The organism is Mesorhizobium sp. AR10 (genome assembly GCF_024746795.1).
GTDB lineage: Bacteria > Pseudomonadota > Alphaproteobacteria > Rhizobiales > Rhizobiaceae > Mesorhizobium.
In genome coordinates, this window is the sequence record NZ_CP080523.1 from 344,328 (window position 1) to 401,998 (window position 57,671).

Consider the following 57,671-nt stretch of genomic DNA (forward strand, 5'->3'; position numbering starts at 1 on the left):
TGGCTCGGAAACCCGTTCCGGAAAGGAAACCGGGTCATCGTCATGACGATGACCCGTGGTTCGCGATGGTCTCGATATTTGCCCATGATCGTCTCGACTGGCATGGAGGGAGCACTGCGCTTCCGTCAGGATAATCTCCATCGGGCGACGCGGTTGTGTCAAATGACCGCAAAATCTCGCCCTCCTGAAGTCCGTTTTTTTCAGTTGGGGGGACACATGCGCTCCATCCGCACGGACCTGGTTTCAAACTCGTGATCGACCATCGGCGTCCCTCTGCGGCATGGATGATCCCATCATAGCCGCCCTCGCGGTTATCATTTGCGTGCAGCGTCGTGAGGCATGATCTTCGTCGTTTCCTTATAAGTCTCGACGGCGAACAGCGTCGTGTAGCGGACCACGTCCGGGTCACGGTCGAAGAGACGGTCGCAGAGCGCCTGATATTCTTCCATGTCGCCGAAATGCCCGATTAGCACCGCGTCCAGATCGCCAGTGACACCGAACGCCTGGGTGATCGCCGGTTCCTCTGAAACGCGCGACGCGAAGGATGATCGCACCTCCCTGGTGTGGTTTTGCGTCGTGACAGTGATGACAGCCCGAATGCCGCGCCCGAGTTTGGCCGGGTCCGCGAGATAGACGCAGGCTTTCAGGACGCCCGTTCGCCGCAACTCCGCGACCCGGCGCAGGCAGGTCGAAGGCGTCGAGCCAACCGCCTCAGCCAACTCCGCCTTTGTGAGCGTCCCGTCGGCCTGAAGCACGGCAACAATCCGCAGGTCCAGCTCATCCATACGCAGCGCCTCCTGTGGTCTGAAACGCCATTATTTTGGATATTTTGACCACCTTATCCGCCACTTTCGCCGTATCAAAAAAAAAAATAGAAATTGGTGTGGTGAGACGATGAACCGTGCAACGCTCGGGCTAATCTGGGCCTTTTCCTTTGTGATCCTCGAAGCGGCGCAGGCCGTGTTTTTCGGTGGCGTGTTTCAGGACTACGACTCGTTCCTGGTCGGCGGGGCAGTCTTTGGATTCACGGCGGCCGGAACGCTGATCTGGGCGAAGGTGCGGACCCCGGAGCAACTGAAAATTGCCTGGGCCAACGGAGCGAGCCTGTTCGGGTTGAACCTCTCCACGGCCGTTGTCTGGATCGCATATTTCTTCGCGCTTCAAATGATCGAACCGGCCGTGGTCTTTACCGTGTTTTCAGGGCTGATACCCATTGCCGTCGTGATTGCCTCGGCGTGCGGGATTCCGGAAGCGTCGCCGCTGCGCAACCGGATCGAAGGCGTCGGCGTGATCACTGTGTTGATCGGCGTCGGTTATCTGGCGGCGATCACGCTGCTTGGACAATCAGGCTTCGTCCGAGGCGGCTGGACTGCCGCGATGGTCGGACTGCTGCTGACCTGTGTGTCTGCCGTCAGTCTCGCGGCGATGATGATCTACAGCCAGAGGCTCAACCGCCTCGGTGTCGCGCCGGCTGCGCAATATGGGTTGCGGTTTCCGCTTTACGTCATGGTGGCGCTTCCGGCTGCATGGTTCGGCCTTGATGGGAAAGGTCCGGTCGACCCCGGCGGGCTGCTCGCTGTTGTCGTGATCGGTTTCGTGATTATGGCGTTTCCGGTCTTTGCGATGCAGAAGGCGATATCGCTGATGTCCACCCTGACACTGGCCGCGATCACGGCGCTCGGTCCACTGTTCGTTTTCCTGTTTCAGTTCGTTGAAGGTCGTGTGGCCTACGCACCGGCCACGATGACGGGTCTGGCGGTCTATTACGCAGGGGCTGTCCTGGCGGCCTATGGCGGGGCTCGGCACTCGGGTGCAAAGTCGATCGACCATGAGCGAAAGGACATGACAACCAGGCTCGAACGCGAGATCGCGAAGCTGCACACGACTCATCTCCGCTGAGGACCCTTGCGCCGGCAGGGCTGCCGGCGCAGAACTCCCAATTAAAATTAGGCTTTTGCTGACTGGCGGCTGTCCGGCGGGCAAAGTTCGTCAATAATCCAAAAATCTTTCCACAATACAGCGCTTCCCGGTCCGCCCGCGTAGTTCTCTCAAGGGCCCAAGGCGATCATTTGCATCAAGGGCACAATTAATCACCCCAACTCATGGATCGTGACGTCGGGAACAACGGCCTTGGCGATGTCGCACAGGTGCTGGTGGTGGGTGAGATAGATCACCTGGCCGGCACATGCCATCTCACCGAACAGCTTGAAGACCTCCTCGGACCGGACATGGTCGAAGGTCTCCATTATATCATCGGCGATAAAGGGCACGGAGGGCCTAAGCCGCGCAAACTCGTAGTAGCCTGCGAGTCTCAGGGCTAGGTACAGCTGAAACTGAGCGCCCTTCGACAGGGCGTCGGCGACCTTGGACTGCCCGTCGCGTTGCAGGGCAATTAGGACTTCGCCGCCTTTCACCGGCTGGGTCGCCAAGCCCGCGTACTGACCGCGTGTGATAAGCGCGAAGGCATCAGATGCCCGGACCATCATCCCGGAGCGATGCTGCTCGCGATACACTCTCAGAGCGTTTGCCGCGGACATTACTCCCAGTTTCAGCTCGATATACCGAACCGCCTTCTCCTCGATTTCCAGAAGCACGGTGCGACGCTCGGCATCTATTCGGGCAACCGCGCTGTCGCCGCCAATGGCGTCCAGCTTGTCGGCCGCACGGGTCCGCCGGATGAGCTGCTGCTGTATCAGTTCGTCGAGATCGCCAAGCCGCCGCTCGCTTTCGGCCTTCTCGATTGCAAGCCCGTTCAAATCAAGGCCATCCAAGATCGAATGGGCTTGTTTGGCACCGTCCGCCGTGAGCTCAGCAGACAGCTGTTCTTCAAGGTCGATCAAGGCGGCACGCAGGCGGTCCCTTTCCTTGAGCAGTTCATCGCGCTCAACGACTTGCGCCAAGTTGGCCACGCCAAAGGCAGCCAACACATCCTGCTTGCGTCGCTCGTGCACGGCGACTTCCAAATCGAGCGCGTCACGAACATCCTCCAGTCGCTGCTGGTCAACGAGCAGGGTCGCCTTTGTCTCGCGGGCACGATCGGCGCGCTCCAGGCGCTCGGCAAGCCTGATGGCCAACTGTTCCGGGTCAGCCTTGTCCGCCGGCTCACCGATTTGTCTTGCGACAGCAGTAACCTCCTCGATGAGCGTGCCTCTGTCCGCCTCCATTTTCGCAATACGCAGCCGCATCGCGTCGCGATCCTGGATGGCCTTTGACAGCTCCGCCAACTGATCGAGGACGCCGCCGACGCCAGGCGCGGAAATTCCGCGTTCCAGCCAGGTGCCCTGGAGGGCTGCGGTAACGTCGGCCACCCAATCCTCCTCACGGCTTTCCGCCACCTCCAGGGCGCGGCGCCTGATTGCAAGATCTTCCTCCCTAGCGCTCGCCGTTTTGATCGCCTCGGCGCGTTCGGCATCGACTTTGGCTTGCCTGTCGAGGAACCGTTCCGCAACGGCCGTCATGGCTTCGAGACTCTCATTCGCTTCCGGCTGTATCCCGACGCCTTCCAGGGCGGCGCTCACCTCGAGGCGTATCAGGGCCCCATCGTCAGTTGCCCGTTCAAGCTTCTTGCGCGCGACTAAGATCTCGTCCCAGGCCGCGAGCGCATCCGCGCGGGCGGGGCTACGCTCCTCGATCAGCCCAATCAAAAGCTCAGGCGAGGTTTCCCGGTATGTCCCAAGCAAGTCTCTCGCTGCGGCGGTGATTTCCGAGAGTGCCGCTTTCGCACTTGAGGCGAGCTGCCCCAGTTGATCAACCGTGCGCGCGATGCCGGTGACGCCTTCGGCGATGCTTCGCATCGTTGTTCGGATTTCAGCGAGCTCGCGCGCATGGACCAGACGGGTTGCTGCAGCATCATCGTCACGAGCCAACGCCACCTCGAAAATGTCTGCCGTCTCGGCGATCAGCCTGTCGCGATGACCTTTCCAAGCCTCATCCCGCTTCTGCCGCATAGCCATTGCGGTTTCATCATCCGCCACATCGACCGAGGACCGGATGGCTTCCAAATGTGCCAACTGCGAGGCATGCGTTTGCTCTTGCTCCGTCAGACGTTCGGAAAGGACTGCTCTGTTCCTCTCATGCTCTGCCGAAAGTGTCTTCCAGGCCGCGATCTGTCTGGCGCTTGGAACTGACATCGCTGAGAGACCTTCCGCGTCCCCCGTCCACGGCTGGAGACGCCGGATTGCTGTCCGCCAACGAATTTGACTCGAGTCTTCCGCCTCACGCGCCGCCTTTATCTCGCTCAGATGCCCACTTGCTCTCGTCTTGGACAATGCTGCCGTCAGCCTTGCCCTGGCAGGTTCAGGCACAGCGCGTTCCTCACCGACCCGCTGCCGCGCCGTGTGAAGCGCATCCAGGGCTGCCGCGGCCTCATCGCGGGCAACACGCACGCTGGTGGCTATTCCGGATCGCTGTTCGACCATATTGCGAACGGTCCCGACAATCGCGGCGGGCAGGAGAAGCGAAGCTGGCTCCCGTTCTGTGGATTTTCCCAAGGCGGCAAGGCAATTCGCGACGGCGTTGTCGAGGATTTGAAGCTCGGTCCTGCGGGTGGGCAGATCCAGGCCCGCAGAAACATATCGCGCCTTGCGATCGGCCAGTCCGCGAACCTGTTCGGAGATTGCGAGGATCGCCTCGTCCACGGTGATCGCCGCGATCTTCGCCCTTAGCCTCTCCATTTCGTCGTCGTTTGCCAGTTGGCGCGTTCGCAGGCTGGCGTCTTGATCGATCATTTCGGCGACACTCCCCGTCCAAGTCCGGGGCGGCGAAGCCAGGTCAGGCAATTCAGCAAGCCGAGCAGCCTTCCGCTGGATATCAGCCGCAAGGGGAGCCGCGCGCAGATACTTCGCGATCGTCGCCAGCCGAGCCGACAGCACCGATCGTTCGGCTATACTGCGATCGTATTTTTCCGCGGCCTCGACACGTTCCGCCTCCAATGTCTCGAAGGTGGAGGCCAGCGTGTCGATTTCATCCTTGCGCGACTTCATTTCGGCAAATCGCTTTTTGAGTAGCGCAAGTTCGGTTCCGTGTGCCTGTTTGCGATAGAGAGAGTCTGCCTCCGACTCGAGCGCGCTCAGGATGTCACTGGCGTGCCCCAGACCGGCACTGGCCGCGAAAAGCAGCTTGCCGAGGTCTCCGCGCGATTCCAGGATCGATTTTCCGCCTGCTTCCAGAGTCTCGTCGTCCAGGGAGAACATGGTGGTGTAGGCTTCGCGCGACAGGCCTGCCAGATGTGCCGATATCGCGACTTCACTTGCCGGCTGGCCCGTTGCATCGTGCAGCGAGTTGCTGCGTTGCTTTGTGCGCGAGAAGGTTTGTTCTTCGCCGCTAAGTTCGAGCACGCCGCCGACGCGCATGGCGCTATACTCATGCAGGAAGTTGTAGCGGCTGCGTTCCTCAATGCCGAACAGCAGGTCCAAATAACCGGAAAGTGCTGTCGATTTTCCAGCCTCGTTCAAGCCGAACACAATGTGCAAATCGGGTCCGGACTCCGGCTTTGGCCCGAAGTCGAGCGCCTTGTCGGTAAACTTCCCGTAGCGAATGAGGTCGAGGCGCCGCAGTCTCATTGCTGCCCGCCTGCCTTGAGGCGGGCCGTGACCAGATCGGCGCCGCGGGCGAGAGCACCGTCGAGGAACACGTCCAGTGCGGCTTCGTCCTTTCCGGCAAAGTCGCGCGCGTCTGGCGGTAGATCCGCGATGGCTTTCAAAACGAGGGCTTTGGCTTCCGCTCGAAAAGCTTCCGACTTGGCAAAGGTGTGCATTGATTGCGCGAGCTCCAAAACCGGATCGGCAACGCCGTCCGATGTCTCACTGTTGGGCGGTGACAGGTCCAGCTCGAGCTTTTCGATCCACGCATCACCCACCTGTTCGGCTGCTTGTTCAGCCTCGCCGAGCAGCAGATCCCTGTCGCGGATTATTTTCCAGGACAGAGGCGACGTACCGGTCAGACCGAGGCGGACCACGGCATGGCGGGAGCGAACGGAGGCCCGGGCTTGCTCGAGTGCGGACCGGATCCGTCCGACGGCCTCTGGCCATTCCAGCGTCCCGGTTAGATCAACATTCATCCGCTCGAATTGCGCGACGCTGGTCAGCTTCTCCTCTATCGCGACGGTCCGGTCATCGCTTATCGTCACCAGGGTGACGGATTTCTCTCCGGCCTCATTGATGTCCCTGCCTTGTGGCATTCCCGGCATGACCACCGTGCGCGCGCCGGGATGGACTTTGCGAACATGAATGTGCCCCAGCGCCCAATAGTCAAAACCATGGCCGTGCAAGTCGGCTACGCTGCAAGGGGCGTAGACGTCATGACCGGGCGATCCCGCCAGACTGGTGTGCATGATGCCGACATTGACCGCCCCTTCGCGGGGCGCGGTGTATTTGGGCAGCAGGCTCTCCGGCGCCTTTGGGTTTGCGAAGCTCAAGCCATGGACCATGATGTCCAGACCGCCGGCTGATTGCAGCACCGGTTGAGCTCGGCCACCGAAGATCGTCACGGTATCGGGAAACACGAGCTGTTTCGTAATCCGCGACATGGCGTCGTGGTTTCCGCGGATCATGAAGACCCTCACACCGGCCTGATGGAGACGAGTGATTTGCGACGCCAGAAAGCGTGCCGTCTTCATGGACGTCTGATCGCCGTCGTAAAGATCGCCGGCAATGACGAGGGCATCGACACGCTCCGCAAGGCAAAGGTCGACGATGGAGACAAATGCCTGACGACTGGCGTCTCCAACCAGTTCGGCCAGATCGGGGTTTCGCATCGCCAGCGAGCGCAGCGGCGAGTCGAGATGAATGTCGGCCGTATGGATGAAGCGAAATGCCATTGGGCAATCTCCGGCGCCGAACGACGGGACGTGGTTCGACGCGAATTTCTCAGCACTGGTCCCAGCGGTTCGAGCTCAGGGACTTTCCGTTCAGGAGCTTGCTAGGCCGGCTTCGCCGCCCTTCGCACCCGGTTAGCAAAGCCCAACCGCTTTCGGCAATTCTCTTTCATGGGTTTGGACGGTGCGACAGGGGCCTCGATGGGTTTCGCCGGGAAATGCTGCGATCCGCTCTCCCAGAAAAATCATCTCTACATCCAAACTATCAAGCTGACAAAAGGGCTTCTTGTTCTGATCTGACATCCAAAAGCACGACAAGAGGGAAAAAAGCCGCTAGTCTCTCAAGGGGGGTACTGCATCAATGGAATCAGCCGATAGTTCTCAGTACGCAACAATTGACAGTGCCGCATCCGATATTTCTGCTGCGCCATCCATCGTTGCCGATGTCGCTTCCAGCTTCACATATGCATCCTATCAGAACGCGATACCGGTCATTCGTTCGATACGAATTGAAAACAACTCGGCCGCTCATTTTGAAAACTGCCGTCTTGAGTTGACATCTTCACCGTCGTTCCTGCGACCGAAGACGTGGACAGTCGATCGGCTCATCCCCGGCGACAGGCTTGCGCTGAGCGACCGCAAAGTCGAACTCGATGCAGGTTATCTCGCTGGCCTGAATGAGGCCGAACGCGGTGAGATCACGCTTCGTCTCACTTCGTCAGGAAAGATTCTCGACGAAAGACGCCTGACGGTGAGATTGCTCGCACGCGACGAATGGGGTGGCGTTGCGGACATGGCTCAACTGCTACCAGCATTCGCTATGCCGAATGATCCGGGCGTGGCGCAGATCCTGCGGGCGGCGGCGGAACGACTTGTCGCGCATGGTCACCCGAGCGGCCTGGACGGATATCAATCCCAGAGTCCCCAACGGGCATACATGCTGACCGCGGCTATCTATTCGGCGATCGCCGGGATGGGATTGCACTATGCGGAGCCGCCGGCCAGCTTCGAGAGCCGAGGCCAGAAGATCAGGCGCCCAACGATTATCGCGCAGGAGCGTCTTGCGACCTGCCTCGACACCACGCTTCTGTTTGCCGCGGCCCTGGAGGCTGCCGGCTTGCACCCTAGCATCTTGATGTTCGACGGGCATGCTGCGGCCGGCGTTTGGCTGACCAAGAGAACCTTTGCCAATGCCATTGAGACGGATCAGATGGAGGTCCGCAAGGCACTGGCGTCCCGCGAATTCATTGCCTTCGAGACAACTGGCGTCACCCATCGACCTGCGCTCACACTTGACGTCGCGCAAAGTGCGTTGAGCAACCGTCTAGCGGAAGACCAGGCACACGCCTTCGTCGCGGCAATAGACGTACGCCGCTCTCGCAGCGGCGGCATAACGCCGCTCGCCTCACACGAGCCGATCCGCCGCAACGCCGTCGAGGATGATGTGGATGTCGCCGCCGTTCTGCCACTTCCTCCAGCGCCAGTGATTGGCGAATTGCCGGCCGGGGCTATCGAGGTAAAGCCGACCAATGCCGCTGGCCGTATCGACCGTTGGCAGAAGAAGCTCCTCGACCTGACGCTACGCAACCGGCTCCTCAATCTCCCGGATTCGAAGAAGACAATTCCGTTTCTGTGCACCGACGTGGCCTTCCTGGAGGATCGGCTCGCAAACGGTGCCGCTATCCGTCTCATATCGCTCCCCGAGCAGAATCCCTTGGGTGAGCGAGACGAGGTGCTTTACCGCGACGTTCACGGGCGCGACCTTCAGCGCGGATTCGCGGCGGAGGCTCTGCTCAGGGATGAGCTGCCGTCGATGCTGGACGCTCGTCAGCTGGACGCCAGGCTGATCGATTTGCATCGACAGGTCCGCAACGATTTCGCTGAGGGGGGAGCAAATACCCTGTTCCTTGCGGTGGGCTTCCTGCGCTGGAAAAAGAAGCCGGAGGACGAGCGCAGCTATCGGGCACCACTTCTTCTTGTGCCGGTACGGCTTGAGCGCCGCAGTGCGACTTCGCGCTTCACGATCCGCTTCCATGAGGACGAACCGCGTTTCAATGCAACGCTTCTTCAGTTCCTGGAACGGGACTTCGATCTGCGCCTTCCGCAGTTTGGAGGCGATCTGCCTCTGGACGACAATGGAGTTGATGTGCCGCGGGTCCTCACCATGATGCGGCAGGCGGTGCGTGACGTTCCTGGGATGGAGGTGATCGACGAAACCGCGCTATCAACCTTTTCCTTCGCAAAATTCCTCATGTGGAAGGACCTGGTCGAGCGGACCGACGCGCTGCGCCAAAACAGGGTCGTGCGACACCTCATCGACACACCGGAGCAGGCCTTTCAGGCCGCAGATGGACAGTCGCCATTTCGCGAGGAGCGTGACCTCGACCGCGCCTATGCGCCCTCGAGCATCATAAGCCTTCTGCCATTGGATTCATCGCAGACCGCCGCCAGTCTCGCAGCTGCCGAGGGTCATGACTTCGTCATTGTAGGTCCCCCGGGAACGGGCAAGAGCCAGACCATCGCCAACATGATCGCCAATTGCCTGGGTGTGGGGAAGACCGTCCTTTTCGTGGCCGAGAAGACGGCGGCTCTCGACGTTGTCTATCGCCGGCTGCGGGAACATGGCCTGGGACATCACTGTATCGAGCTGCATTCGAACAAGGCCGACCGCAAGCATTTCCTCGGGCAGTTGAAATCTTCCTGGGAACATGGCGGCCGGACCGACGCGTCCGAATGGGTCGCCATCAACGAGCGGCTTCGCGTGAGGCGCGATGAGTTGAATGCCTACGTCGAGGCGCTTCACAAACGCTACTCAAATGGCTGGACGCCCTATCTGGCATTGGGGATCGCACTTAGATCGGCAGATGAGCCTGCGCCTGTGCTCACATGGCAGGCGCGCGATACGCACGACGCGCAAACACTCTTCGATCTGGAAGAGCTTGCCGCAGAAGTGGGCCTTGTTTTTGCATCCGTTGACTGTGAGCCGGCCCTCGACCTGATCGATGTTGGAGAGTGGAGCATCGGTTGGCAAGAAAACCTGCTTTCCGCAGCGAAATCGCTTCAGACAGCAATCGAACTATTGACGAGCTCGATCGGGGACTACCTCGCCAGTCTGGGCCTCGGTGCCAAAGAGCCGGTGCCGCGCGCGGTACTTGAGAGCCTTGCAAGCCTGGCGGAGGTCCTGAGCCAAAGCCGAGGTCGCGACATCTCGATTGCGTTCGACCGGGACTTCGCACAGTGCAGGACCGCGCTCGTTGATTTGGGACGTTCGATCGAAACCTATCGCGAAGCTGAGCGAGGCCTTGCCGCTACCTATGGCCTTGCCCAGGTCCGCGAGCTGGATCCGGATGGTCTGGAGCGTCAATGGCGCGAAGCGAAGGCATCGTTCTGGCCGAACTCCACGCTTGGCAAGCGCAAAGTCCAGAAGCTTCTGCAGGGCCATGCTGAACTCGGCACCGCGAACCCCGGCCGGGACCTGCCGCTGCTGCAGCGAATGAAGCAAGCACTCTCCGCCATCGACCAAAGCCTGTTGGCTGGGAAGCCGCTGCGGATCGATGGCCTTGCCACGGATGTCAAGGGGGTGACGGACATCCTCGATCTCGCTCAACGCCTTCGCGGTGCTCTGCGTATCCCCGGATGCTCTCAAGAGGAAATACGATCCGTCCTGCGTTCTGTCGCGCCGAGCCTTCGGGGCACGCTGGAAAATGACAGGATACGCCAGGCGGGAGATCGGCTTCTCGCGGCTACAAAAAGCCTTGAGGTCGCGCGCCGGGTGTTCGGTGAGATTGCCGGGCGGGACGTTCCCGACAGCGCCGATGGCACAGGTCTCGCCGCGCTCAACATGAAGCTCGGTGCTCTGATAGGCGCGCGAAATCTGCTGCGCGACTGGTCGGCCTGGTGTCGGGCCAGGAGCAGGGCAATCAGCAGCAACTTGGCCCCTCTGGTCGAGCAGATCGAGACGGGAGCCATCCGCCCCGAAAACGCGCGCTCGACGTTTCGCGTCGGCTATGCCCGGTGGTGGCTCCCGAAGGTCCTTGATGAGGATCTTGTCTTGCGAAACTTCCGTAGGTTTCAGCACGAGAACGCCATCAAGGAGTTCCGCGAGATCGACGATCTGGCGCGGTCGCATGCCGCGCAGCGCGTCATCAGTTCAATCGCGCATGGCCTGCCAGCGGTTCAAGGTGTTTCGCGCAACTCGGAACTGGGACTGTTGCGACATCAGATGGAACTTCAGCGGCCGAACCAGTCGATCCGCGACATGATCGGCAAGATGCCGGAATGCTTTTCCAAGCTTGCGCCTTGCATGTTGATGTCGCCGCTCTCCATTGCCCAGTACCTTCCCCCGAACCAGGCTCTGTTCGACGTGGTGATCTTCGACGAGGCTTCGCAGATCACGACCTGGGACGCGGTGGGCGCCATTGCCAGGGCGCGTCAGACCATCATCGTGGGCGATCCCAAGCAGTTGCCGCCGACCAACTTCTTCGGACGCAACCAGGAGGAAGAGGAGATCGCCGACCACGAGAAAGACCTGGAAAGCATCCTGGACGAAGCAAGGGCGTCCGGCATTCCGGTGCGCGATCTGAGATGGCATTACCGCAGCCGAAGCGAGTCTCTGATCGCTTTCTCGAACCATCACTACTATCAGAACCGATTGGTGACATTTCCTTCGCCTGCGGTCGAGGACCGCGCGGTGCGCCTGCATAAGGTGCCGAATGGCATCTATGACCGTGGCAAGAGCCGCACCAATCGGATCGAGGCGGATGCTGTCGCAGCTGAGGCGGTAGCGCGGATGAATAGCTGGCTAAAACTCCCCGAGATTGGCCGGCCGACGCTTGGCGTGATCACCTTCAATGCGCAGCAACAGTCCCTGATCCTGGATCTGCTCGATGCCGCGCGCCGCGATCATCCTGAACTCGAATGGTTCTTCGCGGAAGACCGCGTCGAGCCAACGATCGTCAAGAATCTCGAGAACGTTCAGGGCGACGAAAGGGATGTCATCCTGTTCTCGATCACATTCTGGAAGGATGCCTCTGGAAAGTCACCACCGATGGATTTCGGGGCACTGAACCGTGACGGAGGCGAGCGGCGTCTCAACGTCGCCGTGACGCGCGCGCGCCAGGAACTCATCGTGTTCTCCGGGTTCACGGCAGACCAGATCGACCCGGCGAGAAGCAAGGCGTTCGGCGTTCACCATCTGAAGACATACCTCGACTATGCCGAGAGAGGCGCGATCGCGCTGCCGGCCCAGGACATCGGATCTGTCGGAGGTTTCGATTCTCCCTTCGAGGAAGCGGTGGCCACGCAGCTGGAGCGGAGGGGATGGGTTGTCGTTCCGCAAGTCGGGATATCCGGCTTCCGCATCGATCTCGCGATCCGTGACCCGGATTTGGCTGGCGCCTACCTGGCGGGGGTGGAATGCGATGGTGCGACCTATCACCGGTCGTCGACGGCAAGGGATCGCGACAAGGTTCGCGAACAAGTGCTGAAGGGGCTGGGCTGGAACATCCTGCGCGTCTGGTCAACGGACTGGTGGTTCGACGCCAACGGATGTGCCGAACGGTTGCACACCAGCTTGGAAACCCTACTGGAAGAGGTCCGGGCAAAGCGTGCGGCCGAAGAACCGGAGACCGAGGCTCACTGGGATATGGGGCGCCAGGTCAACCCGATCGACGAGATCGCCGAGGACCACCAGACGCCGATCGGGGAGCCTCCATCGCCGCTGACGGTGGCCGAGACCGAACTCGTATCGGTGAACATCCCCGCAGCTTCGAGCCCCTCTGAGACAATCCCACCACCAACGATGACGGGCCCGCTGACCGCCGGCAGCACTGTCGAAGGGCGGTATCGGGTGGCCGATCTCAGCGGCTTGCGGGCAGACCCCGATCAGTTCTTCGAATTTGGCTATCGCGCGACCCTGCTTGGCATGATCGAAACCGTCATCGCCACTGAAAGTCCATTGCGAACAGACGTTCTCGCCCAACGGATTGCGCGGGCTCATGGTTGGCTCCGCACGGGCGGGCGCATCCGCGAGAGGATCGACCTTCATTTGCGGGAGTGCGACAGGACACAGGAGTCGAGCGGCGAGTTCATCTGGAAAAAGGGCACGGTCTCGGACCTCCTGCCATATCGTCAACCGGTCAATGAGGAAGCGCGACGTTCGATTGCCGATATACCGCTGGCTGAACTTGCCTCGGTGGTGATCGCCAACCCTGATCTTCTGGACATGCACGATCCCGCTCGCGATCTAGCTCGTCTCCTTGGGGTAGAGCGCCTTGCAGCGATCTCACGTGAACGCTTGGACGAGGCAATCGCCAGGGCGAAGCCACTATAGCAACGAGTCCATCGTGACGGTCCGCCTCTCCATGCGAACGCTTGAAATCTCAGCAAGCGCCTCTCAACTCCACCAGCGATTCCAAATCTCAGACCGCTGAGTTGACGAGTAGTAGATGCGACGTAGCTGCTTCATGCCCACACCCAATCTTTGACAAAGCAGACGCAGATCATTCTTGTGTGAGAAAGCTAGGCATGAGTTTAGTTTGAAGCTCAGCGTGTTGTACGAGCAGTTCATGAGGCCCACTCGCCTCAACTGGCGAAACACGAACGAGGGACGGCGGTGTCATCATGCCGTTCCCTGCCTGTTGACGACCTGTCGGCCAAGCAAGCCGACCAACGCAAGTTCCGATATTTCGCGTTCTGGCGCTGTTTCATTGTTATTTCGTTCAGAGGGCGATGCAGCAGGCCGGCAAGCATGTATAGATGCCAGCAGGCTATCGGGGAGATTTTGCTTGTGGCGATAACTATCGCGGACCTGACTCTCGATGAGGTCGTCCAGCATCTGGCGGCCGGCGATGTCTTGGATGTTTCGGGCGGAGGCGAATTCTCACTCTCGCAACAAGATAGCCGCACATTGCTGGCGTTCTACGATCAGAACCGACAAGCTTATTGGAATCCAGACAAGGACACCAACATCGTTGACGGCGAAATCGATCGCCTGTTGGACGCGCTAGACAAACCTGCCAAAGTGACAACCCCGACAACGCGGCCAGCAAGCCAACAACAACAGTGGCAGTTGGTGGGTATCACGGCGCACCGATTTCGTGGACTTCACCGCCACTGCGACGATAGCGGAGCCGCTCCGAAGCTTTTTTCACTCGATCTTTCTCGGCAAGCCACGCTCTTCCGTGGCTTCAACGGCGCAGGCAAGACATCCCTGATCAGCGCCATTTGTTGGTGCTTGACTGGTTACGGGTATCGTTCGCAGGGTTTGCCCTCCTATCTTCACGTACCCATCACCGTCCAAATCGCCCATGACGGGGAGAGCGCGGAGCCGAACGCCACCTTCGAGTTGCCGCCGATCGTGCCAATCCCCACGGAAAAGGAGCTACTGGCTGTCGACGGACAGCCCAAGGTTGACACCTGGGTGCGCCTGAAGTTCCGATCCTTGATTGACGGCAGCGAAGTCGAAGTCGAGCGCCGCCTCGAGCGAGATGGCAAGAAGACCTTTAAAACGACCGCCAACGGCCTCGACAAGCTCGGGCTATCGGACCTCGCGCTCCAGATTGGTACGCTGATGCCAGGCATCGCCGCAGCCACCCGCTTCGATGACAAGACGACCCTGTCACAGGCCGTGTCGACCTTGACCGGCTTGCGGCCGCTGGCTCACTTCGGAAGCCGAAGTGAGCGCTTGTATGAGAGGCTGACAGACAAATATCCCAAGCTCGCCACAGAGGAAGAGGAAAGGTGCGAGGCCGCTGCGGTCAAGCAGGTGGCGACACTGGGGGATCTTCTCAAGAACAGTGACGACCTGCCGGATTTGAGCTGCGTCGTCGCCCCCGACGAAACCGCTCCCGACGCTTGGAAGGAAGGACTCGGTCGAGCTGAGGAGCTTCTGAAGTCCGCCGAGGAGCAGGCCGCGGCCGATGCGCGATTGATTCTCGGGAGCCTTCCGCTACTCGCGACCGAAAGGGAGATCAAAGGCTTCGACGCAGCAATCAAGTCCGCGAAGAATTGCTTCAGCAGCGCCGCACTCAAGGGGCTGCCTTCGATGCAGCTTGCGCAGGGGCTTGGTGAACTCAGCGACGACGACCTGACCAACGCGGAGACCGTGCTACGCGACATCGAGTGCGAGGCAGCCGCGCTCGTGGAGCAGCTTTCGCATGCAGAGCGTGCTGATCGTATCCGCCTATATGGTTTGGTGGCGAAGTGGCACGATGCCACTCATCCAGGCCATGCTTTCACGTCGTGCCCTGTTTGCGAGCGCGACCTGCTTCAACCTGGGGCGATCCCTAGGGACGCCCTGCTCGATAAGTCGGTGGTGGAGGCGCTTGAAGACGCGCGAAAGGCGGACGCGGCGCTGCTAAAGACAGGGGCCGAATGGGAGCGCGACACGAAAAAGAGCCTGCGCGATCGCCTCCCCGAAAAGGTACGCAGGTTCGTCGATGAGGCCGTGCCTGACAATCTGGCGTCGGTGTACGGCGCCGCGCTATCAAAAGAGGTATTCGAGCTCTCCGAGTTCCCGGCGTCCTTGCAGACGATGGCGAAGGGCGTCGCCGGCCTTTGCTCGGCGGCATGGCGCGATGCTCCGGAACGTGAGCCGCTTCACGGCGTCAATCTCCCGGTGGCGATCCCCGACAACGAGCAGCTTCGAGCCGCAATGAAACGCGTGCGACGGGCGATGGCACTTTCTCGTTATCGCGCCGCGAACGCCGATTTTGCGCGAAGCGCCGTCCTGCGGGTGATGCGCCCCGATACGGATGAGGCTGAGCTTCCAGCCAACGAGCGAACCATCCAGGGACAACTGAACGTACTGAGGGCTTTTTTGGAGGCGGCCACCGTGTTCGCCGGCTTACGGCGCCAACTGTCCCAGATAAAGGATACCTGCGAAAGGTGGGCGAAGGCCCGTACCCGAATCGAGAAGTTGGCACGCGCAGCGAAGGCCGTCGAACCGTTCAAGAGCTTCTCAAGCCTCGTTCATAACCAGGTAGCCGGCCTCATCACCGATCTGCAGCAGCAAGCAACGGCTTGGTCGCAACGAATGTACAAGGCCCATTTCGTACAAGCCCCGGAGTATGCGGGGCTCGACCCGGCCAAGAGTGACGGTTTCACGTTCCTAGCCGCCCAAGGCAAGCACCTGGTCGAGGCGCATCATGTGATGAACGCCTCGGCCCTGCGCGCCTATCTCTCCGCCTTCGTTCTGGCGTTGTGGCAGCAGGTATGGTCCCGGTCGGGAGGCATTTCCACCATTCTCATGGACGATCCTCAGGACCTGCTCGATCCGGGAAACGTTGCCAATCTCGCCGCGACAGTCCCTTGGTTGATGGCGGAGGGCATGACTCCCCTCATCGTGAGCAACGATTTCGGATTCATTCCCGCGATCGAGGCGTTTGTCGCAGCGCACAAGGGGTCGGCCGGGGCGGTTCGAACGGAGATCTGGGAGTTCTCCGCGATCTCAACGTCAAAATGCACGGTGAGCCTTGCCCCGGTAGCCGACGAGGTCCGCGTTCGTTGCGAAGATTGGCAGAAAACCAATCCCAACGACGTCGGCTTGGCTCGGGCGTTCGTCCATCCGGTTCGAGTGCGTGTCGAAATCAAACTGTGGGACCTGCTCGCCTCCGACCCATCGGTCATGCAAGACCCGACCTTGGGCGACCTCCTCGGCAAGATCGCAAATGCCCGCAATCGAGGCGAAAAGCCGTTCAACGAAGAACCGTTTCGAAGGCTTCTGGAGCTTCCGGCGCTCAAGGCAGGCGCCCCTTTTCGAGATGTGATCAATAAAGCGCACCATGGACGGGCCGATCAAATCACGCCCGTCGACGCCGATATCGTGAAGCAGGAATACGAGGACGTGTTCTCTGCGATCGATGCCTGCTGGCTCGCCCACGCAAGGTTCATGGGAAGATTGCCGCCGGAAGAGGCCGTCGCGGAGGCACGGAGGGCAACGCCCGATTTGAAGCTGGTCACCCTTCGCGATACGCCAATATCTGTTGTTGGTAGATTGGCGGCCCGTGCAGCAGGAGCCCCGCTAACCACAATCGAGCATGCGACCGATCAGTTGGACCTGTCGTCCTTTGGCGACGTGTCGCTGTTCACCTTAAGAGCGCCGACCCTGGGCCTGGTCGCCTTCCCCGGACAGACCCTCATCGTCTCCGCAACGGCCGAGGTAAAAAACGGTGACCTCGCGGTCGTTCGAACGTCGGGGAGGACATATGCACGGAGGATCGGTATCGACAAGTCGGACCTGTCTCGAATTGCGTTGGAGACGATGCCCTCGACAAACCCGCGCGCGCCGCAAACCCACTTCGTTCAGCGTAGCAGCGCTCACCTTGCCAAGGTGATCGGGGTTCTCTTCGATGAAACGCCGACTGGAAAGTCGCAAAACGAAGCTGTTGAAACAGATCGTTCGCCGATCCTGGAGCAGGTCGTCGCCGCGGCAGGAGTCGTTGGCGATAGCGCCTTTCCTGTGGCGCTCGACGCGGGGCATGTCCTCTTAGGAATCGCGCTGAACCTCTCGCTTCTCGACGGACGTATTCTGGCGGTCGTCACAAGGGCCGACGAGTTTTCGACCGAGCATTTCGCCTATCTGAAGCGACTCGGCAAGGCTATGCCGGGTTCGCAGTCGATCTATTATCTGGAGAATGTCGGCCAAATTGGCGAAGGAGAATTCGTGCAATTTCCGGTCGGCGGTGTCACCCCAATCGCCGGAATTCCGGTTGTCGAGCAAATCTGGAAGGTGCTCGGGACCTTCTTTTAGGTATCGGAGGATCTCAAAAAGACGGCATACCTTTACAACAACAGAAAAGGTTTCGTCGGAGTCTGTCCTGAACCACCACCTGACCTAGGAATCATCATCAATCCGTGCCCAAGGCGGACGGACGTATGCTCATCGCGTAGCCGACAATCAGCAACTCACGGTGATCGAAGGAGCGAGGCTTCGCTGGGACGTTACCGCCGATGCCCAGGGCAAGCCAACTTTGAGCCCTTCGGTCTGGAGGCAGAAGGGATGCCGCTCCCATTTCTGGCTGCGAGACGGCAGGATTCACTGGTGTAAGTGATGCGGGTCACGCGTGGTGCAGCAGAACCTGCGTCGTCCGGCCCGTCGCATCGAAACTTCCGGTCCGCGGCTAGTCGGTTCGCCCTATCCTGATGGACCGTATCGCGGCCTGCCTTACTTCGGTTTCTTGTGAATGGCGCGCAGGTTTATGTAGGCTTTGGCCCCCGATTCCTTGAAGGCCCTGGACATGGCATTGCGCACGGCGCCCGCGTCCGGAGCAGGTGATGCCTTCGCAGGTGACTTCAGGCCCAGGCCCGTTCGTTTCCGATAGTTCGTGGGGTCGTTCCGGAGCGCCATCATGTGATGCCGAGCAGGACGGTGACCGCAGCATCTGTCAGCTTGGATTTGCATCCAGCCGTCACACGCTTTGCCTTTCCGCCATTTATCGCCTTCGTCAATTCCGACTTCCCGCTTTCATCCACTGTAAGCACGTGCAGAGCTCCGTCCACGTCACGTGTCCATACCCTGCAATTTCCTGACTCTGAGAACCGCCAGTCCAGGCTTCCTTCCACCGCCGCCAGTTCGTTCGCTACGTCCAGAGCGGACTTGTAGCGGTCGCCCGGCTCCACCTCGAGACATCTGCAGACGATCTTCCGAAGACGCTTGGGGATATGGGCGAGGAAAGTTTTCCGTTCCGGGTATGTTCCTTTTTCTATAGAATCCGAAAACGCATCGCCGTCAAGAGTCTCGGCGTTCTCGAACTTGGCCATCTGCTCGTCGAGGCATTCTACCCCGTTGCACATCACGTAAAGCGTCATGCCGAACTGGTAGATATCGAACGACCTGTCGTAGGTGTGCCCGGAGATCGCCTCGGGCGGTGTTATCGGGGTGTAGATGCCGTCGGGGGAAGCTTCCCCCGCCTCGTCCTGCGCCATGGCCAGGCCGAAATCGGAAATGAGCGCCTCGTGTCGGTCGGAGATCAGCACGTTGTCGGCCTTGAGGTCGAAGTGGATTAGGCCCTTCGAGTGGATGTTGTGCAGTCCGGCCGCGATCTGGCAGCCGAAGTTCACGATCTCCCGCACGGTAAGGTGGCCGTTTTTCTGAATGTAGGACTTAAGCGAACCGTTGGAATAAAGGGGCATCGCGACGAAGACGTGATCGTCTGTCTCGCAGGCGTAGTGCAACTGCACCACGTGAGGATGGGTGCTAGCGTAGAGTCGGCGGGATTCCTCGAAGTAGGTCTCCCTGTGCTCGATGTCCTCCTTGTCGATCCGCTTGACGACGATGTCGGCACCCAACTGGTTGTCGTGGGCAATGAAGGTACTGGAATTCTTCCCTTCGGCTCCGATCTCGTCCTTCAGTTCAAACGACAGCTGTGCGTACTGGAGGGGCTTAAACACGGCCGGCCACCATCGCGGCCAGCAGGGCCTCTCTCTGTTTCAAAGTGAAGTCATCCCATCCACCGACCTTGAAGTGGTTCTTTCCATCGATGATCGGCTTGAGATCGGCGCCGGAGAGACCGAGGCGTGCCGCCAGGGCGGGGATCGCTCCTGCGAAATAACCTTTCAGGTCACTGCTCGCGAAGGCCTCTTGGATCACGCCCTCGATGTGCAGTCGGTCGATACTCATCGACTTGGCGTTGTTCTCGGCGAGCCGGATACAGGCGCGGGCCACTGAATACTCCCGCAGGATGTCGAGAAGGTTACTCCGCACGTATTTCAGAGCGACCGGCTTGGCCATTGCCTTGGGTATGACGATCTCATCGACGTCAACGACAGCCTCGGTCTCGGCGTCCACGAGGGCGTACGTGACCTCGGATGGAGAGACGCGAAGTCCAATCGTAATCAAATATGCGGCCTCCGGATGTTCGACAGCAATTGTCGCGTCAGGCGGGTTCAGGCTCAGGCGTGAATCAATCGATCGTCGGACAGACGTTCGAAAGCGCCGCCCACCGACTTGGCGTCGAACTTCACTTTCTTGCGCTCTCCCCACTGGTCAAGTGCATCTGCGATGCCATCCAGCGAACGCAGCTGCTCGCGGGTGGAGACGAAGTGCACGGAGGACAGCAGCTCAAGGCCATACGGGCTCTCGTATCCGTCAATGAGATGGCTGACCCTGTCGATCGCCTCGGCCGCGCGATCCCGGTCCGCTTCCTGCAGGAAGCTTTCAGCCAGTTGCACACCTGTCTTGGTGACGGCCGTCTCCCGATCGGGCGCAGTGAAACCTTCGATTAGCCCTTGGCGCTCCATGGCCTTGAAAGCGTCACGCAGCCCTTCCGAATACGGACCGAACTCGTGCCGTTGAAAGTTCAGACCGAAACGGATTCCGAACTCCTGAAGAAAGTAGGTGATTTTCTGCATCGTGATACGGGTCAGACGTCCGTCGAAGTAAACGCAGAGATCGTTGAGCGCCTTGATGAGAACGGCCCGTTCGAAGGTCATCTTTGGTAAACCAAATGATTCCCCGGCGCGGGCCTCGGAATCGTCCTCTTCGGCGTTTGACGGTGCGAAGATCACGAAATCCACATCCTTTATCGCGGACAGTCTGTCCGTCAGCAGCGCTTTCACCACGGTCCAGTCCAATCCGCCGTTCCCGCATCCCAGCGGTGGCATGACAACTGTTTTGATCTCGAGCTGCTCGATCTGGGCGACAAAGTCGACCAGACCGTTCTCGATGTACTCCAGCTTCGACTTCGCGCGCCAGTGATCCTTGGTCGGGAAGTTGATCAGGAAGCGGCGGCCGCCAGATAGCATGTCACCTTCCTGATGCACGTACACCTTGCCAGGCCGGAGCTGGTGCTGATCGCAAAGCCTCTTGTACGCCTTGAAGTTGTCCGGCCAGCGGCGCTTGAACTCGAGCGCGACGCCTTTGCCCATGACACCGACGCAGTTGACCGTGTTCACGATCGCTTCCGCGCGCTCTTCGAACATGTCTCCGGTCTTAAAGGTTACCGACATTAGTGGTAGCACCCTGGCTTCGAATGGACCATCAGATCCACTCCGGTATCTTTCATCATGCGACGGACTTCGCCTCTTATCCAATCACCCTTTGCGACAATGCAGTCGAACATGGTCAAGGGGACTGAATCCTTTACGAGAAACTCCGCCATCCGTTTCTGCTTGCGGTTTTGATACCGCTCCGGCGTGTCCTTATTGTGGAACCATTTGGTTACTCCCGGGTATCCGATCTCGCTGATCGTCGCGGCGGTCGCACCGTCGTCGAAAAGATCCCAGGCCACATGGGCTTCCAGGACATCCAGATCGTTCGAGAACTGCGGCATCGGCGCACGCGAATTGCAGGCGATGTCGCTGAACCAGTATGTAAGGTCGGCGTCCCGAAAATTCTCGACATTGGCGACAAAGAAGACGCGATTGTCCATGGTCGCGTTACCCTGCTGGACACCTGCGGGCGTCACGAATGGCACGTTGCCCTGCTGGATCGTGTAAGACATCGCGGTCATCGGCGAGAAATAGAAGGCGACATGGTCGTTGATGACGTCGCCGGACGGAACGCAGAGCCCACCGTCGCCCCGACGGCTCACGATTTGCGAGTACGATGTCTGATGACAGGATTGCGCCTGATTTGAGTTTTTCGCCCGAATCTCGCCGTCCTGAAAGAACAACGCGCAATCCTCATAGTAGACCATCCTGAAAATGAAACGATTAGGCAATACGCGTATCCAGTCGATGCGGCAGCCGTCTCGTCGGCGGCCCTCCAATGCCTTAACATCGAAACCTTGCCCGATGCCCTCGCAAGACTGATATCCGTTGTATCCGCCAGCGCAAGGGCAGGACCACGATTTCGACATCAAAATTGGGGCGAAACATCGTGAGCCCGCAGGTGATTAACGCGGACAGGATCATCGAACGTGACGTCCTATGGAAATTCCACGCGATGGCGGGCTGATGGGTTGGAATAATTCTCAGAACCACGTTCAAGGCAGCCGAATGATTTGGGGTGCCCGAAACCGGAACTGTCTGCTGTCGGCCCCACACCGGTCGTTCCGTTGTTCCGGCTTAGTGGACGCTTCTGGGCGCTACAGCCATCTTCGCTAAGCGATACGGATACGAGCTGCATCTTCACACCAATCCGACTTTGAAATCCTCCAGAACCTGAGCCAGCCCCTGCGCGCCGAGAAGTGTCAAAACGCGCTTCGGCTGAAGCTTCAGTTTCGCCCGGTCGTAGATGGCGAGATTGGTCGCCCCGTTCAGGCGCGAGGGGTAAATGACCCCGTCAGGCTCAGATCGGTGCTCGTGAAACGCTAGCGACCACCGGCGTGCCAAGTTCTGGCGCTGTGCCCGAACGACATCGGTCGGCACACCCATCCGAACGGCGTTGGTGCATGGGTCCGGACTGAGCGGATGTCGATCTTTGAAGCGGCAGACTATGCCGTGGCCGCCTTGCGGCGGGCGGATTTCGGGCGTGCGCAGGCAAGCATGCGGTTGAGGACGGCGCAGCCGATGGCGACTTCGGTCTGCTGAACGGGAAGCGACCGTGCCCGCAAACGCCGCCCGATGGTGGACTTGTATCGCCCTATGGCGGTCTCGACCAGCGAGCGTTTGCCATAACCGTTGGAGACCTGCCATTTCATCCGGCCGTCTCTGCCGATTGCGGCGATATGCTGGTCCCTTTGGCCGGCAGGTCTATCGTCGAATGGTTCGACCGCGTTGACGCGAGGCGGAATGACGATTGCGGCGGCAGCGCTATGATCGATGACTGCGTCGTAAGTCGGTTTTCCGTCATAGGCGCCGTCAGCAGTAAACTGTCCGATCGGACCGCCAATCTGGTCGAGCAGTGGCTCAACTTGAGAGACATCGCCAGTGTCCTGATCAGTCAGGGTATGGGCAATGATCTCGCCGCTGTCGGCATCCAGTGCCAGATGCAGCTTGCGCCAACTGCGACGGGATCTGGCGCCGTGCTTCTCCTCCAGCCACTGACCCGCGCCGTAGAGCTGCAGGCCGGTGCTGTCGACAAGAACATGCACTGGTGCCTCCGGCGGAACCTGGCGATCATGCCGTTTGTTGGGCGATTGCCATGTCCGCGCCCGACGGCTCAGGGTGGTATGATCGGGGACAGCGAGCGCCAGCCCCATCAGTTGCAGCACCGGATCCCAGCAAGCCTTCTGCCTGGCGCAGCCGCAGGTCAAACACAAGGCCCAGCGTCAAGGTGGTCTCGATCGCCAGATCAGAATAGCGGTGCTGGCCGCCACGTGTCTTGCGTCGTGGCGCTTGCCACCTGGACAGGGCTTCCGGCGTCACCCACAGGGTCAAACTGCCGCGATGACGAAGTCCTGCCTCATATTCTGGCCAGTTCGTCACCCTGAACTTCATCTTCTCAATACGATGGCGGCGGCTGGTATTGTGTTTGAAAGGCATGGCTACGCTACAAAGGCTATTGCGGTGACCGCTTGCCTAAACCCACACCAATAAAAGATCCGTGCACCAACGCCCAACCAGACTGATCACAGCTAATTTAGAAGAAGCCACGACATCGTCGGACATCGGACAGCGCGGATAGCAGTCAGGCGTGAATTCCGCTTCCTGCGGGGGAATTCTGTCCGCCATTCCTGGGAAGACGGGGGGAAACCGACACTACTGCCCGGGTTTGTCGAGTGAGCGACACGGGCTGTTCGGCTTGGCTCCTGCTCCCACCATCATTCAAGTCATTGATAAATATCAAGAACACTTTTCTGAGGGTTTTCCTGCCAGTTGGCACGACTTTTGATGCTCCCTCATAGAAAGGCGGCCAGGAGCTGCTGACCGATTGAGGCACGATTATGGAACGAAGGAAGGAAAGCAGCATGTCAGATCCGCGCCGGGGGCGTATACTATCGGAAAAACGCCACCTGCGGAATCCGGGCGCAAGCGAAGGTGTATCTACGCTTCGTGACCTCATTTGCATCCGTGACCGACCGTCATTCCTTATGGAAGCCCATGACGCGCTCTCCGCGGCGATCGCGCAGCGGGCCGGGTTCAAGGCGCTTTGGGCGTCCGGCCTCTCGATATCCTCCAGCCTCGGCTACCGCGATGCGAACGAGGCCTCTTGGACCCAGGTTGTCGAGGTCGTGGAACGGATGGCGGACGCAGCGGAAATTCCAATCCTCGTCGACGGAGACAGCGGATTCGGCAATTTCAACAATGCCCGTCTGGTCGCTCGCAAGCTGCGGCAGCACGGTGCGAGCGGCGTTTGCCTCGAAGACACCGCGTTCCCGAAGATGAACTCCTTCGTCGGCGACCGCCATCCGCTGGCGGAGATCGGCGAGTTCTGCGGTCGCCTTAAGGCCGTCAAGGACCAGGTTCCGGATCCGGAATTCGTTCTCGTCGCTCGAATCGAGGCGCTGATCGCCGGATACGGTCAGCACGAGGCGCTTGCACGAGCGCACGCCTATGCGGAAGCCGGCGCCGATGCGATTCTCATCCATTCGCGCAAATCCGATCCCAGCGAGATCTTGGCATTTGCTCGACTCTGGCGGAACCGCCTCCCCGTCGTGATCGTGCCAACGAAATACTACTGCACACCGGTCGCCGAATATCGCGCCGCAGGCATTTCAACCGTGATCTGGGCCAACCACAACATGCGCGCCGCAATCTCGGCAATGCGTCACGTGTGCGACCGCATCATTCAGGAAGAAAGCATTGCCGGTATCGAAGATGAGGTGGCGACGCTCGACGAGCTGTTCGAATTGATGAACTACGGCGAGCTCTCAGCGGCAGAAGAGAAATACCTTCCGCGGGCAGCGGACGGCCAGGGACAGGCGCGGTAAGCGGCTTTGCCGAAAAAGATGGAAACGCGCATGTTGGCGTCACGGACAAACTTGTTCAAATCGTCGCGGACCGCGGCCGCCCGCGCCGCGGCGAAGGCTGCCGCCGATGCTGGGATGGAGATTGTTGATCTCACGGCCGGCGAGATCTGGAGCGATCTGGCACCAACGATCCGGGACGGAGCGATCGAGGCGATTCGACAGGGCCTGAACCGCTACACTGACACGATCGGCTTGACGGAGTTGCGCGAGGCGCTGGCACGGAAGGTATCGGTCGAGACGGGGCAGCTCTGGCGGGCCGACGAGATCGCCGTGACGAACGGCGCCAAGCAGGCTCTTTTCAACGTGGCGATGACACTGATCAATCCCGGCGACCAAGTCATCATTCCCGCACCCTACTGGACGACATTCCCAGCGCAGGTCCAGATCGCCGGCGGCACCCCAGTCCATATCGATGCGCGAGGAAACGGGTACGTTCCACGGATCGACGACATCCAACGCGTCATCACGCCGCTGACCCGGGCCATCGTCGTCAACACGCCCGCCAACCCCAGCGGCGCCGTCTACGACGCGGAGACCCTTGCGGGCATCGCCCAGCTGGCGATGGATCGGGACCTCTGGATCATCTTCGATGAATGTTACTGCCCCTTCACCCATGATGGCCATCGGCATCATCCGGTTGTGTCGCTCGTCCCGGATGTCCGGGCCCGGACGGTGATCGTCAATGGCTTCTCCAAAAGCCTGGCCCTCACTGGCTGGCGCATCGGGTATCTCGCTGCGCCGAAGGAACTGATCTCGGCTGTCAAGGCGCTGCAGTCGCACACGACATCGAACCCGAATGTCGTTGCCCAGCACGCCGTGCTGCACCACCTCCGTGAGGGGGATGGCGCCTTTGAAGCCCGGCTCAAGGGTCAATTGACGGCGGCGCGGCAGGCTGGGCTTTCCGCCCTATCCGGGCTGCAGCGCGTGCCTATGCCTGAAGCACAGGGCGGGTTCTATTTCTATCTCGATCTGTCCGGCCTGTTGCGGCCGACGCTCGCCAATGATGACCCCAGGACAGCCGACGACATCGTGGCCGCGCTGCTCGCGCAGGCCGGCGTGGCCGGCGTGTCAGGCACTGCCTTCGGCGATCCCATGGGGCTCAGGCTCTCCTATGGCATTCCGCCGGGGCAACTCGAGGCGGGCCTAGAGCGTGTGGTCGGCGTCCTTAACGCCTGGAACCGAAGGAATCGTCGCAACAACCAAAATAAGAGGGCTTAGACCCATGACTGCAACTGCTCCGAGAAAGGCGGTGATCCTTGCCGCCGGGGTTGGCTCGCGCCTGCGTCCGCTCACCGATCTGCGGCCGAAGCCGCTGGTCGAAATCAATGGCACGCCGATCCTTCACAACGCCTTGCAGAACCTCGAGGCCGTCGGGGTGCGGGAGGTGACGATCGTCGTCGGCTATCGCAAAGACGCGATCCAATATTCCTGTGGCCAACGCTTAGGCGATCTCGGCATCGACTATGTCGAGTCCGACGTCTTCGACCGGACGGGCAGCGCCTACTCGCTATGGCTGGCGCGCGATGCGCTTTTGGCCGGGGACACCTATCTGCTCGAAGGCGACGTGTTTTTCGAGCCGGATGCGCTTCGCTACCTGACGCTGGCCGATGCGGACAATGTCGCGGCCGTCGTGCCTTTCAGCCCGGCGATGGAAGGTTCCGCCGTCGTTCTGACGAACAACGGCTACATCGCCGAAGTGCGGATGAAGCAGACGGCAGCGAACCTCAATGATGGTTCGCCGCCTCTCTTCAAAACGATGAACCTGATCCGCTTTTCCGGAGAAGATCTGCGCCGGACGATCGTTCCGCATCTCAATGACATCATCAGCGCCGGGGCCGTTAAATCCTACACCGAAGAGCTTCTGTCGGACCTCGTGCGGCAGAAAGGGCTGCAGATCGCGGCCGCCCGGTGCGACGGCCTCAAATGGTACGAGATCGACAACGAGGCGGACCTGCGTTTCGCTGAAGCCATGTTCATGACGGCACGGGATATCGCCTGCTGACGACCAAGTCTGGGAGAGTGTAAGATGCTTCGCTACCTCGTTGATCCCGCCAATGCCATCACCACGGTCGGGCTACTGTGCTCCTCGATTGCTCTCTATTTTGCGTTGGCGGGGAAGATCGATCTGGCGGTCGGCGCTGCCTTGTGGGCCGTCCTCGCGGATCACCTGGACGGGGCAGTCGCTAGGAGAACCCGAAACCGCGAGCCTGACATGGCGAAGATGGGCAAGAGCCTCGACGGGTTCGGCGACATCATCTACGGCGCCATCCTTCCCGCGATCATCCTCGTGCAGCTGAATAGCGCGTCACTCGTTTCCTTCTTCGTCGCCACGGCCCTGTTGCTCGCCGGCGCCATTCGCCTGAGCTATTTCGCGAACTTCGGAAAGTCAGATGACGGCCGGTTTTTTGGTGTGCCGCTGTCCTACGACATTCCCTTGATGGCCGCCTTGGTCCTCGTTGAGCCGTTCATGTCCTCGGGGACGTTCCTGCCAGCCGTGAACATCGTCTTCGCTCTTTTGAGCGTTGCCCACGTCGCCTCGGTTCGCGTGCCATCGCCGAACAAGGCCATGTACTTAGCGATCACGCTCTTCGCCGTCACCGCATCGACGATCCTCGTTCACCAGGGGACGGTGTGATGCCCGCATTGCCCCTCTCCCCTGACGGGTCAATCTTGATTCCGCCCAAGCTCAAGTCGCCCGGGTGGATCTACCGTTCATTCGGCGACGCTGGCTAGTCGTTCGTTCTGAGCATTTTGTTGGCAATAGATCGAAACGCCAAGGAGTTACAAATGATCGTGGCAACCGAACTGTTTCGTGGCGCGGCACCGTACTACGCAAAGCATACCATACCCTATCCAGATGACCTTTTCCGATCACTGGTTCGGATTTGCCGTCCTGCCGAACACAGTCGAGCGCTCGATCTCGGTGCCGGCACGGGACAGATCGGCATCCCGCTCGCGCGATCGGTGGGCGAGGTGATCTGTGTCGATCCGAGTGAGGAGATGGTCGAAGAGGGACGCCGAGCAGCCGATGTGCAGGGCATCGACAACGTAGGATTTTTTGTGTCGAGATCGGAAGATCTAGACGAGCTATCCCGCCTGTTCGATATCGCCACGATCGCCGGTTCGTTCCACTGGATGGACCGGGGTGCGGTGCTTGCAAAGCTCGCCGGGATGGTGAAACCAGATGGCTGCGTCGCGATTTTCGATCGCGACCGCGATCGCTCGGAGCCTGGAGAATGGTCCAAGGCAATGTGGAGCGACATCAAGGAATTCTGGGGAGGGAGTTTCCCTGCTGGCCCGGGAGCAACGCGACCGCTGCTGACCATGACCAACCGGGAGGTTCTGTCAGCATCCCCATTCAGCGAGATCACAGAGCTTCGTCACTATTATGAACATCATTGGAGTCTCGATGATCTGATCGGCTATCTTTACTCAACGTCTAAGGGTGCATCTGGCACACTTGGTGCTCGCAGAGAAGAATTCACTATTCGAATTCGTCAGCTTTTACTTTCGTATTCCCCGTCCGGTTTCTTTTCGGAACAAGGACACGTCACGACGTTGATCGGATTCAGACCATAACTGGTGTCAGCACGGCTGTATTTGGCAGGGAACCATCAAATATAACGCCAATTTAAAGTTCGAAGCGATCTGAACAAAACTGAGAGGGTAGAATGACAATGCGAGAATCTGCAAAAGCTATGGTGTGGGGTGACTTCACGTTGAACGCCGCTGACTATGGACAACGGCCCCCATACGATCATCGGGTGCTTTCAGCCCTTGTCGGCATTGTGCGGCAGCGTTTCGGACGTGTCTGCCTTGCCGAGATCGGTGCCGGTACAGGCAATCTGTTGCGATCATTCGTCGACCGCGACATTTCGGGCTACGCGGCGGAGCCCAATCCCGCTATGCGCTCGGTGGCGCATGAACTTGCCCCTCTCGAACGACGGTTCGAATGGACTGGGGGGACAGCTGAGAAAACGGAACTTCCCGACGGTTGCGTCGATTGGGTCATTCTCGGCAACGCCTATCCCTTCGTCGACACAGTTGCCATGTTCCGAGAGGCGCAGCGCGTCTTGGTCCCTGGAGGCTTCCTGACGATTGCCTGGAATGTTCGGGATTTTCAGCGGGATCCCCTGCAAAATTCAATCGAGGAAACGGTGAAGGCGATGGTCCCCAATCTCAAGCGCACAGGGAGTTCGGTTGCCGAGATTATGGAGGGAATAGAGACAGAAGGTCTGTTTCGAGACTTTCTCTATGTAGAGGGAAAACACATTCAGGCATTCAGCCCCGAGCGTTTTGTTGCAACTTGGAAAGCGGGTTGCGATGTGCCGAGCCAGGTCTCCCCGGCGCTGTGGGATCAGATAATTGAGAAGACGAGGGCGATGACCCCGAACACGGACGAGATCCAAACGCGCTGGCTTACGCGGACTTGGACGCTTGAATCAACCGCGGTTACGGCGGATGGCAGGTCGTAGGGGCGCCTCATGATCGATCTCACGAGGGCCATCCCACCCGTCCCACCCGAGCTCGACGACGGTTTGCGACTCGCTCTGTCGGCGATGACTGCATCGAATGCAATCGGACAGAAACTGCGGTTCAACCGTGTCGGCGGCGATGAGCGCGATAGAGCTGCTGGAGCGCGGTGGGTTTCACGGCGCCTCAACGTGGATGTCGGATCGGAACGGCTCGTCGTAGGCAATGGGACACAGAGCCTGTTGGGCCTCATTTTCTATGAGATACTTAGAGCAAATACCGTGCTCCTTGCGGAAGCATTGACCTAGCGGAGCAAATAGGAGGCATTCGTGACAAGTCTTGCTTTGAATTCGATCGACCTCTCAAGGGCAATTCCCCCGACGCCGTCAGAGCTATCGGACGGCCTGCAATACGTTTTAGCCCAACTGGCAATCGATCCCAGCATCTCAGCGAGGCTCAGGCGAAATCGCATAGGAGGGGCAGAAGCCGACCGCGCGGCGGGAGCCGCATGGCTTGCGCGACGCCTCGGTTCACGCCCATCCATTGACAGGGTGGCCGTCGCCAACGGCACGCAAAGCCTTCTCGGCCTCCTTCTATATCACTGCGTTGGAAGCGGAAGTACGATACTTGCCGAAGAACTCACCTACCCGGTCCTTGTTCCCTTGGCTCAAAGGTATGGCGTGCGGGTTGTTCCAGTCGCTATTGATGCGGAAGGTCTTATCCCGAATGCGTTTGAGGATGCCTGTAAAAAGCCGGGCGTGAAGGCGATCTTCTGCAACCCCACGGTCCACAATCCGACGACTTCGGTGCTGCCCCACGATCGCCGAATGCAGATCGTCTCTATTGCACGCGAATACGGCGTAGCGATCATCGAGGATGATGTGCTTGGACCGCTTCATGGTCCGTCGCCGTCCCCGATGGCTTGCTTCGGACCGGACATTGTGTGGTATATCCAAAGCCTATCGAAGTGTGCAGCGCTGGGCCTAAAGATCGCCTACCTGGTCGGCCCCTCCGCCAAGCAGGTGCACGAGGTCGTGCATTCGGTGTCCAGCCATTCGTTCTGGTTCCCGTCCGCGTTGTCTGCGGAGGTTGCAACCCGGCTGATAGAGACTGGTCGAGCCCAAGAGATTTGCGATGCAATCGGATTACTTGCGGAGCGACGGCAAGCGATCGCGAGGAGGGCATTCCACGAGGTAACATTTCAGGGTGCGCCGGGAGGGCTTCACATCTGGATTCCCCTGCCTCTTCCATTGAGCGCTGGTGAGTTTGTCTCGAAGGCTTCGGCGGCCGGCATCCAGATTCGTCCAGCGGAAATGTTCGCGGTCCGAGACGGTGATCTCAGCAGACGAATTCCGGAGGCAGTCCGCGTCGCCGTCACCTCGCCGGAGACAGATGAACAATTGGAGGTAGGCCTTCAACGCTTGGCGTCCATTCTGAACAGGGCTGTCCGAGGGGATAAACTTGCGGCTCAATCGAGGTCTTAGCCGCGATGCATCCCCGCATGGTCAAGCACACAGTTGAATCCAGGAAAACGGATCGTTCTAGCGGGCAGATGTTCGGCCAGGCTCAGACCTCCGCGTTCTGGACCAAACTGGCGAGTCCACACTTCTTAACCAGTGCCATCGCTGCCCTGCTTGCCTATCAAGGCTTTGCTATGGGGTGGTTTGTCTCTTCGGTGCTCATGACCGAACTGACGGATGATCCCACTCTTATCGCCATGATCCATGCCGCAGTTCATATTCCGCTCTTGATTGTGACACTTCCCGCCGGGGAACTCTCAAGCCGCTTCGACCGGCGTATTCTTCTGCTGGTAGCGCATGCTTTGACCGCGCTGCTCTTGATGCTCTATGCGATTATCGCTTCCCAGTTGGGGCTCTCGCCGGCGCTTCTCATCATCATGCTCTTCTCCCTCGGCCTCACGGCAGCCTTTGCAATGTCGCTTTGGCAGATCGCTGGGCCTGATCTAGTTGACCAAACCGCCGTCGCGGCAGCAACAACAGCGATCTCCGGAAGTTTTAATCTTGCCCGTATGATTGGACCGCTTATTGGGGCCGCCTCCTTACAAGGGCTTGGTATCACCCCAACGCTGCTCGTAAGCGGTGGCTTCGTGGTATTGGGCATTGGTCTCTTGTTAGCGGTCAGGTGGCCTTTGAGACCAGACCCAACCAGCCTGGGTGTTCGCGCCGAACCGACAAGAAAGCCGTTAGCCTATTCCTTGAGTGGTTTCCTGAATCGTCGAGCGTTGCAAATCCTCCTGATCTCTGTTTGCGGAAGTGCTGTGTGGGCATTGCTCCCGACTCTCATTCAGGGGAGATTTCCTGATGACGTGGTGGCTTCACTCGGCCTCTTGACCTCGTCCCTCGGCGCTGGGGCTCTGGTGGGCGCATTTGCCGCAAAAGCGGTTCATAGTCGTTTGGCGCTTAGCTCGGTCCTCAAGCTCTCAGCAGTGATGATGTTCCTGTTGATGGCCGGGATTGCATGGCCGCTTCCACTTTGGTTGTCGTGTCTCCTTGCAGTCGGCATGGGGACATTTTGGTTTTTGAATGGCACAACGCTGAACATTTCAGTTAGGATAGAGGCTCCGGCCAGACTACGTGGGCATATGGTCGCCCGGTTCCTAATGACGTTCTACTTCGGGATGGCGATTGGGAGTGTTCTCTGGGGTGCACTAGCATCGCACCTTGGCGCGGCACCCACGCTGTTTGTTGCCGCCGTGGGGGTGTTCGCTTCGTCAGTGCTTGAGAGAGGATCGATCCCCCACCGCGCGTAGCTGGAGTGAGATGAGTCGCAACGAAAATCGGCCTATATGATGTTCGCCGCAAGTACCTCGCGGACTCCCGCGTCCAGGGTGCCGCCTGTTTCAGCCCAATCCAATTCTCGGTTGAGAAGCTTGCTGAACAAGTCTTCGGCGGCACCAGAGAGGGCGGCTATTCGCACTGCTTCCGCCTTGCGGATCGGGCTTCCGAACGAGCCCCAGCCGGTAGTGCGGTCTTGAGGACGAGGCATCGTAAGAAGCCGCAATTCGTCTAACTCCTCACGGGATACCTCTGCTGTGACGATCGAGAAGTCCGAGTAGGGTACTATCTGAAGCAACTGCAATCGGGATACCGGCCCCGCTCCGAGCCAGCTAAACACCCCATCTAGTGTTGGTTGGCCACAGGTCGTGTAGGCAAATGCCACTTCTGACCCGCCGGAGGCAGCGTAGACAGCTCTTGCCAAGAATGCTGCAAGTGGTGCTGGTCCATGCGACCGAGCAAATAGAGGCGTGCCAAGCTCGCCCAGAATCTCGGTTTCTGCTGCATGGACGACATTCGATCCATGGCCCCCCCATTGCGGTCCGGAAGCCGAGACGAGTTGGCTGCTCGTGTTGAGACGCATGCCGCCTTTAGAGACCTCAATGTCGACAATCGCCAACTCCGACCCGAGAGGCCACGGCTGAACAACAGGTGTCTTACCCAAGTGGCCGAAAAAACGGCCTAGTGTGTGGCCCGCGATGATAAGGTCCACGCTGTCATGCCACGGGCGGCAACGGGAAAAGAACGCTGAAGGATCGGCTAGATACTGATTGGTGGGCACGAAGCTCCAGTCGACGCCATCGTGACACACGCAGACGACGATGGAAGCTCCGTCTTGCCGCAATCTCGCCGCCGCACCGGCCACATCGAAGCTCTTTCCTTCGTTGGTGGTGGGCATCAATCGGTCAGGACGAACAGACCATGAGCCCATGGAAGCCAGATTGTGATGCGTTAGTCCGATGATGCCTACGGCGCCGTCATCCGTCGAGAGCATGGCCGTCGCGGGCAATCCCAATTCCACGTTCGCGGAGAGGACGGGAAATCCCAGGATCTCGATATGGCGGTGAAGGAACTCGCTTCCAAAGTCCAGATCGTGGTTTCCGACCACGGAGGCATCAATGCCGAGTTCCTGGGCGGCCAGAAGCCCTCCAACTCCTCCCGTTGCAACGGTAAGCGCGCCCCCTTGGGAGAAATCGCCGCTGTCGAGCCAAAGGGCACTTCTGCCAGAGCGAAGCTCATTGACAGTTGCCCGCAACGCCTCTCCACCCGGCAGCGATCCGTAGGAAGTTGGCACGACGGCGAAAGATCCGAAAAAGTCGTGCGTCGTAATGAGCCGAAAGTTCTGCACCATTACCGATTCTTCCCCATTTCAGCGAACTGCCCACGGAAATCCTCGTCGAGCAAAGCGGCCACTGTGGCGAGACCGGATGCCACAGTTTGCCGGTCTGGGGGGCTGCTGAGCGATAGCCGGATGGCAGGGCTTGTAGGGGCGTCGTCGACGGCAAATCGATCCGCAGTTCTGACCAAGACGCGGCGACGCCTGGCAGCATCTTCAAATTCCCGATTGCTCCAGGGGTGGGGAAGCTTCAGCCAGATATGCATTGCACCGTCACATCCCGAGAAGGTATGTCCAGCCAGTACCTGCCGCGCGATCGCGTGCCTCGCATCCATCTCCGAGCGAATCGCGGAAGTTATTTGTTCAGCGGTTCCATCTTTGATCCACTGCCGGACGACTGCCGCTTGCAGCGGGGCGGGGAACCAGCTTGAGTAGGTCCGTTCCGCCGCCAATAGCTTCTTTGCATGGTCGACCGATGGTGCGAGTAAGTAGGCTATTCGCATCCCGTGGGCGAGGCATTTGGTCAGGCCCATGACGTACCACGTTATGTCTGGGGCCAACGCGGCTAGAGGCGGCGGGGCTTCAGGGTGCAGCAATCCCAATACATCATCCTCAACAATCTTGAATGAATGCGTTCGGGCAAGCGCCGCGATTTCCTTCCGCCGCTGAATTGACATGATCGAAGTCGTCGGATTGTGGATCGTCGGGTTGCAGTAAAGCAGGTCGGCGGTGCCGGCACTGGCGGAAAACGCCCTTACGACTGCTTCGGGCGTGATGCCTTCGTGATCCAATGCCAAGCTTTCAAGGCGCACGTTCGCCTGCCGCGCGATCCCCTTCAGGACTCCATAGCTTAGCGCCTCACTCAACAGGGTGCCTCCAGTCCTAATGAATGTGCGAAACAGCAGGTGCAGAGCGCTCTGTGTGCCATTTGTGACAATGATTCGATCAGGGTCGATCGCACTTCCAAATCTGCGAGAAAGCAGCCGCGCGCCGCACACCCGGTCTTCCACTGCTCCACCCGGCACGCTTCCGTCGAGCAAGCAGCCGACGTCTTCCTGCGTAGAAAGCGTCGAGAGAGTCCTCACCAAGCCATTGGCAATGTCTCGTGGCCGCGGAGCAACGGAGCGGGTGAAGTCAATTGCAGCGTCCTGGCCGATGATTTTCCGATCTGTGAGATGGGTGCGGTCGATCGTTGGTTGCAGTTGCATTGCACTATCCTGATATCGGTCGATGGGGGGCTTTGGGCCGCGCTATTTCCCGCAACGCGAGCGCCGGATCGTTGACCACAACGGCGTCCGGTTGTGCGGCCATCAGTTCCGGAAACGACATTGGATCGATGTGGCCTGCCCGGGATGCGTCAGGGCCGCATGTGACCATGATCTTGACACCGTGGTCCCTGAAATTAGCTATTTTCTAGCCAGAGCGCGCCCAACAGGCAAGCTCCCGTACGACGTTGGCAGGGGAGCATAGGCTCCGTAGAAATCGTGTGTGCAGAGAATCCGAATTCGCTTCGGCATCACTCACATCTAAACCTGACGCTCTATTGCTTCAGCATTTTAGATACGTTGTTCTGCATATCTGCCATCGCCTGCTCTGGCGTCATTTTCAAAGTCACAACCTGTTGAAGTGTTTCTTGCACTGAGGCGACAATCCTGTTCGAATTCGCGCCGGGGAAGGCGTACCACCTTGTCATTAGTTCGCGATTTGCCATCGCGGCAACAAACAGCGGGTTCTGCGCGTAAAACGTGCCGAAACTTTGTTGGTCAGCGATGACGTTTTCATTCATGGGTACCATACCAGTACGTTTTACGAATATTTCCTGCGCTGTCGGTGTCATCATGAAGCGGAGAAATAGCCACGCTGCCTTCGCTTTCTCGTCATTATCCGAGAACATTACTGCGCTCAGGCCGGCGGCAGGAATTCTGCCGGCGGGATGGGGAATAGGCAAAGGAGCCACTCCGATTTCAAAGGCATTTCCCGCTTGCTTGATAAAGTTCCCCAGGCCCGAACTTGCGGTAACCAGCATCCCCATTTTTCCAGCGCTAAAGGCTTGTCGTGCCTGGTCACGGCTCATATCAGCCACCGTTTGACCAGCCTCGCCAATTTCGCGAATTATGTTAAGGGCCTCCATCCCAGCCTCACTGTCGAACGCAACCTGTCCAAACTCTGTCCCCATCGTCCCACCCGCAGCGTTGAGTAACGCTTGGTATGTCCAGTTCCCACTTGAATCGTGCTCAAAAAACAATCCAAGTGTGTTGCCATCGAGGGAGTTGATCGTTCGGGCTAAGGAGATGATCTCGGGCCATGTAGTAGGGAGTTTTTCTGGATCCTCATAAACCCTGGACACCAACTTCTTATTGAAAACGATAATTGGCAGTGATGCCGCCAGTGTCAGGCCATACTGACGGCCGTTTACTTGCCCCGTTTTGGCGGCTGCGTTGGTGTATCCCGCATCATCCCAAGTGCGATCTCCGTCAATGAAAGGGGAAAGGTCTACAGCGAGTTGGCGCTCAACCAACGGAAGAATCTGATTACTTCCGGTAATACTGAGGTCCGGGAGATCGCCGACAATAGCTTCTCGGAGCGTCTGTTCAGTGAGTGCCTCAAAATTTCGGATATTCGCTTGTATATCGACGCTAATGTCAGGATATTGCCCTTCAAATCTTGTGACGATTTCCTGGAACATCGGAAGCCATCCGGCTGGAGCCGCCGTTACGCGTAAAGTGGTCTCCGCGAATGATGGCGAAGAGATGAGAGAGGCAAGCGCAAAGGCTGCCGTTGCGATAAGTTTCTTTGTCATGATCATTCTCCGTACATTCGTTTTCCTTTGCGCCACGGCCCGGATAGCGCTGCAATGCAACATGTAAGTAACAGATATCGCGAATTCCGATGGATAATGTCGGTTCTTGCGATCTCTGAATCCAAGAGTTTTTTCCTCGGAGTCGTGCGATGTCAAAAGAGGACCACGAAGTCCCCCTCAACGCTATTCGGGCCTTTGTCATGATTGCCAGGTGGAGGGGTATCGGGCGCGGCGCGCGCGCTCGGGACCACGCAGAGCTCGGTAAGCAGACACCTGTCGGTGCTTGCGGACTATCTCGACGCGCAGTTCTGGTCCGGCGTGGGCGAAGCAGCGAACTCACCGAATATGGTCGGTCTTTTGGTTCCGTTGTCGGAGAGTCGCTTGATACAATCAGCTTCACCGCTCACCGAATGAAACGCCAGTAAAACTCCACCGGCAATCGCATTGTCATTCGCACATCGCTGTCGACGTTTGCGTATACTCTGTTGATCCCAAACCTTGAGTGCCTGCCCACTACTTTGGCAGAATTGATTTTGGGGTCATTTGGAACCGGATACGGCAATGTGGACATCGTTGTGGGGGGTGGTGGTTTGAGAGCGCGGCTATGACGGCGCGTCGGATGGCTGGCAGTGTCGGGGGGTTAGGCAGCGGCTGCCGGCAAGAGCGGCCGCCGCGTCGTCTCGGCCTTCATCGCCACCGCGTTCGCCCAGGAGACACCCGACGCCGCCAGCGCCCAGTGGCGGGCCGTCGCCGACCAGATCCGACCGAAGGTGCCCAAGCTCGCCGCCATCCTCGACGACGCCGAGCCGGAGGTGCTCGCCTACATGACCTTCCCGAAGGAGCACCGGGCGAAGCTTCACAGCACCAACCCGATCGAGCGGCTCAACGGCGAGATCAAGCGGCGCACCGACGTGGTCGGCATCTTCCCGAACGACGACGCCATCGTCCGCCTCGTCGGCGCGCTGCTGCTCGAACAGAACGATGAATGGGTCGTCCAGCGCCCGCTACATGACGCTGGAAAGCGTCGGCCAGTTGAGCGATGATCCCCTCATCAGCCTGCCCGCCGTAGCGCGCTGATCAGGCCGGCAATGCCGGAAAGCACGGCGACCGATGCCGCCAGCTACACCACTCGGTGGGACACCATCGGCGCATCAGATGCAATCAGTGGCCTGTTGGGACGTCGTGTCGCGTGGTCCAGCAACTCAGCCGACTTGAGAGACGGCGTCCGTCAGGCCCTTCGCAATAGGAGCTCTCCGGTGGTTAGAATTGCCGGCGCAGCCGCCGACCAGCAACATGGTTGAAGGCCCCCCGGATGTATCAGGGTTGAAGTTCGTGCCATGCAGCTGAGGGGTCATTCACGATTACCGCATCCGGCGTCCGCTTGATCAGTTCTCGGAATTGGTCGGGATCGATTTCGCCGGTCGCCTTGTCGCCAATCCCCGATGTGACAACTATCCGTAGCCCGGCCGCTCGAAGATGGAGGATGCGCTCCGCGGAGGCGCGGGGCTGATGAAGCCTGGCCCACTGATTTGGTCTGAGCCGCGCGAATGACATGATGTCATCGTCTTCCCGCATGAGCGCCACCTGGCGAATGGCCGGAAACCTGTCGTAGAGGTCGTCGCTTTCGACGCAACTGCGAATGCCTATGAGCAGACGACGAGGGTCGGCGAAGACAAGTGACTTCTCGACGAGGCAAACGACCCGCTCGGGGTCGGTCTCTTTGACATCCAAGAACATCGCGTGACCAAGCCTCGCGACCTCAGAGAATTTCGGCGTCGTCGGCGCCGCGTCGACGAGCTCTTCCCACGACATGTGTTGGAGCTCGCGAAGCGATCCTCCGTCATTGACCACATCATCGTGATAGCAAACGATCTCCCCATCATCCGTCAGACGAACGTCCATTTCGATGACGTCAGCCCGGTCGCCAGCAGCCCGGAACGCGCTCATCGTATTTGAAGGTTCATGAGAAGACGCTCCGCCATGGGCGATGATCATCGGTCTCTTGTGGCTTTGATGGTGCCAATCCCATATTGATCCCTGAACGGATTCTAGAATTGAATTCATAGTCTTTCCAATTGCTCTTTTTCGAAACGATCGTTATGTCGCCGGCCAATTCGTATCAGCCCCTGGATAGCGTGACAGACCCTTCCCCCCTTCGGGTAATCGACACGCACGCCCATCTTTGTCATCCGCAAAAATTTTCCTACATTTGGGCGAAGCGAGACCCTCATGACCTGATTGCGGTTGATGCGGCTTCCTTCTTCGAGGATACCTCTCCCGCCGGCGTTGAAAAGATGGTCTTCGTGGAGGCAGCCGTGGAGCCAGCCCAGCATTTTCAAGAGCTTGCTTTTGCAGAGGAGCAAAGTCTTCTCGATCCCAGGGTAGCGGGCTTCATCGCGGCCGCACCTGCGCACCCAAACGAAATGGCCGCAAAGCTGGAGCGTCTCGCAAGCCATCCGCTCGTGCGCGGGATCCGCTTCCTAAGTCGCTATGCCCCTCGGCCCGAGTTCCTCTTGGAAAAACCGATCCGCGAGCTCATGGAGAAGCTCTCATCTCTTGGGCTCATCTGTGAGATTGGGGTTTGGGCGCAGGAACTTCCGATTGTTGCCCAGTTGGCGCGAAACTGCCCGGAGACGATCTTCATCTTGAACCACGCTGGAAAGCCCAATATAGCAGGCGGCGAACTCGAGCCATGGGCCCAAGACCTGAGGCGGCTCGCACAGCATCCAAACGTCCTCTGCAAACTCTCGGGGCTGGCGACCTTGGCGGGTCTTCGCGGCTTCAGTCGGGAAATCCTTGCTCCTTTCGTTTGTCATGTCGTCGAGGTGTTCGGCCCCGAGCGGGTCATGTATGGGAGCGACTGGCCAATGGCTTCGACTTCCGTGCACTATTTGCAACGGATAACCGCCGTTCGTCAGTCACTATCCGATCTTTCCCGGGAGGAGCTCGACGCAGTTTTCAAAGCGAATGCTGAACGCATCTACCGGATTTGACCCAGCAGGCCGAACATATCGCTCAGTTGACGGTCGCGCAATTCGATGGCAGTAGCGCTTGAACTTCGGCTTTCATGGTCGGCATCGTCGCATTCGCGTCGGAGCGGCCTGTTGCGACAGCCTCGACATGAGTCTTCATGACGTCGATGATCTTCAGGCCATTTGCGCCTGCCCAAGATTCCCACGGCGAGACGATCTGCAGCTGTTTGACGCTAGTCAAGAGCTCCGGGTGTTTGTCATAATAGGCCTTCAGTAAATTCTCATCGTTGATCGCCTTTTCGTTGCTCGGCATGTAGCCGGTATATTGCGCCATTAGCGTCTGTCCGATCGGGCCCGTCGCGAATTTGACGTATTCCCACGCGGCCTGTTCCTTTTCTGCGGACGACGGCAGGATGACGGCACTCGTGCCGCCGGCGGGAACCTTCCCACCGTCGACTACATCCGGCCAAGGCATCGTGCGAAAGCGGAAGCGCCCCTGCGCCAGTTTTGCTGCGGTCGTGACGTAAGACGTCGAACCGGCCACTATTCCAAGCTTCCCGGCATCAAACGCCTGGCGGGACTGGCTCCAGTTCAAGTTTGGCATCCCAGCCTCGTGAAATGATTGCAAGGTCTGCAATCCCCACAAGCCGGCATCGCTGTCGAATCGGGCTTCGCAGCCGTTCGGGCCGACGAGGTTGCCCCCATGGCTATTCACGAGCGCTTGGTAGAGCCAATTTCCGGAAGCGTCCCATTGAAAGAAGAAACCGTCAGGCTTTCCTGGCAGATTGCCGATTTTAACGGCCAGATCGTTGATCCCGCCCCACGTTTTAGGAAAATGATCAATGTCTCCACCGGCAGCGCGGACCAGGTCCTCGTTGACATAGAGGATCGGCGTGGAAACCGCGAACGGAAGTGCAAAGACGTTGGCAGAGACCTTGCCCAGATCAACTATCGACTGATTGTAGCCGAGTTGTTGGAAGCCGCCATCCTTACTTGCCAGCTCATCCAGAGGCACAATCAAATTGCGACCCTCCAGAAGGCGCACTTGGTTGAGGCCGACAAAGGCAACGTCGGGAAGATCTTTGCTCAGGACCCCTCGCAGGATTTGCTCCACGCCTGCCTCGTAATCCTTGGCCGGCGTGCGGAACTCGATCTTGATGTCGGGATGTTCTGCCATGAACCGCGTCGCTATCTCCTTCTGCACATCGGAGAAGTTAGCTGGGACCGCGTAGAGGACGGACACCGTGACAGGCGCGGCAAGCGCCGGTTGGAGCGCCAAGCCTGCGAGCACGGCAATAGATGTCATCGCCATGCGCAAATGTCGAATGGTTCTGTTTGACATGTCTAAAAATCCTCTTTTTGGCCGGTAATTTGGCCGTTGGTAATACTGAAATGGATCAGATCGGCTACGTTGAGCCCACGTCTTGAATATGAGGCTCGGGAGGCAGCAACGCTCCCTCCCATCTTCGTTGCGGCCGCCAGCAGGACGCAACAAATCGGCTTCACTCAAGCTATTCCTGAGCAAACCTCCAACCAACTTTGATGGCTGGTTAGATTAGCGGCGGACTGCTCGTCGTCCGAACTCACTCGGCCGCGACTGACGTCCTCGTAGCGTCCGGATCAGCCGGCAGCGCGTGATCTCGAGAGGATATCGACGCATCATATGCGTTAAGGCGATCGAAAAAGTCGGTCGCGCCATAGGCGAGCATATGGTTGGTATGGTCATAAACCAGTCGAACCCCCTTGTTCAGGAATTCGGCGACGTCGGTCCGATTGACCAAAGTGCCGCAGACCTTGCCGGCGCTGACAATTGTCTTGATGGCGCCGTTGACAACCTCTTCGACTTCCCTGGCTCGCTTTCCGCTCTGCCACTCATAAGTATAAGGGACGTAGCCCATTGTAAGGGCGAGATCGCCTGGTGCGATGAGATATGCGTCCACTCCGTCGACCGCCAGGATCTCGGGAAGGTTGTTTACGGCTTCTATCGTTTCGATCATGAGAATGAGGAAGCGGTCCTGATGGTCGAACGGCGCGGAGAACCTGAATCGATCAACGATACTTTGAGCCATCTTCGCATCCGAGACGAGCGGGATCATGAGTCCGTCAACGCCGCATTCGAGATATTTCGTGACCATCCACGGCGATGGATCCTCCGGCCGGAGAACGGACACTATTCCTGCCAAAGTCGCCGCACGGGCCATCTCCTCAACGCGCTCCGGCCCGGCCGAACCGTGCTCGCAATCGATGAGTACTGCATCGAATCCGCATTCGCCCAGCTTTTCCACCAGGCTGGGTGAGGGATGACTTGAGTGCACGAGCGTGCCGATACCGCCGGAACGCAGTTTCTCTTTCAGCGCGCGCGAGGCAGATAGATCTCGCCTTAGGAAGGATGCCATTGGATTGCCTTTCGTAGATTGAATTCAAAGTGATGGTGATATCAGCGCGGGGACATCAAGTCAGACACATCGCGCGACATCTGCTCGAGCGCCTGTTGCGGTGTTGCTTTTTGCAAAACTACAGATGCAAGATGGTCCTTGATGACCGTGGTGATCTTGACGGAATTTTCGCCTGGAAACGCTTCCCATGGCCCCATCTTCGATAGCGCCGGAACCAGCGCACTGAGATTGGGGCGCGAGGAGTAATAGGTCTTAAGTCGTTCGTCTTGAAACGAAAGATCGTTCGCGGGGAGATAAGCGGTCCGCGTTGCCATGACAGTCTGGCCGGCAACGCTTGAGGCGAACTTCATGAAATCCCAAGACCGCTGCTGCTGCTCAGCATTGTTTGAGAACATAATGCTGACGGGGCCGGCCGCCGGCAGGTAGCCCATCTGGGTTCCGGTCGGAAACGGTCGCATTGCGATCTGGAATCGACCCTGAGATCGCTTTTCGATCGCCTCGTAGCTGCTGCTTGAAGTGCAAAGAATACCGAGTTGCCCTGCCGAAAACGCCTGTCGCGCCTGATCGCGGGACATATCGACGCGTGATTGCCCACACTGTCCAAAACCTTGCAGCACCTTCAAAGCCGCGAGTCCTTCGGGGCCAGCAAAACCGATGCTACGATCATCGTTCGCCAGAATGCGGCCGCCAAATCCATTAAGCAGGCCGTGGAAAGTCCAGTTCCCTCCGTTGTCGTACTCCATAAACCCGCCGACGACGTTGCCTTGTCGGAGATCATCGATTTTGCGACCCAGAGCGATAATGTCTTCCCAACTGTCTGGTGGTGTGTTGACACCCGCGCGTGCTAGCAAGTCGAGGTTGTAAAGAACGACCGGCATTGAAACGGCAAAGCCGAGACCGTCGAGGTTTCCTTTGAATTTGCCAATTCGGGTAACAGCGGCTGAGTAGTTCTCTGCCCAGTCGGTTTCGGTCCGCTGGAACACGTCGAGATCCTGGGCGAGATGCCTATCTACGAAGACTCGAAGGTAGTTCGGACTGATGAAGAGAACGTCGGGTATTTCTCCAACTACCGCGTTTCGAAGAATTGTGGTAATGGCCTTTTCGTCCTCTCGAATCGAGGTGTCTAGACCTACTTTGACGTTGCGTCTTCCGACGAACTCATCTCGGAGGGCCTTGAACATATCGCCAAAAATTGAGGGCAGAGCGACAATCCGCAGTCCCTCTGCTGCTTCTGCTGGTGCAATCGCACCGGTTGTGAACAAAATGGAGGACGAGCCGGCAAGAAAGTGGCGCCGCGTTAGTTCAAGCATTGAATGATCCTCTTCGAACCTAGAGACTAACTTCATTTGACCGCCCCCTTGGCGAGGCCCTCGAGGAACCAGCGTTGTGCGGAGAGGAAGGCGATGAGGAGAGGGAGGACGACGAGGGTGGAAGCGGCCATAAGGGGGCCGTAGTCGTTGCCGGCCTCCTCGTTCTTGAAGGCCATGATGCCGAGCGATGGAGGCATGAGGTTTTCGTCACGCACGGCGATCAGCGGCCAGAAGAGGTCGTTCCAGTGGGAGACGACGGAGAAGATCGAGAACGCAATGACCGCGGGCAGTGCCATCGGCACCATGATCCTCCAGACGATCGCCAGCTCGGAGAGCCCGTCGAGGCGGGCGGCATGCACGATGTCGTCGGGGATCGCTTTGAAGAACTGGCGGAACAGGAAGATGCCGAAGGGTGACACGACGAAGGGGAAGACGAGTGCGGCATAAGTGTTTAGAATTCCGGTCTGATAACCGAGGATGAAGAGCGGTAGCGCCAGCACCTGATGCGGGATGAGCAAGCCGATCAACACGAGGGCGAAGAGCACGTCGCGGCCGCGGAAGGTGAGCTTGGCAAGCGCATAGGCCGCCGGGGCGCAGACGAGGATCTGCAAGGCGAGGATGACGGCGCAGACGAGGAAGCCGTTGGCCATGTAGCGGGGCAGCCGCGCCTCGGTCACGGCACGGGTGTAATTCTCGGCCGCATACCACTCTTCAGGAAAGAAGGAGAAGGAGGCTTGAAAGATCTCGCCGGGCGGCTTGAGCGACAGCGAAACCATCCACAGGAAGGGGACGAGGATGAGCGCGCCGGTCATAAACAGTACCCCGTGGCGGAAAACCGCGGCGGAGAGGCCCGGGGTTAGGGGTTTGGCGGCGGGTTTTGCCATGAGCTTGCCCATGGGAGTGGCAGGTGCGGATGTGGTGCCGATCAGGTTCATTGGTAATGCACCCTTTTGTCGATGGCGCGGGCCTGGATGAGGGTGAGCGCTACGACGATGAGAAGGAAGACGATGGTGACGGAGGCGCCGTAGCCGGTCCTGAGGTATTCGAAGCTTTCGCGGTAGAGGGTGTAGAGTAGCACTTCGGAGGCATGCCCCGGCCCGCCCTGGGTGAGGATCTGCACCGTGTCGAAGGCCTCGAAGGCGCGCAGCGCCACGACGATGACGACGAACATCATCACCGGCCCGAGCATCGGCAGTGTCACGGTCCTTAAGCGGTCGAGCCAAAGGTCGACGCCGTCGATATCGGCGGCATCATAGAGGTCCTGCGGGATGGCCTTGAGGCCGGCGAGGAACAGCACCATGGCGAAACCGAGGTTCTGCCAGATGCCGATGACGGCGAGTACCGGCAGCACTGTCTCCTCGTCGCGCAGCCAGTTGGCGGTGGGGAGGCCGAGGCTGGCAAGCGTCTGGTTCAAAAGCCCGATGGTAGGATGCAGCAAGGCCTCCCAGGAGATCGCCATGGCGGTGAGCGTCGCCATGAAAGGTAAAAAGTGGATGGCACGATAGAAGGCCCGCAGTGAGTTTCCGCTCTCTATCAGCAGCGCGATCACAAGGCCGAGGATGACGGTGCCCGGCACGGTGATCAGCACATAGACGATGGTGTTCTTCAGCGACACGCGAAATCCCGGATCAGCAAACACTTCACGGAAGTTGGCAAAGCCGACGAAGGAGAGCGAGGTGGCGCCAAACTGCCAGTCGGTGAGCGCGATGGCCAAGACGGCGAAGATCGGCAGGATGAAGAGGACTATGAGCAGCAGGAGTGCGGGGCCGGCAAGCGACCACGCGGCAAGCATTTCAGTGATCCGATGACGGCGCAGCGCCTTTTGGGAAGCGCGGCGATCAGCTGAGGATGTAACCACTTCCCCTGTGGCTGAAGAGGCGATGCTCATTGCACGCGCTCCTTCATGCGCAGCACAGTCGCGCTTGCGTGGTCGTGAGGACGCAGACGGCGCCCATCCGGGCAAAAGAGGAGCAGCCTTTCCGGTTTGACCCCGAGATGCAGCGTCTGGCCAGAACTGATAAGCGGCGCACGCTCAGCAAGCAGGCGGGCGATGACGGGATGGTCCGTCCCCGGAACGTGGAGATGCACATAAAGGTCGGAGCCCATGTGCTCGACCAAGCGTACGGCACCGGTCAGGATGTTGTGACCGCCGGCCTCGACGAGGTGGAAGGCTTCGGGCCGGATCCCGAGAGCAAGGCCAGTCCCCGATGTTACATTGCCAGGAACGGTGAAGCTCGTGCCCGCGGTCTCGGCCAGCCCGCCATCGCGCACTCGTGCCGCCAGCATGTTGATCTTCGGCGAGCCGATGAACTCGGCCACGCGTCGATCGTCGGGGTCGGCATATATCTCCTGCGGCGGGGCCACCTGCAGAAGCTCGCCGTCGAGCATGACCGCGACCCGGTCGGACATGGTCATGGCCTCCGACTGGTCGTGGGTCACATAGACGAAGGTGACGCCAAGGCGGTCATGCAATTCCTTGATCTCGGCGCGCATCTGCACCCGCAGCTTGGCGTCGAGATTGGAGAGCGGCTCATCCATCAGGAAGACGGCTGGCTGGCGTACCATGGCGCGGCCGACGGCGACCCGCTGCCGCTGGCCGCCGGAAAGCTGGCCTGGCTTGCGCCCCAGAAGGTGCCCGATGCCGAGCACCTTGGCGGTGCGCATCACGTCCTTTTCGATCGCCGCGGCCACCGCCTTCGTTCCCGGCAGGACACGCCCGACCAGCGGCAGACGCTGCCAGGCCGACAGCCGGCGCATCCTGAGCGGTACGGCCATGTTCTCTTGCACCGTCATGTGCGGGTAGAGCGCATAGGACTGGAACACCATCGCCACGTCGCGCCGCTTCGGCCGCACACCGTCGACGACGCGCCCACCGATCGCGATCGAGCCGCCGGTCTGCACCTCGAGCCCGGCGAGGATTCGCAGCAGCGTCGACTTCCCGCAGCCCGACGGACCGAGAAGCGTCAGGAACTCGCCGTCGGCAATATCGAGCGACACATCACGCAACACAGGCGTGGCGCCGAAGGATTTTTCTATTTTTTCGATAGTGATGGCCGCCATTGCTTTACCTCTTTCAGCCGAGCGCGGCGGAAAACCACCACCTTACTGAACTATTATCGCGGCAGAAGATCAAAGCGTTTTGTTGCAGGCATGTGACATGTATCGAATATTGCGATAATTGACCCCGCGAATCGGGATGGATGAGCGCGCGGATAGGGGTGAGATTTTGGACGAGGAAAAGGATCTTTCGCTCAATGCTGTTCGGGCTTTCGTGCAGGTCGCACGCGACAACAGCGTCACCCGGGCCTCGAAAACCCTTGGCATCACCCAGAGCTCGGTGAGCCGCCACCTCGCGGTATTGGAAGAGTATTTCGGCGCCAAGCTGCTCGAACGGCACGGACGCCAGAGTCAGTTGACGGATTTCGGGCGGCTATTCGCCGATGCCGTTGCCGAGCCGCTCGACACGATTTTCTTTACGGCAAAGCAGATGCGCCGCGGTGACGGGAAAGATGCCAACCGGCTCGTCGTCAGGACCTCGCTCTCGACGTTCGCCTATACGCTGCTCATTCCCAATTTGAACGACTTCTCGAAGGAAATGAGCGGCGTCACGGTCGACGTCATCAGCACCCTGTCGGCCCCCGCCTCAACCGACAGCTTCGACGTGCTTCTGACCCGAGACCTGACGCTGACCGAACCGGGAGATCGATGGGATTTCTACGACGAACAACTCGTCTGCGTCGGGGCGCCCGACTGTGTCGCCGGCCGCGGGCTCGAAGCGCTGCGCACCACACCGGTGATTGCCGTCACGTCGCGGCCGGACATCCTGCCGACCTGGCTTCGCGGCATGGACCTGAAGACGTCGGACATCATCTCCGGGGCACGCTACGACCACCACTACCTGGCCCTGCCGGCGGTAACGACCGGTCAGACCTTGCTGGTGACACCCAATATCATCGTGGCGGATCTGATCAGGCAGGGCCTTCTGGAAGTGCTTCCCGGCTCGCGCGCGCCCAGCGGCATGCAATACCGGGGCTATGCGGTCGATCGCAGCGGCAACCCAGATCTCGCCCGCGCCTTCTGCCGTTGGCTCATTAGGCTTTGCCGGAAAAAGACCGAGGAGGAGAACACCGGGAAATAATTTCTGACCGCAATGATGCATCGCAAAACGCGATCCTTTTGGCCGCTTTCCGCGATGCCAAAACTGGCGAGCTAAGGGCGCCTCATCTAGCTCTGGGCATAAACTCCCCTGCTTTGAGGAAAGTCCATTGCCGCTACTCGCCAAAAGACTGCAGGCCGTCCGCCCCTCCCAGACAAAAGCCATGACCGCCAAGGCGAGCGCCTTGCGCGAACAAGGCGTCGATATCGTCACACTGAGCCAGGGCGAACCGGACTTCGACACGCCAGAATCCGTCCAGCAGGCCGGCATCGCCGCCATCCTCGATGGCAAGACGCGCTATACGCCGGTCGCCGGCGTCAAGCCGCTGCGCGAGGCGATCCGGGAGAAGCTCTCGCGCGACAACGGGCTCGATTATGACATCGACCAGATCACCGTCGGCTGTGGCGCCAAGCAGATCGTCTTCAACGGCCTCTTCGCCACCCTCGATGCCGGGGACGAGGTCATCGTCCCCACGCCCTGCTGGGTGTCTTATCCGGACATGGTGCGGCTCGCCGGCGGCCAACCGGTGCTCGTCGCCTGCCACGAGCGGTCGGGTTTCAAGCTGAAGCCGGAACACCTGGAAACGGCTATCACGCCGCGCACCAAATGGCTGATGCTGAATTCGCCGAACAATCCCACCGGCGCGGTCTATTCCAAGGCCGATCTGGCCGCTCTGGCCGAGGTCCTGCGCCGACACAGCCATATCCACGTCCTTTCCGACGATATCTATGAAAAGCTCATCTATGACGTGCCTTTCGCGGCGATGGCCGAGGCCGCGCCGGACCTCATCGACAGGGTGCTGACGGTCAACGGCGTTTCCAAGTCCAGCGCCATGACGGGCTGGCGCCTTGGCTACGGGGCCGGTCCGAAAGACCTCATCAAGGCGATGAACACGATCGAGGGCCAGACGTCGTCGCACACCAGTTCGATCTCGCAATATGCGGCGATCGAGGCCATTGCGGGCAACCAGGACCACATCGTCGATTTCGTATCCGCCTTCCGCAAGCGCCGCGATCTCGTCGTCGAGCAGATCAATCAAGCAGAGGGCCTGAAGTGTCGCGTGCCGGACGGCGCCTTCTATGTCTTCGTCTCCTGCGCCGGTGTCATCGGCAAAGTGACCGGCAAGGGCAAGGTGATCGAGAACGACTTGGATTTCGCCATGCATCTGCTGGAAGAGTTCGGCGTCGCGGTCGTGCCCGGCAGCGGCTTCATGGCCTCACCCTATATCCGCATTTCCTATGCCGCATCAGAGGACGAGTTGAAGCGCGCCTGTGGCCGCATTCTCGCCGCCTGCACCGCCCTGTCCGAAAGCGAGAAGACGTATGAGCAAAGCGAAGCAACTGCGTGACCGCATGGCCGAACTCGGCCTCGTCCACATCATGGCGGCCCATAGCCCGCTTTCGGCCGTCTTGGCCGAGGAAGCCGGGTTCGACGGGATCTGGGCCTCAGGCTTCGAGCTCTCCGCCCTCTACGGTCTGCCGGACATGAGCCTCATCTCGATGACGCAGCACCTCGACATGCTGCGGGCGATCGCCGGCCGGTCGTCGCTGCCGATCGTCGCCGATATCGACACAGGCTACGGCAATGCGATCAATGTCATCCATGCCATCTCCGAATATGAACGCGCCGGCGCCTCGGCGGTTGTCATCGAAGACAAGACCTTCCCGAAGGTCACCAGCCTCGCCGCCGGCGGCCGCCAGGAACTACTTCGGGTCGAGGAGTTTCAGGGCAAGATCGAGGCGGCCATCAGCACCCGCACCGACCCTAACTTCCTCGTCATCGCCCGGACAGAAGCGCTGATCGCCGGTCTTGGCGAAGAGGAGGCGCTGAAGCGCGCCAGGGCCTATGTGCAGGCCGGGGCCGACATGATCCTGATCCATTCGAAGAAAAAGGATCCGTCCGAGATCGAAAGCTTCGCGCGGGCCTGGGATGGCCATGTGCCGCTCACCATAGTGCCGAATGCCTATCCGGATCTCGACGCAACCCGCATAAATGCGCTCGGCAATATCCGCATGGTGATCTACGGCAACTACGGCATCCGCGCCGCCACGACCGCCATGCAGGACGCCTTTCGCCGCATCGTCGCCGAGGGTGGCGTGCAGAACGTCCATAAGGACATCGTCCCGGTTGAAGAAATCTTTCGGCTTCAGGGCATGGAGAGGACCGAGGCGGACGAGAAACGTTTCCTGTGGTAGGCAGACTTCCGGAAGGGGAAACGCGGATGGAGCAATCAATCCATGTTGTGTGAGGTTGCTGCATGCCGAAGGCGCGTCCCCATTTGAGTTTCGCCATCTGCGTTATACCAGTGGGTTTGAGGTTTGACCTATGACAGCTGTGCCACCCTTCAACATCTCAAGCGGTCAAAACGTCAAGCCGTGGTGCAACAGGTTGGGCCAGCGCCCTGACTGCAGGATAAGCCTCGACTTGATCTCGACGATGCGGTTGTTTCTGACCGCTGGAATCGCTGCCCGACCGGGCGGCTCCTGATCCTGTCCGGCACGACCTTCTTGCCGCACCAGGAGGCAAGAATGATATCGGGTGCGGCCGCGATGAGGCGCGGTTTCGACGATGACCAGATCGGCTCACATGAGGCCTGATCGTACAAAATTGCCTGAAGGCAGGGGTGTGCTGCCGAAAGGTCAGCGGCCCGCACCGACCCGTTCCATCTCGTCTTGAACCCTGCTGATCAGGTGACCCGTTTCGGCGTGGAGCAGTTTGAGCCGGACTAGCTGGGCATTCACGGATTCGGCCATTTCACGCTTTTCCGGTTCGGACGGCGCTGTGCCGACGCCGTGGAGGATCCACGAAATGCTGACATTGAGAATCCCGGACAAATTTGCAAGCCGATGCGATCCGGGCTGTGATCGATCGCTTTCCCATGCGTTGATTGTCGCCATTTTCACACCGAGCCGCCAAGCAAGCTGTTTGACGCTCAAGCCGCTTGCCTCCCGCGCTCGCGAAAGGCGACCGCCGCTCGTATCAAGATCCGGCATTTCCTCGTAAATATTATTGCCTCCAATTTTCATGAATCCGCCGCCGTCGGCTGGCGCGCGACTTCCACGACAATGACGCAGCGCGGTCGATATCACAAGCCGATGGGGGCTATTCCCCAATTTAGACAGTTAGGCTGAATTCTTCAAAACCGGAACATCGATCGCCGCGCTGGCTGAGATGTCCTATGCCTGCAAACCAGTCATAGCTGCGACCTTCCCGATAGCGCCCCTGCCGAGCCCCATCGACGAAAAACTGTCGACCAGCTCGTCTTGTGGAAGTATTTGGGGATCTTGTACCCAAGCCCGGCGCTCGACGCACGCTAGCGCGCGCCGTTTCGACCGGCAGCAGATTGCCATTGAGCCCTGGACCGTCTGCTGGTGCCACTGGTGAGCTTCTGGGTAGGTATCCGCTGCTGCAAAGCGCCGCTTGCCAGCAATGCCACTATTTTTTGTTCGGCGCCGGGAATTTTTCTCCGGTACGGGTTCAATTCTCGAAGCGTATGCGCTAAATAGTACATCTCATCGGGAAAATAGCTTCTTCGCGCACCTTTGTGCGGAGGCGTGAATTTTGTGACATGAAAAACGGGGTCGATATATTGGAAAGTATTAGCTACGACGTGACTGGCAAGATAAACTTAAACAATATTTATAACAATTCGGAGCCGACAGCTTACTTTTCAACTTTGTCTCGTCTGGGCTATCGGATTCCTCAGGAAGCAAAGCCTCGATTTCAACGATTGATCGAAGCACGCCGTAGCGCCACCGAATCCGAATCAGCCAAGGTGATCGATCTTGGTTGCTCTTATGGGATCAACGGCGCGCTTCTCAAGCACGGACTTTCGATGGATGAACTCTACCGGCTCTACGGAGCGGCGGCCGACGATCTCGAGGCGCTTCTTCAGCGGGACCGTGACCTCTATGCCGAACCGGCGGATGACCGCGCTCGAAATTGTCGGTGTCGATCCAGCAGATCGCGCGATAGCCTATGCAGTCGATGCGGGCATGCTCGACGCAGGTGTTGCGACGGCGTTGTCACGTTGTTTGAATGTGGCCGCGTGAAGCCGATACCGCGCTTTTCAGGCAGGCCGTGCACTCACGGCTTCCCACGCGGCCATTGCCTGGCGTCGATGGGCTCGAATTTGTGCTGCGGAGCGGTTGGTCTGGGATGGGACGAAGAGATTTCGGACGGCGGAGAAGATCGACACGAAATGCTGCAATGAGCCGACCGACCGGAAACCCTGTCGCGTTCGTTCCCGTTTTCGGAACGGCAGGTGAGAATTCTCCGCCCGGTTGTTCAAGCCTTTATGCGAGCGGTGTTCCACGTTCGGCATGACTTGGCGTTGGGCCGCCCCGTAGGAGCGCAGTTTGTCGGTGATCATACGCTTTGGCGGCAGACCCTGCTTCTTCAGAAGTCGCGTCAGCAGGCGCCTGGCGGCCTTGGTGTTGCGACGCGTCTGGACAATCTCGTCGAGCACATATCCGTCCTGATCAACCGCTCTCCACAACCAGCATTTCTGACCGTTGATGCGCACGGCTAGTCGAGTGGCCCGGGGGAATTTCACCCCCAGGCTCTCACAGATCCGGACGTGAGCGTCTCCACTCATCCGGCTCCTACCGTCCAGCCGTTGCCCGATACAGCAATCGCCAATGTGCAAACAGCGCTGGCTCCCGACGCCTTACGTCCTGGACCCAGTACCGCGCACGCCGACGATGGCGTCTCAGGCGTCGATATTTCGACATGGCCCAGCGTGCCAGGCGCAGATCGAGGTGCATCAATGCTCGGGAAAGTGCCGATTTGTGGTAACGACCATAGTAGTTCATCCAACCACGAAGGATCGGATTGAACATCTTGGCCAGATCATTGATGCGCTTGTCGATACGGCGGTCAAGCTGCCAGTCCCGCATTGTCTGACGGATGGCTTTCGCGGCTCGGTTGCTGATACCCGGACTGAAATTGACGAAGGTCTTGCCCCATCGGTTCATTGCCAGTCTCGGTCGAAAGGTGTAGCCGAGAAAGTCGAACTTCTGATTGGGGCAATGCCCCCGCCGAACGTTATCCTTGCAATACACGATCTGTGTCTTGTTTGGATGTAACTTCAGTCCGCATTCAGCAAACCGTTGCTCAAGATCCGTTTGCAACTTTTGGGCCTGACGCTCGCTGCTGCAATGACAAACGGCATCATCGGCAAAGCGTTCAAACGGAATCTCAGGACGGTGTTTGGCCATCCACCGATCGAACGCATAGTGCAAAAAGAGGTTCGCCAGCAAGGGTGAGATAACTGACCCCTGCGGAGTTCCCCTCTCCCGAGGTTCCAAAGTGCCGTTCTCCAGTTGCACGGGAGCCGTCAGCCACCGTTCAATGTACAACAACACCCACGTGCAGTCGGTGTGCTTTCGCACCGCCCGTAGCAACAGGTCGTGTGGAATGGTGTCGAAGAAGGCCTGAATGTCGAGATCGAGAACCCAGTCATGGCGCCAGCATCTCTGCCTTGCCATACCCACTGCCTCGAGTGCCGACTTGCCGGGCCTATACCCATAGGAATCGGGATGGAAATGTCTTTCCAGTTCCGGTTCCAGGTATGCCTTCACCACCCCTTGCGCAATCCGGTCTGAGACCGTGGGAATGCCCAACGGCCTTGTACCACCTTGCCGCTTTTTGATCGCGACCCGTTTGACTGGCGGCGGAAAGTAGCTGCCAGATGACAATCGGTTCCAGAGCTTGAACAGGTTGTTCTTCACATCCCGCTCAAAATCCTCGATCGACTGATCATCGACCCCGGCTGCACCCCGGTTCGCCTTTACCCGTTGATAAGCCTCCCAAACAGCCCGTTTAGGAATATCGAACGGCTTTGCTTTACCCAAAGGCTCCTCCCGCATGACGGTTGACCTTTCGATAAAGCTGGACAGTGTTGCGCCTTCGCTCCAACGCCATTACAGCACCTTCTTCACTACTACACGCAACTCCGTCCCTGTGCCCCGCATCGGTACTCGGATCCTCATGGTGCTTCCACTTGGATGTCTCCCTTCGCATCGGGGCGACAGGTTCCCACGTTCCACACAAGAGCCTGAAGCAAGGTCACGCCGCCTTCATGCCGGACGCCATCTGGGCAGTAGACAGGTATCTCCCAGACTTCTCCCGGGTTAACGAAGCCCACCCGGTTTTGACGCCATCTATGCACTTTTCGACACGTCGTCAGCGGTTCGCTCACGCTCGTCTCCTTGCATCTTACCTGACCGGATCAAGTCCGGCCTTTTCCTCAACGCTCACCACCATCGCTCTTTACGACAGCAGCTTGAGGTGGTTTGAAACCCGCTCCTGCAAGCCGGCTTCGAGGGGCCAGCCCTCATCTCCTGTGCAGCATGGCTGCTTGGGAAGTGCCTAAATCATAGCTCCTCCTTCGCGCCTTCGTGGCGCACCCTCATCGAGATGCCATTTGTCGCCGAGCTTGCCGGCCGATCGCTTCCGGATATCATTGGCAAAGTGTCTGCCAAATTTCTCAGCCCAAAGTCGCACGGTCTGGTGAGAGACGATGACGCCACGAGCTGCCAGCATATCCTCGACCATCCGCAGGCTGAGCGGAAACCGGAAATAGAGCCAAACGGCATGGGCAATCACCTGCGCCGGAAATCGGTGGCGACGATAAAGAGGATCACGGGAAAATCTGGTCATGCCGCCAGATCCCACATTTTGATCGATGCCCGGTTAACGTTACGGTGCCCAGTCACGTGTTTGCGGATGACGGCGAGGCTGGGCTGGACGCCTGGGCCGGCTATTTGCACAACCACGCCAGGAAAGTGGACGAATTGACCAGTAAGGCATTCCGACACGCCCCTTCTTAGGTTTGCTCCTCGGCCACCCCATTGACGTTGGGAGAATCCTTTTGCGGAGCCACACAGATAGTGCCGTGACAAACCTTCTCACCCTTGTAGTTGGCCAGAGCCTGCAGCAACTCCGGTAGAAGGTGCTGTTTCAGGTCGTTCGAGATAGGCTCCGGACCGTCCAGCGCCTTAAGTGCCTGCTCGACCAACTCGATCGCACGATCTTTGTTGCCGCTCTCATGATAGTACTGAGCGACCATCGGATAAGACATGAACTTAGAGCCGTCGCCTTGCGGCAGTGCCACGATGTGTTTAGACAGCTCTTCGCCCATCGCAAAGCGCTCAGCAGACGGAAAGCCGGCATAATCAAAGCACGGCGCGAAGAGTAGGAATAGCCCATAATATATCCAGTGCTCGGACTCTCTGTCGATCGCGTCGCGAACGAATTGGCGCATTTCGGGCAAGCCGGCCTCCATGTCGCGCATTTTGTGAAGCAACAGATGCGCAAGACTCACGCGGAAATTCACGTTGTCCGGAATCAAGGCGATGCCCTCTTTGATTGCCGAGAGCGCCGTCTTCCAATCCTCTTTCTCCACCGCCGCCTGAAATTTGTCCCTGATCGGCTTCTTCAGCGCTGTTTCGCGCGCTTTGGTTTCGCCTTCCGCAATCCGCTCCGCGTCGGCGGATTTTGCTTGGTCGCTGCTGCGCCAGCTGCCGTTAAGCACCTTCGGCAAAACCTCATCGAGTTTCGTCGGACCACCAATAAAGGCGATGTGGGCGTCTCGGTCGACCACGAACGAGGTGGGAATCGTGAAAGAAAAGCTGGGCTCCATCCAAAGCTTTTTCATTTCGCCTGTGGAGTCGAACGCCATCCGATAGTTCAGATTCGAGAACTTTTCGGTCAACCAAGCGTCCAGCTTGCTTCGGGCCTCATCGGCCGTTGGAGCTTCTTCAGAAGCCGCGACTCCGACGATCTCAACGCCGCTGTCCCTGTATTTCTCCTGCAGCTGCATCAGATGGGGCATCCCGTCCACACATGGGCCGCACCACGTTGCCCAAAATTCGATGATGTAAACTTTGCCGGGCTCAAAGGTCGTGAGGGGCTCGCCACGCAGCCAGTTCTCGACTTTAATCGAAGGAGCCGGGGAGTCGATCTGCAACACCACATTGCGGTGCAAAGCTATTTCCAAAGGTTTCTGCACGAGCTGGTTTCCTCTCAGAGACGGCACACGGGTTCAGGGGAGAGAGCATCGCTCGTCTTGCCCATTGCGTGCAGTCGCCACAAGAGTGCAAAGCCCGTGCCAGCCCGCTCAGCGCGCGGTAAGCGCCTGTTTGCTTTGAAAAACCTCACAGTCCCACATGGCCGGTCGTAATGACCTGACATTTTTGCCAATGTTTGTTCTGAACCTGACATTTTGTCCGCCGCTGTCAGGCTTTGGACACGCATTGCCCGTGCTACGCACCGCCAGAAAAGCGTGGCCCATCGCACGATCCTGAAGCCCCAAACCGTGGCGTTGGTGCATGGGTCCGGACTTGAGCGGATGTCGATCTTTGAAGCGGCAGACTATGCCGTGGCCGCCTTGCGGCGGGCGGATTTCGGGCGTGCGCAGGCAAGCATGCGGTTGAGGACGGCGCAGCCGATGGCGACTTCGGTCTGCTGAACGGGAAGCGACCGTGCCCGCAAACGCCGCCCGATGGTGGACTTGTATTGCCCTATGGCGGTCTCGACCAGCGAGCGTTTGCCATAACCGTTGGAGACCTGCCATTTCATCCGGCCGTCTCTGCCGATTGCGGCGATATGCTGGTCCCTTTGGCCGGCAGGTCTATCGTCGAATGGTTCGACCGCGTTGACGCGAGGCGGAATGACGATTGCGGCGGCAGCGCTATGATCGATGACTGCGTCGTAAGTCGGTTTTCCGTCATAGGCGCCGTCAGCAGTAAACTGTCCGATCGGACGCCAATCTGGTCGAGTAGTGGCTCAACTTGAGAGACATCGCCAGTGTCCTGATCAGTCAGGGTATGGGCAATGATCTTGCCGCTGTCGGCATCCAGTGCCAGATGAGGCTTGCGCCAACTGCGACGGGATCTGGCGCGCCGTGCTTCTCCTCCAGCCACTGACCCGCGCCGTAGAGCTGCAGGCCGGTGCTGTCGAGAAGAACATGCACTGGTGCCTCCGGCGGAACCTGGCGATCATGCCGTTTGTTGGGCGATTGCCATTTCCGCGCCCGACGGCTCAGGGTGGTATGATCGGGGACAGCGAGCGCCAGCCCCATCAGTTGCAGCACCGATTCCAGCAAGCCTTCTGCCTGGCGCAGCCGCAGGCCAAACACAAGGCCCAGCGTCAAGGTGGTCTCGATCGCCAGATCAGAATAGCGGTGCTGGCCGCCACGTGTCTTGCGTCGTGGCGCTTGCCACCTGGACAGGGCTTCCGGCGTCACCCACAGGGTCAAACTGCCGCGATGACGAAGTCCTGCCTCATATTCTGGCCAGTTCGTCACCCTGAACTTCATCTTCTCAATACGATGGCGGCGGCTGGTATTGTGTTTGAAAGGCATGGCTACGCTACAAAGGCTATTGCGGTGACCGCTTGCCTAAACCCACACCAATAAAAGATCCGTGCACCAACGCCGCTCGCGAGCGTTCTCTTGCAAATCCGGCGCTCGGCGTCACGCGATCGATGGGTGATCGCTTAACAGCGACGCCCGGCGGTCGGCAGGCCGGTAGACAATCGTCTGAGGCCGGTCTACCCCTGACCCGCTGCCCCCGCCCGGTTATTCTCGTCCTTGCGATCCCCCTGAAAGAGTAGTTCCGATGCTTCCTCCCCAACTCAGCCGCCGCGATCTCCTGACCATGATCGGCGCGCTTGCCGGCAGTGAGGCCATGTATCAGGCCATGACGACCCTGGGCTTCGCGCAGGAGTCGCCCTACAAGGGTCCGATCAAGCTGGACGGCGATCCGAAAGGGGCTTCCGTTCTCGTACTCGGCGGCGGACTGGCCGGCATGGTCGCTGCGTACGAACTCAGCAAGGTCGGTTACAAGGTGCAGGTTCTGGAGTACAGGGAAAAAGCCGGCGGTCGCTGCTGGTCGCTGCGTGGCGGCGACAATTACACCGAGCTCGGCGGCTTCGAGCAGGAATGCAAGTTCGACGAGGGTCTTTATATCAATCCCGGCCCGTGGCGTATCCCTTACCATCACCATGCCGTGCTGGATTACTGCAAGCGGCTCGGCGTCAAACTCGAGGCGTTCGTGCAGGTGAACCACAACGCCTACTTGCATTCGGTCAAGGCGTTCGAAGGCAAGCCGCAGCGCTACCGCCATGTCAGCGCGGATTTCAACGGCCATGTCGCCGAGCTGCTTTCCAAGGTGACGAAGCAGGGTGGACTCGACCAGGCGGTCTCGACGGAGGACCGGGAGAAGCTGCTGGAAGCGTTGCAGAGCTGGGGCGCGCTTGACGAAAACTACGCTTACGTCGCTGGCACTCACAGCAGCGAGCGGCGAGGCTTTGATATTGAACCGGGCGGCGGCCAGATGTCGCTGGCCAAGCCATCGCAGCCGATAGGGCTCTCCGACATCGTGCAATCCGGCCTGTGGAGCAGCCTTAGCACTGGCAGTCTCCATGACTACCAGACCACGATGCTGCAGCCGGTCGGCGGCATGGACATGATAGCCAGGGCGTTCGAGAGGGAAGTCGGCAGCCTTACCAAATACAACGTGAAGGTCACGGAGATCGACCAGGACGACGAAAGCGTCACCATCCGCTACGAGGATGCGCGAAAGGGCGGCGAGGCGCAGACCGCCACCGCTGACTGGTGTATCTGCACCGTGCCGTTCTCCGTGCTCAGCCAGATCAAAACCAAGGTGTCGACCGAAACGAAGGCGGCGATTGACAACCTGCCTTACGGTGCCGCGATCAAGGTGGGATTGCAGTTCAAGCGCCGCTTTTGGGAAGAGGACGAACACATCTACGGCGGCATCACCTACACCGATCTGCCCAACACGCTGATCTCCTATCCCA

General features: G+C 59.2%; 42 protein-coding genes and 6 pseudogenes (2 of these 48 cut by a window edge). 21 read left to right on the forward strand and 27 right to left on the reverse strand.

The annotated features are described in order from the left end of the window. Both LHFGNBLO_RS33420 and LHFGNBLO_RS01695 read right to left on the reverse strand, forming a co-directional pair. Positions 1–141 carry the 5' end (the start) of a cold-shock protein gene (locus tag LHFGNBLO_RS33420; RefSeq protein WP_319944164.1) on the reverse strand. It extends 513 nt beyond the left edge of the window, so only the first 141 of its 654 coding nucleotides appear in the window; it begins with the start codon at positions 139–141; its stop codon lies beyond the left edge, outside the window. Positions 142–314: 173 nt separating this feature from the next. Then, on the reverse strand, positions 315–785 hold the full coding sequence (locus LHFGNBLO_RS01695; RefSeq protein ID WP_258600463.1) for an Lrp/AsnC family transcriptional regulator: 471 nt from the start codon (positions 783–785) through the stop codon (positions 315–317). A gap of 109 nt (positions 786–894) precedes the next feature. Here LHFGNBLO_RS01695 and LHFGNBLO_RS01700 point away from each other — a divergent pair, with 109 nt between their 5' ends. Next, complete coding sequence (locus LHFGNBLO_RS01700) at positions 895–1,899, forward strand: DMT family transporter (protein ID WP_258600465.1); 1,005 nt, start codon at positions 895–897, stop codon at positions 1,897–1,899. A gap of 191 nt (positions 1,900–2,090) precedes the next feature. On the opposite strand, the gene LHFGNBLO_RS01705 is transcribed toward LHFGNBLO_RS01700, so the two are convergent. Continuing rightward, positions 2,091–5,561, reverse strand: a complete 3,471-nt coding sequence (locus tag LHFGNBLO_RS01705) for an ATP-binding protein (protein WP_258600467.1) — start codon at positions 5,559–5,561, stop codon at positions 2,091–2,093. Continuing rightward, complete coding sequence (locus LHFGNBLO_RS01710; RefSeq protein WP_258600469.1) at positions 5,558–6,817, reverse strand: metallophosphoesterase family protein; 1,260 nt, start codon at positions 6,815–6,817, stop codon at positions 5,558–5,560. Before LHFGNBLO_RS01710 ends, LHFGNBLO_RS01705 begins: the two co-directional genes overlap by 4 nt. A gap of 358 nt (positions 6,818–7,175) precedes the next feature. Between LHFGNBLO_RS01710 and LHFGNBLO_RS01715 the strand changes: the two genes are divergently transcribed. From LHFGNBLO_RS01715 to LHFGNBLO_RS01725, 3 genes are all read left to right on the forward strand, one after another. Beyond that, positions 7,176–13,145: a DUF3320 domain-containing protein gene (locus LHFGNBLO_RS01715; protein ID WP_258600471.1), complete on the forward strand. Its 5,970-nt coding sequence runs from the start codon at positions 7,176–7,178 to the stop codon at positions 13,143–13,145. A gap of 456 nt (positions 13,146–13,601) precedes the next feature. Further along, positions 13,602–17,564: an ATP-binding protein gene (locus tag LHFGNBLO_RS01720; RefSeq protein WP_258600472.1), complete on the forward strand. Its 3,963-nt coding sequence runs from the start codon at positions 13,602–13,604 to the stop codon at positions 17,562–17,564. Positions 17,565–17,724: 160 nt separating this feature from the next. Beyond that, positions 17,725–17,865, forward strand: a complete 141-nt coding sequence (locus LHFGNBLO_RS01725) for a DUF6527 family protein (RefSeq protein ID WP_258600473.1) — start codon at positions 17,725–17,727, stop codon at positions 17,863–17,865. 295 nt (positions 17,866–18,160) lie between these two features. On the opposite strand, the gene LHFGNBLO_RS01730 is transcribed toward LHFGNBLO_RS01725, so the two are convergent. The 6 genes and pseudogenes from LHFGNBLO_RS01730 to LHFGNBLO_RS01755 form a co-directional block, all read right to left on the reverse strand. Further along, complete coding sequence (locus tag LHFGNBLO_RS01730) at positions 18,161–19,204, reverse strand: serine/threonine-protein kinase (protein WP_258600475.1); 1,044 nt, start codon at positions 19,202–19,204, stop codon at positions 18,161–18,163. Continuing rightward, a complete protein-coding gene (locus LHFGNBLO_RS01735; protein ID WP_258600476.1) occupies positions 19,197–19,601 on the reverse strand; it encodes a hypothetical protein in 405 nt (134 codons plus the stop codon). The genes LHFGNBLO_RS01730 and LHFGNBLO_RS01735 overlap by 8 nt, the downstream gene beginning before the upstream one ends. 104 nt (positions 19,602–19,705) lie before the next feature. Continuing rightward, the gene (locus LHFGNBLO_RS01740) at positions 19,706–20,734 is read right to left on the reverse strand and encodes a macro domain-containing protein (RefSeq protein ID WP_258600477.1); all 1,029 of its coding nucleotides are present in this window, start codon (positions 20,732–20,734) and stop codon (positions 19,706–19,708) included. A 26-nt stretch (positions 20,735–20,760) separates the two neighbouring features. Next, positions 20,761–21,426: a DUF4433 domain-containing protein gene (locus tag LHFGNBLO_RS01745; protein ID WP_258600479.1), complete on the reverse strand. Its 666-nt coding sequence runs from the start codon at positions 21,424–21,426 to the stop codon at positions 20,761–20,763. 457 nt (positions 21,427–21,883) lie between these two features. Beyond that, complete coding sequence (locus LHFGNBLO_RS01750; protein WP_258600480.1) at positions 21,884–22,129, reverse strand: RES domain-containing protein; 246 nt, start codon at positions 22,127–22,129, stop codon at positions 21,884–21,886. 59 nt (positions 22,130–22,188) lie between these two features. Beyond that, a pseudogene (locus LHFGNBLO_RS01755) lies at positions 22,189–23,179 on the reverse strand (IS5 family transposase). Between the two features lie 425 nt (positions 23,180–23,604). On the opposite strand from LHFGNBLO_RS01755, the gene aepX reads away from it, so the two are divergent. From aepX to LHFGNBLO_RS01800, 9 genes are all read left to right on the forward strand, one after another. After that, positions 23,605–24,567: a phosphoenolpyruvate mutase gene (gene aepX, locus LHFGNBLO_RS01760; protein ID WP_258600481.1), complete on the forward strand. Its 963-nt coding sequence runs from the start codon at positions 23,605–23,607 to the stop codon at positions 24,565–24,567. Between the two features lie 30 nt (positions 24,568–24,597). Beyond that, positions 24,598–25,824: an aminotransferase class I/II-fold pyridoxal phosphate-dependent enzyme gene (locus tag LHFGNBLO_RS01765; protein ID WP_258600529.1), complete on the forward strand. Its 1,227-nt coding sequence runs from the start codon at positions 24,598–24,600 to the stop codon at positions 25,822–25,824. Between the two features lie 4 nt (positions 25,825–25,828). Then, positions 25,829–26,608, forward strand: a complete 780-nt coding sequence (locus LHFGNBLO_RS01770) for a phosphocholine cytidylyltransferase family protein (RefSeq protein ID WP_258600482.1) — start codon at positions 25,829–25,831, stop codon at positions 26,606–26,608. A gap of 24 nt (positions 26,609–26,632) precedes the next feature. After that, positions 26,633–27,241: a CDP-alcohol phosphatidyltransferase family protein gene (locus LHFGNBLO_RS01775; RefSeq protein WP_258600483.1), complete on the forward strand. Its 609-nt coding sequence runs from the start codon at positions 26,633–26,635 to the stop codon at positions 27,239–27,241. 152 nt (positions 27,242–27,393) lie between these two features. Further along, positions 27,394–28,185, forward strand: a complete 792-nt coding sequence (locus LHFGNBLO_RS01780; RefSeq protein ID WP_258600484.1) for a class I SAM-dependent methyltransferase — start codon at positions 27,394–27,396, stop codon at positions 28,183–28,185. Between the two features lie 92 nt (positions 28,186–28,277). Continuing rightward, on the forward strand, positions 28,278–29,081 hold the full coding sequence (locus LHFGNBLO_RS01785; protein WP_258600485.1) for a class I SAM-dependent methyltransferase: 804 nt from the start codon (positions 28,278–28,280) through the stop codon (positions 29,079–29,081). Between the two features lie 9 nt (positions 29,082–29,090). Next, a complete protein-coding gene (locus LHFGNBLO_RS01790; protein WP_258600486.1) occupies positions 29,091–29,387 on the forward strand; it encodes a hypothetical protein in 297 nt (98 codons plus the stop codon). A 21-nt stretch (positions 29,388–29,408) separates the two neighbouring features. Further along, positions 29,409–30,563 carry a PLP-dependent aminotransferase family protein gene (locus LHFGNBLO_RS01795; protein ID WP_258600487.1) on the forward strand — a complete coding sequence of 385 codons (1,155 nt, stop codon included), beginning with the start codon at positions 29,409–29,411 and terminating at the stop codon, positions 30,561–30,563. Positions 30,564–30,580: 17 nt separating this feature from the next. Next, positions 30,581–31,849 (forward strand): MFS transporter, encoded by a 1,269-nt coding sequence (locus tag LHFGNBLO_RS01800; RefSeq protein WP_258600488.1) that lies wholly within the window; start codon positions 30,581–30,583, stop codon positions 31,847–31,849. A 32-nt stretch (positions 31,850–31,881) separates the two neighbouring features. Here LHFGNBLO_RS01800 and LHFGNBLO_RS01805 read toward each other — a convergent pair whose 3' ends face one another. The 3 genes from LHFGNBLO_RS01805 to LHFGNBLO_RS01815 all read right to left on the reverse strand — a co-directional run bounded on the left by LHFGNBLO_RS01805 (position 31,882) and on the right by LHFGNBLO_RS01815 (position 36,010). Continuing rightward, the gene (locus LHFGNBLO_RS01805; RefSeq protein WP_258599768.1) at positions 31,882–33,225 is read right to left on the reverse strand and encodes a hypothetical protein; all 1,344 of its coding nucleotides are present in this window, start codon (positions 33,223–33,225) and stop codon (positions 31,882–31,884) included. Continuing rightward, positions 33,225–34,418, reverse strand: a complete 1,194-nt coding sequence (locus LHFGNBLO_RS01810) for a PLP-dependent aminotransferase family protein (protein ID WP_258599770.1) — start codon at positions 34,416–34,418, stop codon at positions 33,225–33,227. The genes LHFGNBLO_RS01805 and LHFGNBLO_RS01810 overlap by 1 nt, the downstream gene beginning before the upstream one ends. A 332-nt stretch (positions 34,419–34,750) precedes the next feature. Further along, positions 34,751–36,010 carry an extracellular solute-binding protein gene (locus LHFGNBLO_RS01815; RefSeq protein WP_258599772.1) on the reverse strand — a complete coding sequence of 420 codons (1,260 nt, stop codon included), beginning with the start codon at positions 36,008–36,010 and terminating at the stop codon, positions 34,751–34,753. Between the two features lie 204 nt (positions 36,011–36,214). Between LHFGNBLO_RS01815 and LHFGNBLO_RS33570 the strand changes: the two genes are divergently transcribed. Together LHFGNBLO_RS33570 and LHFGNBLO_RS01820 are read left to right on the forward strand one after the other, a co-directional pair. Continuing rightward, positions 36,215–36,424 carry a helix-turn-helix domain-containing protein gene (locus LHFGNBLO_RS33570; protein WP_413774613.1) on the forward strand — a complete coding sequence of 70 codons (210 nt, stop codon included), beginning with the start codon at positions 36,215–36,217 and terminating at the stop codon, positions 36,422–36,424. 233 nt (positions 36,425–36,657) lie between these two features. Further along, a pseudogene (locus LHFGNBLO_RS01820) lies at positions 36,658–37,087 on the forward strand (transposase); the annotation flags it as partial. A 240-nt stretch (positions 37,088–37,327) separates the two neighbouring features. Here the strand turns inward: LHFGNBLO_RS01820 and LHFGNBLO_RS01825 are convergent. After that, on the reverse strand, positions 37,328–38,005 hold the full coding sequence (locus LHFGNBLO_RS01825) for a glycerophosphodiester phosphodiesterase (protein WP_258599774.1): 678 nt from the start codon (positions 38,003–38,005) through the stop codon (positions 37,328–37,330). 80 nt (positions 38,006–38,085) lie between these two features. Here LHFGNBLO_RS01825 and LHFGNBLO_RS01830 point away from each other — a divergent pair, with 80 nt between their 5' ends. Next, positions 38,086–39,003 carry an amidohydrolase family protein gene (locus LHFGNBLO_RS01830; RefSeq protein ID WP_258599776.1) on the forward strand — a complete coding sequence of 306 codons (918 nt, stop codon included), beginning with the start codon at positions 38,086–38,088 and terminating at the stop codon, positions 39,001–39,003. Between the two features lie 22 nt (positions 39,004–39,025). On the opposite strand, the gene LHFGNBLO_RS01835 is transcribed toward LHFGNBLO_RS01830, so the two are convergent. The 6 genes from LHFGNBLO_RS01835 to LHFGNBLO_RS01860 form a co-directional block, all read right to left on the reverse strand. Further along, positions 39,026–40,324: an ABC transporter substrate-binding protein gene (locus tag LHFGNBLO_RS01835; protein WP_258599778.1), complete on the reverse strand. Its 1,299-nt coding sequence runs from the start codon at positions 40,322–40,324 to the stop codon at positions 39,026–39,028. 241 nt (positions 40,325–40,565) lie between these two features. Continuing rightward, a complete protein-coding gene (locus LHFGNBLO_RS01840) occupies positions 40,566–41,378 on the reverse strand; it encodes an HpcH/HpaI aldolase family protein (RefSeq protein WP_258599779.1) in 813 nt (270 codons plus the stop codon). 41 nt (positions 41,379–41,419) lie between these two features. Then, positions 41,420–42,688 carry an extracellular solute-binding protein gene (locus LHFGNBLO_RS01845; protein WP_258599780.1) on the reverse strand — a complete coding sequence of 423 codons (1,269 nt, stop codon included), beginning with the start codon at positions 42,686–42,688 and terminating at the stop codon, positions 41,420–41,422. Positions 42,689–42,720: 32 nt separating this feature from the next. Next, positions 42,721–43,572 (reverse strand): carbohydrate ABC transporter permease, encoded by an 852-nt coding sequence (locus LHFGNBLO_RS01850; RefSeq protein WP_413774627.1) that lies wholly within the window; start codon positions 43,570–43,572, stop codon positions 42,721–42,723. A gap of 47 nt (positions 43,573–43,619) precedes the next feature. Further along, positions 43,620–44,576, reverse strand: a complete 957-nt coding sequence (locus LHFGNBLO_RS01855; protein ID WP_258599781.1) for a carbohydrate ABC transporter permease — start codon at positions 44,574–44,576, stop codon at positions 43,620–43,622. Beyond that, positions 44,573–45,748, reverse strand: coding sequence for an ABC transporter ATP-binding protein (locus LHFGNBLO_RS01860; protein ID WP_258599782.1), 1,176 nt, complete (start codon positions 45,746–45,748; stop codon positions 44,573–44,575). The genes LHFGNBLO_RS01855 and LHFGNBLO_RS01860 overlap by 4 nt, the downstream gene beginning before the upstream one ends. A 136-nt stretch (positions 45,749–45,884) precedes the next feature. Here LHFGNBLO_RS01860 and LHFGNBLO_RS01865 point away from each other — a divergent pair, with 136 nt between their 5' ends. From LHFGNBLO_RS01865 to LHFGNBLO_RS01875, 3 genes are all read left to right on the forward strand, one after another. Beyond that, the gene (locus tag LHFGNBLO_RS01865; RefSeq protein WP_413774614.1) at positions 45,885–46,826 is read left to right on the forward strand and encodes a LysR family transcriptional regulator; all 942 of its coding nucleotides are present in this window, start codon (positions 45,885–45,887) and stop codon (positions 46,824–46,826) included. 181 nt (positions 46,827–47,007) lie between these two features. Beyond that, entirely contained in the window at positions 47,008–48,192 is a 1,185-nt protein-coding gene (locus LHFGNBLO_RS01870) for a pyridoxal phosphate-dependent aminotransferase (RefSeq protein ID WP_258599788.1), read from the forward strand. After that, positions 48,167–49,039, forward strand: coding sequence for an isocitrate lyase/phosphoenolpyruvate mutase family protein (locus LHFGNBLO_RS01875; protein WP_258599789.1), 873 nt, complete (start codon positions 48,167–48,169; stop codon positions 49,037–49,039). Before LHFGNBLO_RS01870 ends, LHFGNBLO_RS01875 begins: the two co-directional genes overlap by 26 nt. A gap of 165 nt (positions 49,040–49,204) precedes the next feature. On the opposite strand, the pseudogene LHFGNBLO_RS01880 reads toward LHFGNBLO_RS01875, so the two are convergent. Next, positions 49,205–49,401: pseudogene (locus LHFGNBLO_RS01880) on the reverse strand (ABC transporter substrate-binding protein); the annotation flags it as partial. A gap of 82 nt (positions 49,402–49,483) precedes the next feature. After that, entirely contained in the window at positions 49,484–49,870 is a 387-nt protein-coding gene (locus tag LHFGNBLO_RS01885; RefSeq protein WP_258599790.1) for a helix-turn-helix domain-containing protein, read from the reverse strand. Positions 49,871–50,770: 900 nt separating this feature from the next. On the opposite strand from LHFGNBLO_RS01885, the gene LHFGNBLO_RS01890 reads away from it, so the two are divergent. Further along, complete coding sequence (locus tag LHFGNBLO_RS01890; protein ID WP_258599791.1) at positions 50,771–50,896, forward strand: hypothetical protein; 126 nt, start codon at positions 50,771–50,773, stop codon at positions 50,894–50,896. A gap of 17 nt (positions 50,897–50,913) precedes the next feature. Here LHFGNBLO_RS01890 and LHFGNBLO_RS01895 read toward each other — a convergent pair. The 5 genes and pseudogenes from LHFGNBLO_RS01895 to LHFGNBLO_RS01915 form a co-directional block, all read right to left on the reverse strand. Continuing rightward, positions 50,914–51,363, reverse strand: a pseudogene (locus LHFGNBLO_RS01895) (IS6 family transposase); the annotation flags it as partial. Between the two features lie 85 nt (positions 51,364–51,448). Further along, a complete protein-coding gene (ltrA, locus tag LHFGNBLO_RS01900) occupies positions 51,449–52,699 on the reverse strand; it encodes a group II intron reverse transcriptase/maturase (RefSeq protein WP_258599793.1) in 1,251 nt (416 codons plus the stop codon). A gap of 556 nt (positions 52,700–53,255) precedes the next feature. Next, positions 53,256–53,507 (reverse strand): annotated as a pseudogene (locus LHFGNBLO_RS01905) (IS6 family transposase); the annotation flags it as partial. A 166-nt stretch (positions 53,508–53,673) separates the two neighbouring features. Then, on the reverse strand, positions 53,674–54,858 hold the full coding sequence (locus LHFGNBLO_RS01910; RefSeq protein WP_258599794.1) for a TlpA disulfide reductase family protein: 1,185 nt from the start codon (positions 54,856–54,858) through the stop codon (positions 53,674–53,676). 362 nt (positions 54,859–55,220) lie between these two features. Beyond that, positions 55,221–56,211, reverse strand: a pseudogene (locus LHFGNBLO_RS01915) (IS5 family transposase). A 256-nt stretch (positions 56,212–56,467) separates the two neighbouring features. On the opposite strand from LHFGNBLO_RS01915, the gene LHFGNBLO_RS01920 reads away from it, so the two are divergent. Further along, positions 56,468–57,671, forward strand: the 5' portion of a protein-coding gene (locus tag LHFGNBLO_RS01920) for an NAD(P)/FAD-dependent oxidoreductase (RefSeq protein ID WP_258599795.1). 383 nt of this gene lie beyond the right edge of the window; 1,204 of the gene's 1,587 nt are visible here — the first part of the coding sequence; the start codon lies at positions 56,468–56,470; the stop codon falls past the right edge of the window.

Excerpts from the sequence above, each read along its gene's own strand:
- LHFGNBLO_RS01695 (WP_258600463.1), bottom strand. The coding sequence starts at position 785 with ATGGATGAGCTGGACCTGCGGATTGTTGCCGTGCTTCAGGCCGACGGG.
- LHFGNBLO_RS01700 (WP_258600465.1), top strand. The coding sequence starts at position 895 with ATGAACCGTGCAACGCTCGGGCTAATCTGGGCCTTTTCCTTTGTGATC.
- LHFGNBLO_RS01705 (WP_258600467.1), bottom strand. The coding sequence starts at position 5,561 with ATGAGACTGCGGCGCCTCGACCTCATTCGCTACGGGAAGTTTACCGAC.
- LHFGNBLO_RS01710 (WP_258600469.1), bottom strand. The coding sequence starts at position 6,817 with ATGGCATTTCGCTTCATCCATACGGCCGACATTCATCTCGACTCGCCG.
- LHFGNBLO_RS01715 (WP_258600471.1), top strand. The coding sequence starts at position 7,176 with ATGGAATCAGCCGATAGTTCTCAGTACGCAACAATTGACAGTGCCGCA.
- LHFGNBLO_RS01740 (WP_258600477.1), bottom strand. The coding sequence starts at position 20,734 with ATGTTCGAAGAGCGCGCGGAAGCGATCGTGAACACGGTCAACTGCGTC.
- LHFGNBLO_RS01750 (WP_258600480.1), bottom strand. The coding sequence starts at position 22,129 with ATGGGTGTGCCGACCGATGTCGTTCGGGCACAGCGCCAGAACTTGGCA.
- aepX (WP_258600481.1), top strand. The coding sequence starts at position 23,605 with ATGTCAGATCCGCGCCGGGGGCGTATACTATCGGAAAAACGCCACCTG.
- LHFGNBLO_RS01765 (WP_258600529.1), top strand. The coding sequence starts at position 24,598 with ATGTTGGCGTCACGGACAAACTTGTTCAAATCGTCGCGGACCGCGGCC.
- LHFGNBLO_RS01770 (WP_258600482.1), top strand. The coding sequence starts at position 25,829 with ATGACTGCAACTGCTCCGAGAAAGGCGGTGATCCTTGCCGCCGGGGTT.
- LHFGNBLO_RS01775 (WP_258600483.1), top strand. The coding sequence starts at position 26,633 with ATGCTTCGCTACCTCGTTGATCCCGCCAATGCCATCACCACGGTCGGG.
- LHFGNBLO_RS01780 (WP_258600484.1), top strand. The coding sequence starts at position 27,394 with ATGATCGTGGCAACCGAACTGTTTCGTGGCGCGGCACCGTACTACGCA.
- LHFGNBLO_RS01785 (WP_258600485.1), top strand. The coding sequence starts at position 28,278 with ATGACAATGCGAGAATCTGCAAAAGCTATGGTGTGGGGTGACTTCACG.
- LHFGNBLO_RS01790 (WP_258600486.1), top strand. The coding sequence starts at position 29,091 with ATGATCGATCTCACGAGGGCCATCCCACCCGTCCCACCCGAGCTCGAC.
- LHFGNBLO_RS01800 (WP_258600488.1), top strand. The coding sequence starts at position 30,581 with ATGGTCAAGCACACAGTTGAATCCAGGAAAACGGATCGTTCTAGCGGG.
- LHFGNBLO_RS01805 (WP_258599768.1), bottom strand. The coding sequence starts at position 33,225 with ATGGTGCAGAACTTTCGGCTCATTACGACGCACGACTTTTTCGGATCT.
- LHFGNBLO_RS01810 (WP_258599770.1), bottom strand. The coding sequence starts at position 34,418 with ATGCAACTGCAACCAACGATCGACCGCACCCATCTCACAGATCGGAAA.
- LHFGNBLO_RS01815 (WP_258599772.1), bottom strand. The coding sequence starts at position 36,010 with ATGACAAAGAAACTTATCGCAACGGCAGCCTTTGCGCTTGCCTCTCTC.
- LHFGNBLO_RS01825 (WP_258599774.1), bottom strand. The coding sequence starts at position 38,005 with ATGATCATCGCCCATGGCGGAGCGTCTTCTCATGAACCTTCAAATACG.
- LHFGNBLO_RS01835 (WP_258599778.1), bottom strand. The coding sequence starts at position 40,324 with ATGTCAAACAGAACCATTCGACATTTGCGCATGGCGATGACATCTATT.
- LHFGNBLO_RS01840 (WP_258599779.1), bottom strand. The coding sequence starts at position 41,378 with ATGGCATCCTTCCTAAGGCGAGATCTATCTGCCTCGCGCGCGCTGAAA.
- LHFGNBLO_RS01845 (WP_258599780.1), bottom strand. The coding sequence starts at position 42,688 with ATGCTTGAACTAACGCGGCGCCACTTTCTTGCCGGCTCGTCCTCCATT.
- LHFGNBLO_RS01850 (WP_413774627.1), bottom strand. The coding sequence starts at position 43,572 with ATGGCAAAACCCGCCGCCAAACCCCTAACCCCGGGCCTCTCCGCCGCG.
- LHFGNBLO_RS01855 (WP_258599781.1), bottom strand. The coding sequence starts at position 44,576 with ATGAGCATCGCCTCTTCAGCCACAGGGGAAGTGGTTACATCCTCAGCT.
- LHFGNBLO_RS01860 (WP_258599782.1), bottom strand. The coding sequence starts at position 45,748 with ATGGCGGCCATCACTATCGAAAAAATAGAAAAATCCTTCGGCGCCACG.
- LHFGNBLO_RS01865 (WP_413774614.1), top strand. The coding sequence starts at position 45,885 with ATGGATGAGCGCGCGGATAGGGGTGAGATTTTGGACGAGGAAAAGGAT.
- LHFGNBLO_RS01870 (WP_258599788.1), top strand. The coding sequence starts at position 47,008 with ATGACCGCCAAGGCGAGCGCCTTGCGCGAACAAGGCGTCGATATCGTC.
- LHFGNBLO_RS01875 (WP_258599789.1), top strand. The coding sequence starts at position 48,167 with ATGAGCAAAGCGAAGCAACTGCGTGACCGCATGGCCGAACTCGGCCTC.
- LHFGNBLO_RS01885 (WP_258599790.1), bottom strand. The coding sequence starts at position 49,870 with ATGAAAATTGGAGGCAATAATATTTACGAGGAAATGCCGGATCTTGAT.
- LHFGNBLO_RS01890 (WP_258599791.1), top strand. The coding sequence starts at position 50,771 with ATGACCGCGCTCGAAATTGTCGGTGTCGATCCAGCAGATCGCGCGATA.